The following is a 56,234-nucleotide window of genomic DNA, read 5'->3' as shown; positions in this document are numbered from 1 at the left end:
TCCGCCAGCTCCTTGAACTGGTGGTGCATCGACGGCAGCCGGCGCCGGATCTCCTCGGCCGGGAGCCGGGTGGAGACGTCCAGGTAGACGCCGCCGTGCGGGGTGCCGCGGCCGGCCTTGACCTCGGAGTTGATGGCGCGGGCCACCTCGTCCCTGGGCAGCAGCTCGGGGGGCCGCCGGTTGTTGGCCTGGTCGGCGTACCAGCGGTCGCCCTCGGCCTCGGTGTCGGCGTACTGGGCCCGGAACACGTCGGGGATGTAGTCGAACATGAAGCGCTTGCCGTCGCTGTTGCGCAGCACCCCGCCGTCGCCGCGGACCGACTCGGTGACCAGGATGCCCTTCACCGAGGGCGGCCAGACCATGCCGGTCGGGTGGAACTGGACGAACTCCATGTTCAGCAGGTTCGCCCCGGCCAGCAGCGCCAGCGCGTGCCCGTCGCCGGTGTACTCCCAGGAGTTGGAGGTCACCTTGAAGGACTTGCCGATGCCGCCGGTGGCCAGGATCACCGAGGGTGCCTCGATGGTGAAGAACCGCCCGGACTCGCGCTGGTAGCCGAAGACCCCGCTGACCCGGTCCTCGGCCTTGAGCACCCTGGTGACGGTGTACTCCTGGAAGACCTTGATCCGGGCCTCGTAGTCGTCGTACTCCTTGAAGTCCTCCTGCTGCAGGCTGACCACCTTCTGCTGCAGGGTGCGGATCAGCTCCAGGCCGGTCCGGTCGCCGACGTGCGCCAGCCGCGGGTACTCGTGCCCGCCGAAGTTGCGCTGGGAGATCCGGCCGTCCTTGGTGCGGTCGAACAGCGCGCCCCAGGTCTCCAGCTCCCAGACCCGGTCCGGGGCCTCCTGGGCGTGCAGTTCGGCCATCCGCCAGTGGTTCAGGAACTTGCCGCCGCGCATGGTGTCGCGGAAGTGCGTCTGCCAGTTGTCGTCGGAGTTGACGTTGCCCATGCTGGCGGCGATGCCGCCCTCGGCCATCACCGTGTGGGCCTTGCCGAACAGCGACTTGCAGATGATCGCGGTGCGCATGCCCTGCTCGCGGGCCTCGATCGCGGCCCGCAGCCCCGCGCCTCCGGCACCCACCACGACCACGTCGTACGTGTGGCGCTCCACCTCAGTCATTCAGTTCAGTCCTTCTAGAAGAAGCGGGGGTCGGCGAAGACACCGCTGGCGACCAGGTACACATAGAAGTCGGCGACCCCGACGCTGATCAGCGAGGCCCAGGCCAGCTGCATGTGACGGGCGTTCAGCTTCCCGACGAAGCTCCACATCCGGTAGCGGACGGGATGCTTGGAGAAGTGCTTCAGCCGTCCGCCGACGATGTGCCGGCAGGAGTGGCAGGACAGGGTGTACGCCCAGATCAGCCCGATGTTGACCAGCAGCACCAGGGTGCCGAGCCCGGCGTGCCCCCAGGCGCCGGCCGGATTGCGGAAGCCCAGCACCGCGTCGTAGGTCAGGATCCCGGCGACCACGATGGCGAAGTAGAAGAAGTAGCGGTGGATGTTCTGCAGCACCAGCGGGAACCGGGTCTCGCCGCTGTACGAGGCATGCGGCTCGGCCACCGCGCAGGCCGGCGGGGAGGACCAGAACGCCCGGTAGTACGCCTTGCGGTAGTAGTAGCAGGTCATCCGGAAGCCCAGCGGGAAGATCAGCACGATCAGCGCCGGGGAGATCCGCCACCAGCTGCCGAACAGCGCCCAGTCCGCGCCGCCGGGCATGTCCGGGCAGTTGGCCGCGAGGCAGGGCGAGTAGAACGGCGAGACGTACGGGGCCGCGTAGGAGCTGTGCAGCCCCCAGAAGGCCCGCCAGGTGGAATACACGATGAACGCCAGCAGTCCCAGCGCGGTGGCGAGTTGGGGCACCCACCAGCGGTCGGTCCGCAGGTGGCGCGCGGAGATCGCGGCACGCCCGGGGGAGTGGATCCCCCGTCCCGGCGGTTCTGGACTGGACGGGGACTCCGGTGGCCGGATCTCGGTCGTCACGCTGCTCTCTTCCTCCTGCTGGTAGCTGCCCGCCCGCTCAGCGGTGGCGGCAGCCGATTCCTTCGTCGTCGGCGTCGCGCCACATCGCCGGGTCGTACGGGGTGTCGGGGACGTCGACCATGCCCTGCGGCCGTGGCGCCCAGGCGGAGGCCGGGGCCGGGTCCTGGGCGGCGCCGGCGGCTGCCGCGTCGCAGAGCAGGGCGAGGCTCTCCCGCAGGTGCACCAGGTCGGTACGGACCCGCCGTACGTCGAGCCCGCTGCCGAGTCCGGCCTGCGCCGCGCGCAGCGCGCGGTCCAGCTCGTCGAGGCAGCGCCCGGCCTCGACCAGGGGCGCGCTGTCCGGGGTAGGAGCAGTTGAGGGCATGCCGATGCCACCTCCGCACGTACGTACTGATCAACATTTCTGATGTGCCGTCAGGCAGTGGTGCGGAAGCGAGTGTGTCCCTGATCACAGCCCGCTGGGAAGGGCTTGCGCAGGATTGGCGGGATTTCCCGGGCCCGCGGTCCCCGCGCGCGCCCCGTCCGCCCGGCGACCGCTGCCCCGAACGGGTGATGCTGCGGACCCGCGCAGCCGTGTCGGAGGGCCCGGGTCCTGTCGGTGCACTTCAGTGGTGGGGCGTCATGCCCCAATAACCATGAGATGTGCCTGTATGCGCACGTGAAGGTATGAGGTCACTGTGTCCGGTCGCCCCCGCCCCTATGGCACGCTCGCCGTCGTCGCCTGTGCTGTCCTCGGAGTGACCCTGGCCGCCTGCTCCGGCGGCAGCCCCGGCGCCAAGGCGGCCGACCTGGCCCGGGCCGACCGCTCCGCGGTGGTCCAGGGCGGGACGCTGCACTGGGCCGTGGACGCGGTGCCGACCACCTTCAACACCTTCCAGGCCGACGCCACCGACGACACCTCGCTGATCGCCGGCGCGGTGCTGCCGACCCTGTTCACCCAGGACGAGCACGCCGTCCCCCGGCCCGACCCGGACTACCTCAGCGGGGTCGAGCAGACGTCGTCGAATCCGCAGACCGTGGTCTACCACCTCAACCCCAAGGCGGTCTGGAGCGACGGGAAGCCGCTCTCCGCCGCCGACTTCACCGCCCAGTGGCACGCGCTCAGCGGCCGGGACCAGGCCTTCTGGACCGCCCGCACGGCCGGGTACGACAGCATCGCCTCGATCGGCCAGGGGGCCACCCCCGCCGACGTCCGGGTGGTCTTCGCCAAGCCCTACGGGCCCTGGAAGGGCCTGTTCGCCCCGCTCTACCCGGCCGCCGCCACCAGCACCGCCGCGGCCTTCAACGACGGCTCCCGGACCCGGCTCGCCGCCGACGCGGGCCCGTTCACGCTGAAGTCCGCCGCCGCCGGAACGGTCACCGTGGTCCGCAACCCGCGCTGGTGGGGCGCCCCGGCCAAGCTGGACGCGATCGACTTCACCGCGGTCGCCCCGGACGCCAGGACCGCCGCGCTGCGGGCCGGCAAGCTGGACGTCGCCGACCTCAGCCGGGCCGTCGAGGACGGCGGCGCCGCAGCCGAGGCGCAGGCCAGGGCGGTTCCCGGGGTCGCCCTGCACACCGCCTCCGCCCCCGCCTACGTCCAGCTCACCCTGAACGGCGGCAGCGGCCCGCTGGCCGACCCGGACCTGCGCCGCGCCGTCGCCCAGGCGGTGGACCGGACCCAGATCGCCGACGCCGTGCTCAAGCCGCTGGGCCTGCCCGTGGTCACCCTCGGCAGCCATCTGGTGATGGCCGACCAGCAGGGCTACGAGGACGACAGCGCCGCGCTCGCCGCGGGCGCCGAGAACGCCACCCGGCACCTGGACGCGGCCGGCTGGCGCCTCGGCGGCGCCCTGGCCGCCGCCAAGGGCGACGCGGCCACCAGTACCGCCACCGCCCAGGGCGACGCGGTGGTCCCGTCCGGCGGGGCCACCGCCAGGGGCGGTGCGGCCGGCGGCAGCAGCGGCGGGGCGGTGCCGGTCGCGGCCCGTTCCAAGGGCGGCCGGGCGCTGGCGCTGACCCTGCTCACCCGTACCGGCTCGGCCCAGGACGCCCAGGTCGCCGACCTGGTCACGGCCCAGCTGGGCCGGGTCGGCATCCCGGTCCGGATCCGCGCGGTCTCCGGCGACTCCTTCTTCGCCGACCACGTCAGCGCGGGCGACTTCGACCTGGCGCTGTTCTCCTGGCCGGCCTCCCGGTTCCCGGTCGCGGACGAGGCCGCGCTGTTCGCCAAGCCCCAGGTCGGCCCGGACGGGGCGGTGGCGAACGGGCAGAACCTCTCCGGCACCGGCACCGACGAGGTGGACCGGCTGCTGGCCCAGGCCGCCGCGCAGCTCGACCCGGGGAAGGCGTCCAAGCTGGTCAGCGAGGCGGACACGCGGATCTGGCAGGAGGCCCCCTCGCTGCCGCTGTTCCAGCGCCCGGAGCTGGTCGCGGTCCGCTCCACCGTCGCAAACGCCGGGGCCTTCGGCTTCGGCGCCCCGCGTTTCCAGGACCTCGGCTTCACCCGGGGGTAGCCCCGACGGGCGGATACCGCCGGAATGTGACGCGCGTCGCACAGGTGCGGGGGGTTGCGCCACCGGCGCGGGCAGTGTCGGTGCGCGCGGCCCCGTACCATGGGGGTAAGCCGTGGCATGTGTGCCCGGCAGGTGGACCGGCGGCAGGTGGCGCGAACGACTCGGGAGGGTCGACGCTTCGGTGCGGCCCACGCCAGATGTTACCGACCACGCCCCACGACCCGGGAGATTCACCCCCGTATGCCCACGCGTAATGACATCCGAAACGTCGCCATCGTCGCCCACGTCGACCACGGCAAGACCACGCTGGTCGATGCCATGCTGAAGCAGGCGGGTGCCTTCGCCGCTCACCAGCACCTCGACGACCGAATGATGGACTCGAACGACCTGGAGCGCGAGAAGGGCATCACCATTCTCGCCAAGAACACCGCGGTCAAGTACCACCCCAAGGGTGGCGGCGACGTGGTGACCATCAACATCATCGACACCCCCGGCCACGCCGACTTCGGTGGTGAGGTCGAGCGCGGCCTGTCCATGGTCGACGCCGTCGTGCTGCTGGTGGACGCGTCCGAGGGCCCGCTGCCGCAGACCCGCTTCGTCCTGCGCAAGGCGCTGGACGCCGAGCTGCCGGTGATCCTCTGCATCAACAAGACGGACCGCCCGGACTCCCGGATCGACGAGGTCATCAACGAGACCTACGACCTGTTCCTGGACCTGGACGCGACCGAGGACCAGATCGAGTTCCCGATCGTCTACGCCTGCGCGCGTGACGGCGTGGCCTCGCTGAGCAAGCCGGAGAACGGCACCGTCCCGGCCGACAGCGACAGCCTGGAGCCGTTCTTCTCCACCATCCTGTCGGCCGTCCCGGCCCCGACGTACACCGAGGGCGCCCCGCTCCAGGCGCACGTCACCAACCTGGACGCCGACAACTTCCTCGGCCGCATCGCGCTCTGCCGGGTCGAGGAGGGCGAGATCCGCAAGGGCCAGCAGGTGGCCTGGATCCAGCGCGACGGCTCGATCAAGCAGGTCAAGATCACCGAGCTGCTGATGACCGAGGCGCTCACCCGCAAGCCCGCCGAGTGGGCCGGCCCCGGCGACATCTGCGCCATCGCCGGCATCCCGGAGATCATGATCGGCGAGACCCTGGCCGACCTGGAGAACCCGGTCGCGCTGCCGCTGATCACGGTGGATGAGCCGGCCATCTCGATGACCATCGGCACCAACACCTCGCCGATCGTCGGCAAGCACGGCAAGGGCCACAAGCTCACCGCCCGCATGGTCAAGGACCGGCTGGACCGCGAGCTGATCGGCAACGTCTCGCTCCGGGTGCTGCCGACCGAGCGTCCGGACGCCTGGGAGGTCCAGGGCCGCGGCGAGCTGGCGCTGGCCATCCTGGTCGAGACCATGCGCCGGGAGGGCTTCGAGCTGACCGTCGGCAAGCCGCAGGTGGTCACCAAGGAGATCAACGGCAAGCTGCACGAGCCGGTCGAGCGGATGACGATCGACGCCCCCGAGGAGTACCTGGGCGCGATCACCCAGCTCATGGCGGTCCGCAAGGGCCGGATGGAGACCATGACGAACCACGGCTCCGGCTGGGTCCGGATGGAGTTCGTGGTCCCGGCCCGCGGCCTGATCGGCTTCCGCACCCAGTTCCTCACCGACACCCGCGGCACCGGTATCGCGCACAGCATCTTCGAGGGCCACGAGCCGTGGTTCGGCGAGCTGCGGATGCGCAACAACGGCTCGCTGGTCGCCGACCGGGCCGGCGTGGTGACGCCGTTCGCGATGATGGGCCTGCAGGAGCGCGGCGTGATCTTCGTCGAGCCCACCACCGAGGTGTACGAGGGCATGATCATCGGAGAGAACTCCCGCTCCGACGACATGGACGTCAACATCACCAAGGAGAAGAAGCTCACCAACATGCGTGCGGCCTCCTCCGACACCACCGAGAACCTGGTGCCGCCGCGCAAGCTCTCGCTGGAGCAGTCGCTGGAGTTCTGCCGCGAGGACGAGTGCATCGAGGTCACCCCGGAGACCGTGCGCATCCGCAAGGTCATCCTGGACGCGCAGACCCGCGGTCGTAACCGCGGCCGCAACAAGTAGCGGGCAGCACCCGGACAGCGTCCGGACGCCGCTGGGCGGCACCCTTTCGGGGGTGCCGCCCAGCGGCTTTTTCATGCCCGCACCCGATCACCCTGCGTAGTGTGCGGTCGTTCGAGTGTCAGAGGCGGCTGTGGCGAATATCGGTGACACCATGTCTGATGGCGGAGTCCGCTGTCCGTTTGATGACCCCTTGCACCCACCTGGACACGCCCGGGTTGCGAGATATGAGTCACAGGCGTGTGATCAAAACGAAATGTGATTTGGTCATAAGCATTCTTGACAGTGACAGATAGTAGGAATCAGGCCGCTCGGGTCAGCACGTCGAGCGCACGGAACGACTGGACAGTACGTCTGAGGAGGCACGTCCATGCGTGGAGCCACGCACGCCAAGTTCGCCGTCGGAGCGATCGTCATCGCCCTCGCGGCCACTGCCTGCAGCAGCGGGAGCTCCAGCTCCGGCAGCTCCGGTGCCGCGAACGCCAGTGGTGTCGTGAACGCATGGTGGGGTGACCCGCAGAACCCGCTGATCCCGACCGACACCAACGAGGTGAACGGCGGGGCGGTGCTCAACATGATCTTCACGGGTCTGAAGTCCTACGACCCGAAGACCGCCAAGGCGGAGAACGCCAACGCCGAGTCGGTCACCAGCACCGACCAGCAGAACTTCACCATCAAGCTGAAGCCCGGCTGGAAGTTCAGCGACGGCACCCCGGTGACCGCCAGCTCCTACGTGGACGCCTGGAACTGGGGCACGTACCTCCCCAACGCCCAGAACAACACCGACCCGTTCTTCACGGCGATCAAGGGCTACACCGACGTCCACCCGGCCACCGGCGCGCCCACCGCGAAGACCATGTCCGGCCTCAAGGTCGTCGACGACAACACCTTCACGGTGGCGCTCACCCACAAGTTCTCGACCTGGCCCGACACCCTGGGCTACTCGGCGTTCTACCCGCTGCCCAAGTCCTTCTACACGGACAAGGCCAAGTGGGAGGCCAAGCCGGTCGGCAACGGCCCGTACGTGATCAGCTCGTGGACCCGGAGCCAGCAGATGCAGCTGCGCCCCAACCCCACCTACTCGGGCGACCAGAAGCCCAAGAACGGCGGGATCAACCTCAAGGTCTACACCGACGCCAACGCCGCCTACGCGGACCTGCAGTCGGGCAACCTGGACGTGGACAACGGCCTGCCGAACGCCGCGCTGAAGACCGTCCAGACCGACCTGAACGGCCGTTACATCAACGAGCCGGCCGGCATCAACCAGACCATCTCCTTCCCGATGTACCAGCCGGCCTGGAACACCGCGAACGCGAAGCTGGTCCGCCAGGGCCTGTCGATGGCCATCGACCGGGCGACGATCACCAAGCAGATCTTCAACAACACCCGCACCCCGGCCACCGACTGGACCTCCCCGGTGCTCGGCGACGCGGGCGGCTACAAGGAGGGGCTGTGCGGTGACGCCTGCACGTACAACCCCACCAAGGCCAAGCAGCTGGTCACCCAGGGCGGCGGCATCCCCGGCGGCCAGCTGACCATCAGCTACAACGCCGACGGCCCCCACAAGGAGTGGGTGGACGCGGTCTGCAACAGCATCAACAACACCCTGGGCAACAACAAGTCCTGCGTCGGCAAGCCGGTCGGCACCTTCGCGGACTTCCGCAACCAGGTGACCAAGAAGCAGGAGACCGGCGCGTTCCGCACCGGCTGGCAGATGGACTACCCGCTGATCCAGGACTTCCTGCAGCCGCTGTACTACACCAACGCCGCCTCCAACGACTCGCACTGGAGCAACAAGACCTTCGACTCGCTGGTCGACCAGGCCAACGCCGAGGGTGACACCACCAAGGCCATCGCCGACTTCCGGTCCGCGGAGCAGCAGCTGGTCGCCGACATGCCGGTGATCCCGCTCTGGTACCAGAACGGCACGGCCGGCTGGTCCGCCAAGGTCAGCAACGTGACGCTGGACCCGTTCAGCGTCCCGGTCTACACCGACATCACCGTCAACAAGTAGTCGTCCCAAGCGCTGGCTGCTGCTCGACGACGCCGGGCGGCAGCCGGGAGCCCGTGAGGTTCCCGGCTGCCGCCCGGCCGACTCCCTGGAGGTTCCATGGGGCGCTACGTCATCAGACGACTGCTCCAGATGATCCCGGTCTTCATCGGGACCACATTCATCATCTTCACGATGGTGCACGCCCTCGGCGACCCCGTGAACGCCCTGTTCGGGGACAAGGCCCCGGACCCGGCGGTCGCGGCCCAGCTCCGGCAGTCGCTGGGGCTCAACGACCCGCTGTGGGTGCAGTACCTGCACTACATGAAGGGGATCTTCACCGGGGACCTCGGCAAGACCTTCAGCGGACAGCAGGTCACCAGCCTGCTGGCGTCGGCGTATCCGACCACCCTCAAGCTCACCGCGGTCGCCTTCACCGTCGAGGTCGTGCTCGGCATCGGCCTCGGCCTGATCAGCGGCCTGCGCCGGGGCAAGTCCGTGGACACCCTGGTGATGGTGTTCACCCTGCTGGTCATCTCGATCCCGGTCTTCGTGATCGGTTACGTGCTGCAGTACCTGCTCGGCGTGAAGTGGGGGATCGTCAACGCCACGGCGGGCTACGGCGCGCCGATCGGCGACCTGATCCTGCCCGGCTTCGTGCTGGCCTCGGTGTCGCTGGCGTACGTCGCCCGGCTGACCCGGACCACCGTCGCCGAGAACAGCAAGGCCGACTACGTGCGCACCGCCACCGCCAAGGGGCTGCCGCGGCGCCGGGTGATCACCCACCACCTGCTGCGCAACTCGCTGATCCCGGTGGTCACCTTCTTGGGCACCGACCTCGGCGCCCTGATGGGCGGCGCGCTGGTGACCGAGCGCATCTTCAACATCCAGGGCGTCGGCTACTGGCTCTACCAGGGCATCGTCCGTCAGAACACCCCGACGGTGGTGGGCTTCGTGACCATCCTGGTGGTCGTCTACCTCCTGGCCAACCTGCTCGTCGACCTGCTCTACGCGGTCCTGGACCCGAGGATCCGTTATGCCTGACCAGCAGCCGAACAAGCACAACGGGGTCCCCGACGACTCCAGCACCGAGCTGTCCAGCGCCTTCCCGGAAACCCCGACCCTGGGGGCGATGGGAGCGCAGCCGCTGCTGGACCAGGAGGACCTGTCGCACACGCCCCCGCAGTCGGCCGAGGCGGTCGGCCTGGTGGACCGCGAGGTGGCCCGCAGCCTGTGGCAGGACGCCTGGCGCGAACTGCGCCGCAACCCGGTCTTCCTGATCTCGGGCGTGCTGATCGTCTTCCTGCTCCTGGTCGCGATCTGGCCCGGTCTGTTCGACTCGACCGACCCGCTGCAGTGCGACCTGTCGAAGTCCCAGCTGGGGCCCGCCTCCGGGCACCCCTTCGGCTTCGACACCCAGGGCTGCGACGTCTACGCCCGCACCATCCACGGGGCCCGCGCCTCGATCACGGTCGGCGTCTTCGCAACCCTGGGCGCGGCGCTGCTGGGAACGGTGATGGGCGGTCTGGCCGGCTTCTTCGGAGGCTGGGCCGACGCGGTCATCTCCAGGATCGCCGACATCTTCTTCGGCATCCCGATCCTGCTGGGCGGCCTGGTCTTCCTGTCGGTCATCCCGAGCCAGTCGATCTGGGTGGTGGTGGGCTTCATCGTGGTCCTCGGCTGGCCGCAGATCGCGCGTATCGCCCGAGGCGCGGTGATCACCGCCAAGCAGCAGGACTACGTCACCGCCGCGCGGGCGCTGGGCGCCGGGAACAGCAGGATGCTGCTGCGCCACATCATGCCCAACGCGCTGGCGCCGATCATCGTGGTGGCGACCATCGCCCTGGGCACCTACATCTCGCTGGAAGCGACGCTGTCCTACCTCGGCGTCGGGCTGAAGCCGCCGACCGTCTCCTGGGGCATCGACATCTCCGCCGCGGCGGACACCTTCCGCAACGCGCCGCACATGCTGCTCTTCCCGGCAGGCGCGCTGTGCATCACCATCCTGGCGTTCATCATGCTCGGCGACGCCGTCCGTGACGCCCTCGACCCCAAGCTTCGCTGAGAGAGGCGGAAACGTGAGTACAGCAGTCTCCGCACGAGCGAAGACCGGCGACACCGCCGACGCACCCCTGCTGCAGGTCCGGGACCTGCATGTGGAGTTCCGCACCAGGGACGGCGTGGCCAGGGCCGTCAACGGCGTCAACTACAGCGTCCGGGCCGGGGAGACCCTGGCCATCCTGGGCGAGTCCGGCTCCGGCAAGTCGGTGTCATCGCAGGCCGTCATGGGCATCCTGGACAGCCCGCCCGGGTTCATCACCGGCGGCGAGATCCTGTTCAAGGGCCGCGACCTGCTGAAGCTCTCCAACGAGGAGCGGCGGAAGGTCCGCGGCGCGCAGATGGCCATGGTCTTCCAGGACGCCCTCTCCTCGCTGAACCCGGTGCACACCGTGGGCACCCAGCTCGGCGAGATGTACCGGGTGCACAAGGGCAGCAGCAAGAAGGACGCCAAGCTCAAGGCCGTCGAGCTGATGGAGCGGGTCGGCATCCCGGCCGCCAAGGAGCGGGTGAACCAGTACCCGCACCAGTTCTCCGGCGGTATGCGGCAGCGCGTCATGATCGCCATGGCGCTGGCCCTTGAGCCCGACCTGATCATCGCGGACGAGCCCACCACCGCCCTGGACGTCACCGTCCAGGCCCAGGTGATGGAGCTGCTGCAGGACCTGCAGCGCGAGTACGACATGGGCCTGATCCTGATCACCCACGACCTCGGCGTGGTCGCCGACGTCGCCGACAAGATCGCGGTCATGTACGCCGGGCGGATCGTGGAGACCGCGCCGGTGCACGAGCTGTACTCGCGTCCGGCCCACCCCTACACCCGGGGCCTGCTGGACTCGATCCCGCGGCTGGACCAGAAGGGGCAGGAGCTCTACGCGATCAAGGGCCTGCCGCCGAACCTGCTGCGCATCCCGTCCGGCTGCGCCTTCAACCCGCGCTGCCCCAAGGCACAGGAGATCTGCCGCGTCGAGGTGCCGCCGCTGCACGCGGTGACCGAGCAGGACGGCCGCGAGCTGCCCGGCCGCGGCAGCGCCTGCCACTTCTGGAAGGAGACCCTCCATGGCTGAGCCGCTGGCACAGGCCCGGGACACGCACGGGGAGCCGATCCTCCAGGTCCGCGATCTCGAGAAGCACTTCCCGCTGCACCAGGGGATCGTCTTCAAGAAGCAGGTCGGCGCGGTCAAGGCGGTGGACGGGGTCTCCTTCGACCTGAACCAGGGCGAGACCCTGGGCATCGTCGGCGAGTCGGGCTGCGGGAAGTCCACCCTGGCCCGGGTGCTGATGAACCTGGACCGGGCCACCGCCGGACAGGTGCTCTACAAGGGCGAGGACATCTCCAAGGCGTCCGGCAAGGCGCTGAAGGCGATCCGCCGCAACATCCAGATGGTCTTCCAGGACCCGTACACCTCGCTGAACCCCCGGATGACGGTGGGCGACATCATCGGCGAGCCGTACGAGATCCACCCGGAGGTGGCGCCCAAGGGCGACCGCCGCAAGGCGGTGCAGGACCTGCTGGACGTGGTCGGGCTCAACCCGGAGTACATCAACCGGTATCCGCACCAGTTCTCCGGCGGCCAGCGGCAGCGCATCGGCATCGCCCGCGGCCTGGCGCTGAAGCCGGAGATCATCATCGCCGACGAGCCGGTCTCGGCCCTGGACGTGTCGGTGCAGGCCCAGGTGATCAACCTGCTGGAGCAGCTGCAGGACGAGTTCGACCTCTCCTACATGTTCATCGCGCACGACCTCTCCATCGTCCGGCACATCTCCGACCGGGTCGGCGTGATGTACCTCGGCAAGATGGTCGAGATCGGCTCGGACGAGGAGATCTACGAGCACCCGACGCACCCCTACACCCAGGCGCTGCTGTCCGCGGTGCCGGTGCCGGACCCGTCGGGGCGCGAGGGCCGGGAGCGGATCCTGCTCTCCGGCGACATCCCCTCGCCGGCCAACCCGCCGTCCGGCTGCCGCTTCCGCACCCGCTGCTGGAAGGCGCAGCCGAAGTGCTCGACCGATGTGCCGCTGCTGGCCGTCCCCGAGGTCTTCCGCGGTCAGGACACCCCGGCGGCGCACGAGTCGGCCTGCCACTTCGCCGAGGACGTGGACATCGTCGGCGCGAGCTGAGCGACCGTCACCCGGGCCGGGGCCCGCACCGCGGAGGTGCGGGCCCCGGCCTGTACTCCGTACCCGTAGCTTTGTTGCAATCTCGTCAAAAGATGAGGCGGAGGGGTTTGCCGGGACCGGTTCGGTCGTATGGTCCGTACATGCCACTTAAAAGTGATCTTGTAAACAGGCGCCGGGGAGGGGTGGCCGCCGGGGTCGCCCTGCTGCTCGCGCTGGCCGGCTGCGGCAGTTCCGGCGGCGGCCAGGCCGCCAAGCAGTCCGCCCCGCCGAAGACCGAGGCGCAGGGCATCAATCCGCAGCCGCTGGACAAGCTGAGACAGGGCGGCACCTTCAAGACCTCGATCCAGCAGTGGATCGAGCAGTACAACCCGAACCAGGTCGACGGCACCGAGGGCGACGGCCAGGCGATCGTGCAGATGGTGGAGCCCAGCCTGTTCCTGGCGGACGCCCAGGGGGTCAGCCACGCCGACCCCGACTTCCTGCTGTCGGCCGCGGTGACCTCCACCTCGCCGCAGGTGGTCACCTACAAGCTGAACCCCAAGGCCAAGTGGTCCGACGGCAAGCAGCTCAGCTGGCTGGACTTCCAGGCCATGTGGAAGGCGCTGAACGGCACCGACCAGGCGTACCAGGTCGCCGACTCCTCCGGGTACGACCAGATCGGCTCGGTCGAGCAGGGTGCCGACCCGCAGGAGGTGAAGGTCACCTTCAAGCAGTCCTACGGCGACTGGCAGCGGCTGTTCCGCACCCTGCTGCCGGCCTCGGCCTACTCCACGCCCGACGAGTTCAACAAGGGCTGGATCGAGAAGATCCCGGTCACCGGCGCCGCTTTCAAGATCGGCAGTTACAACAAGACCACGCAGACCGTCATCGCCGTTCCGGACCCGGACTGGTGGGGCACCAAGCCCAAACTTGACAAGATCATTTTTCAGGCGCTCGGCAGCACCGCCTCCACCTCGGCGTACCTCTCCGGCGAGATCGACTACACCAGCGCGGTCACCCCGGAGGCGTACAAGCAGCTGTCGGCGGCCCCGAACACCGACATCAGGACCGGCTCGCGCTGGGACGAGGTGCACCTCACCCTGAACGGCGCGGGCGGCCCGCTGGCGGACGTGAGGGTGCGTCAGGCCATCGGTGAGGCGATCGACCGGCACATCGTCGCGACGGCGGCCGGCAAGGGCCTCCCGTTCACCCCGCCGGTGCTGGACAACCACTTCTTCATGCCGGGCCAGCAGGGCTACCAGGACAACGCCGGCGTCTACGGCACGTACGACCCGGCTGCCGCCAGGAAGCTGCTGGACCAGGCGGGCTGGCAGGACAACGGCGCCGGCAAGCCGCGGACCAAGGACGGCAAGCCGCTGACCCTCACCTATGTGCTCTCCAACGGCTCGGCGCAGACCTCCTTCGACGTGGAGGGGATCATCGCGCAGATGCTGCAGCAGGTCGGCGTGCAGCTGAAGCTGCAGAAGGTGCCGGACAACGACTTCTTCGACAAGTACGTCAACAAGGGCTCGTTCGACATCACCAGCTTCCGCAACGTCGACGAGATCTACGCCAGCATGCTGTACTCGACCTTCCAGCAGCCCACCGGCAGCCAGGTCTACGGCAACTACGGGCGGATCGGCTCGGCGCAGGTGGACCAGCTGCTGACCCGGGCCGGGAGCGCCACCGACCCGGCGACCGCCCGCTCCCTCTACAACCAGGCGGACCAGCTGATCTGGCAGTCGGGGCACTCGCTGGAGCTCTACCAGCGCCCGGAGATCCTCGCCGTCCGCAAGGGCCTGGCGAACTTCGGCGCGACCGGTCTCGCCGACGTCGACTACACCAAGATCGGCTGGCTGAAGTAACCACGGCGCGGACAGGCCGCGGCCCCCACTCCGAACGGGGTGGGGGCCGCGGCCTGTGGCACGGGAAGGACTACTTGGTGAAGCCGATGTTCTCGTAGACGACCTCGTCCTGGTCCTGCGGGGCACCCAGGTTGGCGAGGGTCTTCTTGGCGCCGTAGATGTCGGCACGCTGGTAGAGCGGGAAGACACCCGCCTCCTGCCAGATCGCCTTGTCGGCGGCGTTGGCGTCGGCGATGGCCGTGGTGTGGTCCAGGTCGGCGATGCTCTTGTTCATGAGCGTGTCGACGTTGGGGTCGTTGGTCCAGGCGAAGTTCTGGAAGTTGTTGCTTCCGACCGGGGTCTGGTAGATCGAGAAGTTCGAGGAGACCGGCCAGGCGTTGCCCAGCCAGGAGAACGCGGTCAGGTCGAACTTGCCCGGCTGGACGTACTTGTCGAAGAAGTCGTCGGACGGGACCGCGCTGATGTCCAGCTTGACGCCGACGGCCGCGAACATGGCCTGCAGCAGCACGCTCTCGTTCTTCGAGACGGCGGTGCCGTTCGGGTAGACGAAGGTGAGCTCCAGCGTCTTGCCGTCCTTCTGGCGGTACTGGCCGCTCATCTTCCAGCCGGCCGCGTCCAGGGCCGCCTTGGCGGCGGTCGGGTTGTACTTCCCGAGGTCGCCGGCGTTGTCCTGGTAACCCTCCTGGTTGTTCATGAAGAAGTGGTTGTTGAGCAGCAGGGCCGGCCAGTTCAGACCCTTGAGGTCGGAGTTGGCGATGGCGGTGCGGTCGATCGCCTGGAACAGGGCCTGGCGGACCTTGACGTCGGAGAGCAGCGGGGACTTCGCGTTGAAGGTCACGTGGCGGAACTGCGGGCCGGCGGCCTCGCGGATCTCACCGTCGGGACGGCTCTGCGCCTGCTTCACGCCGGACGGGTCGGGGCCGATGTTGAGGTAGTCGACCTCGCCGTTGGCGAAGGCGCCGGGGGCCGCGTCGGTGGTCATCGCCCGGAAGACGATCTTGTCCAGGATGGCCGGGTCGCCCCACCATGCGGGGTCGCGGGCGACGGTGACGGTCTTGGTGGTCGCGTTCATGGACTCGATCTTGAACGGGCCCGCGGTGACCGGGATGGTGTTCAGGAAGCCCTTGTTGAACTGGTCCGGGGTGCTCTGGTACTTCGCCGGGTACAGCGGCGCGAACAGCGAGGTCCAGTCGCCGAAGTTCTTGTCGAAGGTCACCACGACCTGCTGGTCGCTGGTGCCCGCCACCACGCTGGTGATGTTGGCGTAACCGGTGGAGCTGCCGATCTGGTACTTGGCGTCCTTGCCGTTCAGGGCCTGCCACTGGGCGGCGAAGTCCTTGTAGCTGATCGGGGTGCCGTCGGACCACTTGGCCTTGGGGTTGATGTCGTACGTGACGGTCTGCTTGCCGCCCACCGTGGTGACCGAGGGGGTCTTGGTCAGGTAGTTGGGGTTGTAGGTGACCTTCTGGGTCGCCGGGTCGACCCGGAAGATGACCGGCTCGGTGGCCTCGATCACCGCGTCGGTGGAGTACTCCGCGCCGTTGATCTGGTTGTAGTTCCACTGGGTGGAGTACTGGTCGATGGCCCAGTTGAGAGTGCCGCCCTGCTTCAGAGCTGAACGCGGCTGGGCATTGATCTTGATGGTGCTGGAGGCAAGCGAGGTTGCGGAGGGCTTGGACGACGTCCCGCCCTTGCTGCCGCCGCTGCTGCTGCAGGCCGTCAGGCTCAGGCCGGCCACGGCGATGGTGGCGACCAGCGCGACCGGAATCCGATTGTGCTTCAAGGCGATCTCCTCGAGAGAGCGGGCGATTCCACAGGTGGTGCGTCAGGTGGTGCGTTTTCCGGGTGGTGCAGTCCCACCGGCGGACGTCCGACGATGTGTCAGACGACCGCGAGGGCCTCGGCATAGTGGCAGGCCGCGGTGTGGTCTGGGGCCAGGGAGTGCAGCTGCGGGTCCTCGGACACGCAGCGCTGCTGCTCGTCGGCGTTGAGCTGGAGGTACTTCGGGCAGCGGTTGCGGAAGCGGCAGCCGCTGGGCACGTTGGCCGGGCTCGGCAGGTCCCCGGTCAGCAGGATGCGCTCGCGTACGCGCTCCTTCTGCGGGTCCGGCAGCGGCACCGCGGACAGCAGCGCCTGGGTGTAGGGGTGGGAGGGGGCCCGGAACACGTCCTTGCTCTCGCCCAGCTCCACGATCCGCCCGAGGTACATCACCGCGATCCGGTCGGCGATGTGGCGCACCACCGAGAGGTCGTGGGCGACGAACAGGTAGCTCAGGCCCATCCGCGACTTGAGCTCGTCGAGCAGGTTCAGCACACCCGCCTGGATCGACACGTCCAGCGCCGACACCGGCTCGTCGAGGACGACCAGCTTGGGCTCCAGGGCCAGTGCCCGGGCGATGCTGATGCGCTGGCGCTGGCCGCCGGAGAACTCCTGCGGGAAGCGGTCGGAGTGGTCCGGGTTGAGCCCGACCAGCTCCAGCAGCTCGGGGACCCGGGCGTTGATCCGGTTCTTCTCCCAGCCGTGGGTCTTCAGCGGCTCGGCCAGGATGTCGCCGATCGGCATCCGGGCGTCCAGCGAGGCCATCGGGTCCTGGAACACGATCTGCAGGTCGCGGCGCAGGTCCTTGCGGTCCTTGCCCTTGAGGCCGCGGGCGTCCTTGCCGAAGATGGTCACGGTGCCGGCCTGCCCGGTGGGCAGGTCCAGGATCTCCAGCAGGGTGGTGGTCTTGCCGCAGCCGGACTCGCCGACCAGGGCCAGGGTCTCGCCCTGCTTGATCTCCAGGCTGATCCCGTCCACGGCCTTCACCACGCCGACCTTGCGCTTGAAGACCGCGCCCTTGAGCAGCGGGAAGTGCTTGACCAGGCCGTCCACCTCGAGCACGGCGGTGCGCTCGTCGCGCGGCAGCAGCTCGATCTCGTTGGCCTCGGGCAGCGGCGGCACCGGGTAGATGGTCGCCGGGTCGAGCAGGTTGTCGCCGCCGCCCTCGCTCAGCTCGTGCGAGCGGTGGCAGGCGACCGGGTGGTTGGCGCCCGGCGGGGTCGACAGCGGGGGCTCGACCTCGCGGCAGACCTCCACCGCGATCGGGCAGCGGGCCGCGAAGGGGCAGCCCTTGGGCAGGGCGACCATCGACGGCGGGGTGCCCTCGATCGGGGTCAGCGCCCTGCGCTCGTCCTCGTCCACCCGGGGGATGGAGCCCAGCAGGCCGATGGTGTACGGCATCCGCGGACGGTAGTAGACCTCGTCCACCGGGCCGTTCTCCACCGGGCGCCCCGCGTACATGACCATCACCCGGTCGGCGAACCCGGCGATCACGCCGAGGTCGTGAGTGATCATCACAATGGCGGCGCCGGTGACGTCCTGGGCCTTCTTGAGCACCTCGAGCACCTGGGCCTGGATGGTCACGTCCAGGGCGGTGGTGGGCTCGTCGGCAATGATGATCTTGGGGTCGTTGGCGATGGCCATGGCGATCATCGCGCGCTGCCGCATACCGCCGGAGAACTCGTGCGGGAAGGCGTCCACCCGCTGGTGCGGGTCGGGGATGCCGACCAGGTCCAGCAGTTCGATGGCGCGCTTGCGGGCGGTCAGCTTGTCCACGTCCTGGTGGACCTGGATGCCCTCGATGATCTGGGTGCCGATGGAGTACACCGGGGTCAGCGCCGACAGCGGGTCCTGGAACACCATGGCGATGTCCTTGCCGCGGATCTTGGACATCTCCTTGTCGTTCAGGCCCAGCAGCTCCCGGCCGTCCATCCGGATCGAGCCGCGCAGCGAGGCGCTCTCCGGCAGCAGTCCGAGCACCGCCATGGAGCTGACGGACTTGCCCGATCCCGACTCGCCGACGATCCCGAGCACCTCACCGGGCCGGACGGAGTAGGAGACGCCGCGCACGGCCTTGACCGGGCCTGCCTCGCTGGGGAAGGAGACATGGAGGTCGGAGACCTCCAGGAGCGGCGGGGTGCCGGCGAGGCGGTCGGCCGTCGGCTCCTTGCGCGTCTCGGTCACGGGGGTGGGTCCTTCCTTGGTGGTGCGGTCCTGAGGGGTGCCGGGGGCGGCAGGAGTGCGGGGAGTGCTCATGCCTGGCTCAGCACCTCGGTGGAGCCGACCAGTTCGGCGGCGGGCTCGGGCTCGCGGTCCTTGTTCTTGATCGCCTTGGCCTGGGCCTTGGCGTTGGCCGAGTTGGGGTCGTAGGCGTCGCGCAGGCCGTCGCCGATGAAGGCGATGGCGAGGCCGAACAGCACCAGGAACCCGGCCGGGAACCAGAACAGCCACTGGTAGGTGGTGGCCGAGGAGGTCCCGTCGGCGATGACGGTGCCCAGCGAGACGTCCGGGGCCTGGATGCCGAAGCCGAAGTAGGAGAGCTGGCTCTCGCCGATGACCGCGAGGCTGACCTGGATGGTGCCGTCGATGATCAGCAGCGAGGCCATGCTGGGCAGGATGTGCCGCACGATGATCCGGAAGTCGGAGACGCCCATGTACTTGGCCGCCTTGACGAATTCACGGTCCTTCAGGGTGAGCGTCATGCTGCGGACGATGCGCGCTGTGATCATCCAGCTGAAGATGGCCAGCAGCACCACGAAGACCAGCCAGGTCGAGCCCGCGAAGACGGGGGAGAGCACCGCGACGATCAGGAAGGCGGGCAGCACCAGCAGCAGGTCGACCACCCACATGATGGCGCGGTCGACCCAGCCGCCGAAGTAGCCGGCCGAGGCGCCCGCGGTCGCCGCGAGCGCGGTCGCGATGATGCCGACCAGGATCCCGATCACCAGGGACTTCTGCAGGCCCCGGGTGGTCAGCGCGAACATGTCGGTGCCGGACTGGTCGGTACCGAACCAGTGGTTGCCCGAGGGGCCCTCGAGGAAGGCGGTGAAGTCGTGGTCGTTGTAGCCCCACTTGTCCACCAGCGGACCCACGTAGGCGAAGAGGAAGAGCAGCACCAGGATGCCGATGCCCACCAGCGCCAGCTTGTTGCGGGCGAAGCGGCGCAGGGTCAGCCGGCCGCGTCCCGCGCGGCGTGGCGGGGTCAGCAGCACGGTGGCGTCGGCCTCGGGTTCGTGCTCGATGTTCTGCTGGATGCTCATCTCTTCTTCACTCTCCTGATCGGGCGGTCTCGGCGGCGGTTCGGGCGGGGCCCTGTGGGGGACGGGGCTCAGCTGAAGCGCACCCGCGGATCGAGCGCGGAGTAGATCAGGTCGGAGAGCAGGCCGGCGATCAGCACGATCACGGCGGTGAACAGGCTGACCGCGGCGACCGAGTTGACGTCGTTGGTGGTGATCGAGTCGACCAGCCACTCGCCCATGCCGTGCCAGCCGAAGATCTTCTCGGTGAAGGTGGCGCCGGTGAACAGCAGGATGACGTTGTAGACCAGCAGCGGGATGATCGGCAGGATCGCGGTGCGCAGCCCGTGCTTCATCAGCGCGGTGCGGCGGCGCAGGCCCTTGGCCCGGGCGGTCCGCAGGAAGTCGCTGCCGAGCACGTCCAGCATGGTGTTGCGCTGGTAGCGGCTGTACTGCGCGATCTGGAACAGCGCCAGCGAGATGGTCGGCAGGATCAGGTGCTGGACCCGGCTCAGCATCACCGGCCAGAAGCCGCTCAGGTCGGGGTTGTACTCACCGATGTACTGGATGACGGTGTGTCCCGACGACTGGTTGATGTCCACCGCGAAGATCTCCAAGGAGATCGCCACCACGAACACCGGCATCGCCAGGAGGAAGAAGGAGGCCAGGGTGGTCCATCTGTCGAAGAACCGGTACTGCTTGATCGCCCCCTGGGCTCCGACCAGCACGCCGCCGATCGAGCCGATGATCGTGGCGATCAGCAGCAGGCGGACGCTGACCCAGATCCGGCGGCTGAAGTCGTCGTTGACCGAGCCGCCCTTGATGTTCATCCCGAGGTCGCCGTGGACCACGCCGTCGGCCCAGTGCGCGAACCGGACCACGACCGGGGTGCTCGGGTCCAGGTTGTAGGTGCGCAGCGTCGCGTCGATCTGCTGCACCGTCGGCCGCGGCTTCTGCTGCTCGAAGTTGGCGCGCGGATTGAGGCTCAGGGCCGCGAGGAAATAGGCCAGACATGAGGCCACGATGACAAGCATCAGGTAGTTGGCCAGTCGGCGCAGCATGAAGCGACCCAACGCTGTTCATCTCCTTCGTGCGGTCCCCGGGCTCGACCCCTGTCTCCGAGAGCGCCCCTGTGCGGATGGCAGGTCGCGCACGAGCAGGAAATCTTTCGGGATCAGTGAGCTAGGGACTAACAACCGCCGCTGTGCAACGGCTTGAGGACTCATCCTGATGGGGCGGGATAGCCATGTCGACAGAGTGCTGATCAAAGATTGATAACGCTCTAATCCTCGGTAATGACCCTACCTGGCAGTAGGGTCTTACCGATGCCACCACTAGGGTCGGTGACATGCTGTTTTGCTGAGCGCAACATTCTGGGGCAGAGGTGACCGGAATCCGGACGGTGAAAGCCTCTTGATGGGACATGGCCTACAAAATACCCCTATCATTCCCTAACGTATTAATTCGGACATATGGGACCTGAGGCCGTGATTGATGAAGGGCGGATTTCCCCGCGCGCGGTTATTGGGGGCGCTCGTCGCCGGACTTCTTCCACTCCGTGGACGTCATGTAACCCTGATGTCACAAAGCAATAGTCCGGCCGGTATACAGGCAAAGGGCCGGGCCCCGGTGATCGGGTGCCCGGCCCCATTGGCCGTTCGGAGTGCGCGTTCGGGTCCGCTACAGCGTGATGCTCCGGTCGCCGCCGGGCTTGCTCAGCAGCTCGGTCAGGCCCTTGGCGATGTCCTGGGGGGTGACCGGGCCCAGCACCCCGCTGTGCTTGACCTGGACCAGGTTGAAGGCCGTCCCGTAGGCGTCCTTGAGTTTCGCCAGGTCGAAGACCGGGACCAGCTTGCCACTGGCGTCCGGGCGCAGGGTGAGCGCCTTGCTGAAGGTGATCTTGCCGAAGAGCTGGCTGGCGCCCTGGACCCGGACGGTGAAGGTGTGGTCCGCGGCCCAGGCGCCGATGGTCTTCGCGGCGGCCTTCACCGCGGCGGCGGAGCCCTTGGGCTCGGCGGTCGTCACCGGCAGCGTGATCGGGTGGTCCGGCAGCCCGGCGGCCCGCTCCTGGTAGGCGTCGCTGACCAGTGCGACCGAGGTCTTGACGTCCAGTGAACTGCCGGTCTGCGGCAGCACGGTGACGACCTGGCCGTCCGAGGTGAAGTGGACGTAGCCCTCCTTGGGGCTGCCCGAGCCGCTGCCGGCCAGGGTCTGCAGCGCGGAGCGCAGCTTGTCCTGGTCGATCCGCACCACCGGGGCGACCGGGTGCTTGCCGCCGAACAGCGAGCCGACCACGTCGGCCGGGTTGTAGCTGTGGTGGGCCACACTCTGCACGGTCGCGGTGGTGTCGATGCTCAGCCCGGCCACCGAGGTCGCCAGCGGCACGGTCCTGCCGCCGATCACCAGCTCCAGCGGCTTGGCGGCGAGCACCCCGACGGTGCCGTCCAGGGCGTGCACGGCGGCGTCGCGGGTGTCGCCGCCGATGTTCTGGCCGAGGACGGTGGTGCCCTTGGGCACGTCCGCCTGATTGAGCGCCAGACCGGCGCCGTAGCCGACCCCGGCCAGCAGGACCAGCAGGGCCAGACCGGTGACCAGCAGCTTCCGGCCGCGGGCGGCGGCGCCGCCCTTGCGGGCCGCGGGCTTGGCGGCGGGCTTGTCGGTCGCGCCGACCTCCTTGCGCGGAGGCGCTCCGGCGCCGCCGGTGCCCCCGGCGAAGCCGTCGCCGGCCTGCGGCCTCGGGCTCGCCTGCGGCGCCTGCGGCGCCTTCTGGCCGGCGCCGGCCGGGTTCGGGCGGGCCTGGGACTCCTGCCCCGGCGGGACGGAGGCGCCGCGCGGGCTGGGGCGGGGCGCGCGGGGGGCCGCGGGGGCCTTGGCGGGCGCCTGGGCGCGGACCTGGGCGTGGGTCTGGGCCTGCGGGGCCTGCTGGGGCGGCGGGGCCTGCTGGGTCTGGAGGGACGGGTCGCGGACCACCGCGAGCGGGATCGTGGTGTCCAGCGGGTCCAGCGCGGGGGGGAGGTCCGAGCCGCCCACGATCAGTCCGCTGTTCATCCCGGTGGGACGTCCGCTGCCGCCGCCGACCGGGCGGGTCGGCGCTATCGGGGCCTGCGGCTGGGCCTGGGCCTGCGGAGCCTGCGCCTGCGGCTGCTGGGCCTGCGGCGGCTGCGCCTGGGGCGGCTGCTGCGGCTGGTACTGCGGCTCGGGCTCGGGGAGGCCGTAGGGCTGCTGCTGGTAGACCGGCTGGGGGTAGGGCTGCTCGTAGCCCTGCTGCTCAAAACCCTGCTGCTGGTACCCGGGCTGCTCGTACCCCGGCTGCTGGTAGACCGGCTGCTCGTAGCCGGGCGGCTGCTGGTACGGCGGCGGTGCCACCGGCGCGGGCGCGGGCGGCGGGGTGGGCGCCTGCGTGGCGGCCGGAGCCGGTGCCTGCGCGGGGGGCGGCGTCGGGGCAGGGGCCGGGGCCGCCGCGGGGGCCTGGGCCGGCGTCGCGGGCTGGCCCTTCTTGCGCGGGGCGAACCAGGTGCTGGCCGGCTCGGCCTCGCCGCCGGCGGCGGGGGCCGGGGCGGGCGCGGCCGGGCCTGGGGCCCGGTCCGCGGTGCGCCACTCCGGCGGCAGGTCCGGCATGGGGGAGTTGCCGCCGGCCGAGTCCATCACGCCGATGACCGGTGAACTGCCGGTGCCCGAGCGGTGCCGGGGCCCGGCCGGGGCGGGCGGCTCGGGGGCCGTCCGGTCCTCGGCGCCGTCGGCGGCGCTGCCCTCGGCGCCCGGCATCGGGCTGCGGACCACGACCGGCGGGATCGGACGGGAGCCCGGGATGTTGATCCGGATGCGGGTGGTGAGCGTGGTCTCGGTGCGGGGCTCGTCCTCCGCCGGGGGCTCCGGCGGCGTACTGCCCTGCTGGCCGGCCCGGGAGAACGCGGGGTCGCTCGGCATCCCGTACGGGGGAGTCCCCGAGGGGTACGCGTCCGCGCCCGGACGGGGCGGGTTCGGCGACGGACTGTCAGTTTCTCGGCTCACTACGTCTGCTCCGGTTCGCCCCTTCGTCCGGAGGACGAGGGTGCGGTTGTGGATCGTCGGTCCCGCGCCGGGAGCGCGGTGGGCGGACAGCGCCTCAGGAGGTCATGCCTGGTCGTGCCCGACATGCCTCAGGAAGACAACGGAGCCTCCGCCACCTGGGGCCGGTGCCTGCGTGCATCCTCGCGCCGCCGACACCACCCCCGTGTGTTGGGGCACCACCTTACTGGGCCCGGGATACCTCTGGTATGCCTCCCGTAAAGTGGGGTTCTGTCCAGCTTCGTTCAGGTTTGTTGACGTTGCTGGGCGGACTCCCTGACGGCCCGTAGGGCCTCCGCGGAGGGCATCGTGGCGCAGATCACCGCCAGTGCGAGCCCGCCGAGCAGGAACACATAGGTGCCGAAGCTCCCGGTGATCAGGAAGTCGCCCTCGGGGCGGGGCGAGTTCGCCGCCAGCAGCATCACGAACCAGCCGACCGCGGGCAGGGTCGCCCCCAGCTTGGTGCGGGTCAGCGTGCGGCCACCGTAGAAGAGGGCGAACGCGCCGCCCAGCGCCAGCGCCAGGCCGCCGGGGAACCACATCGGCTGGACCAGGCAGCCGGCCAGGCCGACCACCGCGCCGAGCACGGTGAGCAGCAGGTAGGCGACGATCCGGCCCGGCGAGGCGATCCGCTCGGGGACCGGCTCGGGGCGCGGGGCGGAGGAGCGCGGCGCGGGCACGGTCGCCCGTCCGGTCCGGTCCTGGGGTCGGCTCATCGGGTCGGGTTCCTTTCCAGGCCGGCGAACAGGTCGTCCTCCCACGGCGAAGCGCCGCGCGGGGCGGCCTCGCCCCGGACCAGCCGGTAGTACTCGGTGGCCGGCATCGGCTGGCCGAGGTCGTTGGAGAGGGCGAAGAAGGGCCCGTCCACCGCGATCTGGGTGCGGTGCGCCCGCATCGCCGCGACCTTGCGGTCGGTGAAGGCGGTGCCGTCCACGGCGGCGGTGACCAGCTCGTCCGCGACCACGCCGGGGACGTCCTCGGGGCCGGCGACGCCGGGGAAGGGGAACTTCTTCCCGGCGGCCCGCAGCGCGGCGAAGCCGGCCTCGAGGACCGAGAGCGGCATGCAGTTCCAGTAGACCTTGGCGATGTCGTGGGCCGGGCCCAGGTCGGGGCGGAAGTCGGGCTCGGCGGCCAACTCGTAGGCGCGCATGGCCACCCGGTGCGCCTGGATGTGGTCGGGGTGGCCGTAGCCGCCGTTCTCGTCGTAGCCGACCAGCACGTCCGGGCGGGTCTCCCGGACCACGGCGACCAGGTGCGCGGCGGCCTCGTCCAGGTCGGCCTGCCAGAAGCAGTCCGGGCGCTTGTTGCTCGGCACGCCCATCATCCCGGAGTCCCGGTAGCGGCCGGGGCCGCCGAGGAAGCGGTGGTCGGTCACCCCGAGCGCGGCCATCGCCGCGGCCAGCTCACCGAGGCGGTGCTCGCCGAGGGTGTCGTCGCGGTCTGCGGCGAGGTGCCGCAGCTCGTCCCCGATCACCTCGCCCTCCTCGCCCAGGGTGCAGGTGACCAGGGTGACCAGGGCGCCCTCGGCGGCGTAGCGGGCCATGGTGGCTCCGTTGCCGATCGTCTCGTCGTCGGGATGCGCGTGGACGAGGAGCAGGCGGCGAGCCGCCGAGGGGGCGTCAGGCAGGGCTGTCATGGGCCTCAGCCTAGGGCTTTGGACCGGTGACGGCCGCTGGCGAGCCGTCAGATCCGGATGCCGGAGATCATTCCGGCCACGTTGGTGGTGAGGGTGTGGATCGGGTCCGCGATCGAGGTGGACGCCAGGTAGAAGCCGAGCAGGGTGCAGGCCAGGGCGTGCCACAGTTTCAGTCCGGAACGGCGGATCAGCAGCACAACGATGATCAGCATCAGGACAGCGGCGGAAATCGGCAGAACCATCGCGACACACCTCTCAGCAGTGGCACGGCTGGGACGGCCGTGCCGACGGTCGGGGCGGGTAGTTGCTACCCATCGAGTGACCAGTCGATCACTTTCCGTCATCATGCATATGCCGGAGCATCGGTGCACGACCGGGGCGCACGCGCCGTGACCGGATGCTGGGACGGGAGGGGCCGAACGGGCGATCGGTATGGCTGGGACGTTTGCGAACGACCGGTGCACTGCCGGTGTTCACCGGGTCCCCATAAGGTCGGGGCATGACCACGGAGATCTCCTTCCCCCGCCAGTACTCGCGGACCCTGCGCTTCACCCTCGGCGCTCCGCGCTCCTTCACCGTCTCCCCGGACGGTCGCCGCGTCGTCTTCCTGCGCTCCGCCGGAGGGGCCGAACGGGCGAACCTGCTGCAAGTAGTGGATCTTCCTGACGGCGGTGCTCCATCCGAGCGAGTCGCCGCCGATCCGGCGGTGCTGCTCGGCGCCGGCGAGGAGCAGCTGAGCCAGGAGGAGCGGGCCCGCCGCGAGCGCAGTCGGGAGGGGTCCTCCGGCGTCGTCGGCTACGCCACCGACGCCGGGGTGACCACGGCGGCGTTCGCGCTGTCCGGCCGGCTGTTCACCGCCGACCTGCGCGGACCAGGCGCTGGGGAACTGCCCGCGCGCGGCCCGGTGCTCGACCCTCGGCCCTCGCCGGACGGCCGCCACATCGCCTACGCCACCGTCGGCGGCGAACTGCGGGTGATCGCCGCGGACGGCAGCGGGGACCGCGCCCTGGCCGGGCCCTCCGGCGCCGAGGACGGCGAGGTGACCTGGGGGCAGGCCGAGTTCATCGCCCAGGAGGAGATGGACCGCAGCCGCGGCTTCTGGTGGGCCCCCGAGGGCGACCGGCTGCTCGCCGCCCGGGTGGACAGCTCCGCGGTGCAGCGCTGGTGGATCGCCGACCCGGCCAACCCGGACCGGCCCGCCACCGAGATCGCCTACCCCCGGGCGGGCAGTCCGAACGCCGAGGTCACCCTCGCCGTGCTGAGCCTGGACGGGGCCAGGACCGAGGTGGACTGGGACCGCGCGGCGTACCCGTACCTGGCCCGGGTGCACTGGTCGGCCGGCGGCCCGCCGCTGCTGCTGGTCCAGTCCCGGGACCAGCGCCGGCAGCTGGTGCTCGGCCTGGACCCGGAGACCGGCGCGACCGCGGTGGTGCACCAGGAGCAGGACCCGGTCTGGCTGGAGCCGCACTCCGGCGTCCCGGCCTGGACCCCGGACGGGCGCCTGGTCCGGATCGCGGACGTTGACGGCGCCCGGGTGCTGCTGGTCGGCGACCAGCCGCTGACCACGGCGGAACTGCAGGTCAGGGCGGTGCTGGAGGTCGGTGACGAGGAGGTGCTGATCGCCGCCGCGGCGGGCGAGGCGGCCACCGGGCCGGAGATCGGCGAGGTGCATGTGCACCGGGTCTCCGCGGCCGGGAGCAGCCGGGTCAGCGAGCACCCCGGATACCACTCCGCGGTCGGCTCGGGGGCGGTCACCGTGCTGTCCTCGACCGCGCTGGACCAGTACGGCTCCACCGTCCGGGTGCTCAGGGACGGGGTGGAGGCGGCGGTGATCGCCTCCTACGCGGAGACCCCGGTGCTGCGGGCCCGGCCGGTGCTGAGCCTGGCCGGGAAGACCCGGATCCCCTCGGCGGTGCTGCTGCCCACCGGCTACGACCGGGAGCGGGACGGCCTGCTGCCGGTGCTGGTGAACCCCTACGGCGGCCCGCACGGACAGATGGTGCTGGCCGCGCAGAACCCCCACCTCACCTCGCAGTGGTTCGCCGACCAGGGCTTCGCCGTCGTCGTCGCCGACGGCCGGGGCACCCCCGGCCGCAGCCCTGGCTGGGAGCAGGCGATCGCCTTCGACTTCGCCGGGACCACCCTGGACGACCAGGTCGAGGCGCTCCAGGCGCTGGCCGAGGAGCACCCGCTCGACCTGACCAGGGTCGGCATCCGCGGCTGGTCCTACGGCGGCTACCTGGCCGCGCTGGCCGTGCTGCGCCGCCCGGACGTGTTCCACGCCGCCGTCGCCGGGGCCCCGGTCACCGACTGGGCGCTCTACGACACCCACTACACCGAGCGCTACCTCGGCCACCCGGACCAGCGGCCGGAGGTCTACGCGGCCAACTCGCTGATCGCCGACGCGCCGAAGCTGAGCCGTCCGCTGCAGCTGATCCACGGCCTGGCGGACGACAACGTCGTGGTCGCGCACACCCTGCGGCTCTCCTCGGCGCTGCTCGCGGCCGGCCGGCCGCACGAGCTGCTGCCGCTGTCCGGGGTGACCCACATGACCACCCAGGAGGAGGTGGCGGAGAACCTGCTGCTGCTCCAGGTGGCCTTCCTGAAGCGCTCGCTCGGCCTGTGATTCCCGGCCCGAACCCGGCATGACATCTGTCATGCCGGGTTCGGGAACGCTGACACTGCCCGCGCCCGGCCCGCTCGGACATTCTTGGGACTGTCAGCACAGGGACACCGAAACCAGGGAGCGAAGCCGGCCATGAGTACTTCCACAGAGCAGAGCACGGGGGCGGGACGAAGGGGTCCCGGCTCGGGGGAGGTCGCGGCCTTCCGCAACGTCAGCAAGAACTTCGGCGCGGTACAGGCCGTCAACGACATCAGCCTGACCCTGCACCCCGGCGAGACGGTGGCCTTCCTCGGCCCGAACGGCGCCGGCAAGTCCACCAGCATCGACATGCTGCTCGGCCTGCGCGACCCCAGCGCGGGCAGCGTCACGCTGTTCGGCGGCACCCCGCGCCAGGCCATCCTGGACGGCCGGGTCGGCGTGATGCTGCAGAGCGGCGGCCTGATGCCGGACGTGAAGGTCCGTGAGCTGGTCAAGTTCGCCTGCGACATCCACCCGCGCGGCTACGACGTCGACGAGGTGCTGAAGACCGCCGGGATCGCCGACATCGCCGACCGGCTGGTCGACAAGCTCTCCGGCGGCCAGGAGCAGCGGGTCCGCTTCGCCATCGCCACCGCGGGCGACAGCGACCTGATCGTCCTGGACGAGCCCACCACCGGTATGGACGTCTCCGCCCGGCAGGCCTTCTGGGCCGTGATGCGGGCCCAGGCCGACGCCGGACGCACCGTCCTGTTCGCCACCCACTACCTGGAGGAGGCGGACTCCATCGCCGACCGGGTGCTGGTGATCCACCGCGGCCGGCTGATCGCGGACGGGACCGCGGCGGACATCAAGGCCAGGGCCGGGCTGCGCAAGATCTCCTTCGACCTGCGCCCCGAGGACGACTCCGACCTGGCGCTGCTGAACAACCTCCCCGGCGTCACCTCGCTGGACATCAGCGGCCGCACGGTCCGGATCAACAGCAACGACGCCGACGCGGCGGTGGCCGCGATCTACCGCGCCGGCTTCTACCCGCGCGGTCTGGAGGTCTCCGGGGTGGGCCTGGAGCAGGCCTTCCTCACCATCACCGGCGAGCAGGACGCCGCCGACGAGTCCGCTTCGCTGGCCAAGGAGAACGCCCGATGAACACGCTGATCAAGCTCGAGGTCCTGCGGATCCTCCGCAACCGCCGCTACCTGATCTTCAGCATCGCCCTCCCGGCGGGCCTCTACCTGCTGATGGTCAGCGCCTACCAGGGCCTGGACCAGTTGGCCGGGGTGTCGGTCAAGGCGTACTTCATGGTCTCCATGGCCACCCTCGGTGTGGTCTCGGCCTCGATGAACACCAACGCCATGCGGATCGCGCTGGAGCGCAAGAGCGGCTGGGCCCGCCAGTTGCGGCTGACCGCGCTGCCCAGCTACGGCTACGTGGTCGCCAAGGTCGCCTCCACCGCGGTCTCCACCCTGCCGGCGATCCTGGTCACCTTCGTCGTCGGCTACGCGGAGGGCGTCAAGCTCTCCGGTTCCGAGTGGCTGCTGCTCGCCCTGACCCTGTGGCTCGGCGGTTTCATCTTCGCCGCGCTGGGTGTGGCCCTCGGCTACGCCGCCTCACCGGACTCGCTGCAGCCGATCGTGATGATCGTCTACATGATCCTGCTGATGCTCGGCGGCACCTACTTCCAGATCACCGGAAGCTTCGGGGACTTCGCCAAGTGGACCCCGATGGCGCTCTACAACCAGCTCGGCCGGGTGGCACAGAGCGGCTCCTCGCTCGGCATGGGGGCTGTCAGCGCGATCATTGCCTATGCGGCCGTCTTCGCGGTCCTGGCGGCCTTCCTGTACCAGCGGGACCGCAAGGAAGCCTGACCGTCAGCCGCTGCAGTCGAGGACAGTCGAGGAAGGAGCCGGCGCCGTGAGGGAGAGCCAAGGCGTACGCATCGGACAGCCTCCGGAGAACCGCAGGCAGATGTTCGTCAAGCTCTGCTGGATGTTCCTGTGGCTGATCTACCTCGCCTACCCGGTCAGCGACCTGGTCGCGGGCGACCACTCGGCCCCGGCGGTGGTGGCCGGGTGGATCGCCCTGGCGGTCTTCCTGACCGGCTACGGCATCCTGGTGCTGCGCCGGCAGGCCATCGGCCAGTCCGGCCGCTGGAACCGGGTGTCGGGCGCGGCGCTGGGGCTGATGCTGGTCATCTCGGTGGTCACCTGCTTCACCCTGGGCAGCAGCTGGCTCGCCCTGTTCAGCTACACCGCGATCTGCGCCGGGGTGATCCTGCCGGCCGGTGTCGCGGTCTTCGGGGTGGCCGCGGTCGCGGCCATGGTGCTGGGCACCGGGCTGCTGCTGCACAGCCCGGAGTCCGCGCTGATCCCGATCGCCATCTCCGCCTTCCTCGGCGGCGCGGCGATGACCGGCCTGCAGCGGATGGTCCGCACCATGGAGGAACTGCGCGAGGCCCGGCAGGCCGTGGCCGCCCTCGCCGCCTCCGACGAGCGGCTGCGGATGGCCCGCGACCTGCACGACCTGCTCGGCCACTCGCTGTCGCTGATCACCCTGAAGACCGAGCTGACCTCCCGCTTCCTGGACCAGGAGCGGTACGAGGAGGCCAGGGCGCAGGTCAAGGACATCGAGAAGGTCAGCCGGCAGTCGCTGGTGGACGTCCGCGAGGCCATCGGCGGCTACCGCCGCCCCAAGCTCGCGGTCGAGGTCGCGGCGGCCAGGACCGCGCTGCAGGCGGCCGACATCGAGGCCGACACCGACCCCTCGATCGCCGACCCGCACCCCGGGCTCGGCCCGGACCAGGAGGGCGCGCTCGGCTGGGCGCTGCGCGAGGCGGTCACCAATGTGGTGCGGCACAGCAACGCCGAGCACTGCACGGTCCGGCTGGCCGAGTACATGGAGCCGGACGGCAGCCGCTCGCTGCGGCTGGAGGTCGCCGACGACGGGGTGGGCGCCAAGCGGGCCGGGCACGTCCGCCACGGCAACGGCCTGACCGGGCTGGCCGAGCGGCTGACCCTGGCCGACGGCCGGCTGGACGCCGGGCCCGGCGAGCGCGGACGCGGCTTCGCGGTGCGGGCCTCGGTGCCGCTGCGGGCGGTGGTCACTCCCACCGAGGAAGCTGTGGCCGGTACCGTGCAGCAGTGATCAGAATTCTTCTCGCCGAGGACCAGGGCATGGTCCGTGAAGCCATCGCCGCGCTGCTGAGCCTGGAGGGCGACATCGACGTGGTCGCCCAGGTCTCCCGCGGCGACGAGGTGGTGGCCGCGGCCGTGGCGCACGACGTCGAGGTCGCGGTGCTGGACATCGAGATGCCCGGGCTGACCGGGATCGAGGCCGCCGCGCTGCTGCGGCGCGAGCGTCCCGGCGTCAAGATCGTGATCGTGACCACCTTCGGCCGCCCCGGCTATCTGCGCCGGGCGATGGAGTCGGGGGCGGACGCGTTCCTGGTCAAGGACGCGCCGGCGGCCCAACTGGCCGAGGCGGTCCGCCGGGTGCTGCGCGGCGAGCGGGTGATCGACCCCACCCTCGCTGCCGCCGCGCTGGCCGAGGGGGCCAACCCGCTGACCTCCCGCGAGCGCGACGTGCTGGCCTCGGCGGCGGACGGCGCGGCCAACTCCGAGATCGCCCAGCGGCTGCACCTCTCCGAGGGCACGGTCCGCAACTACCTCTCCGCCGCGATCCAGAAGACCACGGCCAGGAACCGCACCGAGGCGGTCCGGATCGCCCGGGAGAAGGGCTGGCTCTGACGGACCGGCAGCAGGGGCCGGAGCCGCCGTCAGTTGAGGCGGTGCCGGGCGGCCTTGGCCTCCAGCCGGACCCGGGCCGCGGAGTCCGGGTCGAAGGCGTCGAGGATCTCGGCGTAGGAGTCCATCTCGCGGGCGCCCTCGGTGAAGTGGCCGGTCTTGACCAGCAGTTCGGCCCGTTCCAGCCGGAGCTGGGCCGGGTGCCGGGGGAGCAGCAGCGACAGCTCGGCGGCCCAGAGCTGGGTGCGGGCGTGCTCGGGGCGGGCGGCGGCCCAGGCGCGGATGTTGCCCAGCACCCGCAGGACTATGTCCAGCGGTTCGGCCGGGCGGAGCAGGTCGTCCGACAGCGGGTGGCCGGCGTCGGCGGCGATGGCCGCGGCCTCGTCCAGGGACAGCAGCTGCCCGCCGTGGAACGGGTCCGCCAGGACGTACTCGCCGTCCGGGTCGCCCACCCCGATGACGAAGTGGCCGGGCAGGGCCACCCCGTAGACCGGGAGGCCGAGCGCCCGGGCCACGCTGATCCAGACCACGGAGACGGTGATCGGCAGCCCGCGCCCGCGCCGCAGCACCTGGTGCAGCAGCGAGGACTCCAGCCGCAGGTACGCGCCGGGGCCGCCGCGGAGGTCGGCGGAGCCGGCCAGCGCGCCCGCCAGCAGAGCCGCGGTCTCGGTCGGCGAGGGCTCGGCGGCGCCGCGGAACGCCGCAGCGGCCAGCGCGGTGAGCCGGTCCAGGGCCCGCCTGGCGGGGGCCAGGCAGGCGTCGAGACCGCCCTCCTCGGGGTTCAGATCGACCTCGAAACCCATGAGCAGGCACAGCAGAGCGAGGTCCGGCGTTCCGCCTCGGGCCTCGGCGGCGAACCGCTCTCTGCTGTCCTCGGTCATCGCGGGGGATTCTATGCGGCAGCGGGGAGCTGAGTGCGCATCAGCGCGGTGCCGGGTCGGCGGCGCCCGGCCCTTGCCGCTGCTCCGGCGCGAGCCGGGCGTACTGGTAGCGGTGGCTGGTGCGGAAGCCGAGCTTGTCGTAGAGCGCGACCGCCCGCTCGTTCCCGGCCTCGACCTGGAGGTAGCCGCCGGTGGCGCCCTCCTCGGCGGCGCGGCGGGCCAGCGCGGCCATCACCTCGGTGGCCAGCCCGCGCCGGCGCAGCTCGGGGAGGACCTCGATGGCGCCGAAACCGGCCCACTCGCCGTCCACCACGCAGCGGCCGATCGCGGCCGGGCCCTGCTGCCCCGGCAGGGTCAGCGTGGCGAACCAGACCGAGTGGCCGCCGTGGATCACCTGCCGCGCCATCCGCTCCAGGCCGGGGTCGCCGCCGACCCGGCGGTAGCGGGACATCCAGGCGGCATCGGCCCGGCGCGCCAGCCGGACGTCCACGGCCGCCGGGGTACGGGCCAGCGCCGCCAGCGGCGCGGTGCGGAACAGGGTCTCGTCCTCGGTGGCGCCGCGTTCGGCCAGCGCCCGGGCCAGGCCCTCGGTCGACCCCGGGGTGGTCACCTCGATGTACCCGGGCAGGCCGCGCCGGGCGTACCAGTCCTGAACCCGGTCCAGCGCGGCGGCCAGCGGGAGCCCCGGGTCGCCGAGCGTCTGCACCGAGTTGGCGCGGCGGGTGAAGCCCCCTGAGGCCCGGAGCACCCACTCGCCCAGCGGCTCGGACTCCACCGCGGGCCAGCCGCGGGCGGCGAGCCGCTGCAGCGCGGCCGGGCCCGGATCGGCCGGGGCCGCGGTGGACCGGCGGACCGGGGCGGGAGGCACCGGCTTGCCCGCGACCAGGGCTTTCCGGTGGATCTCGACCGTCTCCCCGGCCCGGTTGACGACGCTGAGCAACTCCTCGTCCCACGATGTGAGCACGCCGATGACGTCGCCGAATACCGGACGCCCCTCGGGGGCAGCCAAAATCCTCCGGACGGAAACACGTCGCCCCAGGTCAGAGCGGGTGATGTGGATCTCTGCCCGCGCATGTCCGATAGTGTTGTCCGCCATACCCGCCACCTCCGGTGCAACCGCCGTCCTGAAACGGCGATACTAGGGGCGGGCATCGACGACGCCGCGCTCTCCCTGCGCGAATGCCAGCCCCTACGAGGAGGAACGTCAGCGTGACCTACGTCATCGCGCAGCCTTGTGTCGACGTCAAGGACAAGGCATGCATCGAAGAATGCCCCGTCGACTGCATCTACGAGGGCAAGCGGTCCTTGTACATCCACCCCGACGAGTGCGTGGACTGCGGGGCCTGTGAGCCTGTCTGCCCCGTCGAGGCGATCTTCTACGAGGACGACACCCCGGACGAGTGGAAGGACTACTACAAGGCGAACGTCGACTTCTTCGACGACCTCGGCTCGCCCGGTGGCGCCTCCAAGCTCGGCCTGATCGACAAGGACCACCCGTTCATCGCGGCCCTTCCGCCGCAGAACCAGTGACCTCAGCCACGGGCACGCCGCACGAGCCGTTCCTCTCCGGAGGGGCGGCTCGCCGCGTGTCGCGGCTGCTTCCGGTGTTCCCCTGGGACCGGCTCGAACCGTACAAGGCCACCGCCGCCGCCCACCCGGACGGCATCGTGGACCTCTCGGTCGGCACCCCGGTCGACCCGGTGCCGCGGCTGGTGCAGGACGCCCTCGCGGCGGCGGCCGACAGCCCCGGCTACCCGACCGTCTGGGGCACGCCCGCGCTGCGGGACGCCCTGGTCGGCTGGTCCGAGCGGCGGCTCGGCGCGACCGGTCTGACGCACCGCCATGTGCTGCCGCTGGTCGGCTCCAAGGAACTGGTGGCCTCGCTGCCGACCCAGCTGGGCCTCGGCCCGGGCGACCGGGTGGCCTACCCGCGGCTGGCCTACCCGACCTACGAGGTCGGTGCGCGGCTGGCCCGGGCGGACTACGCGGTGTACGACGACCCGTGGGATCTCGACCCGGCCGGTCTCAAGCTGCTCTGGCTGAACTCCCCGTCCAACCCCACCGGACGGGTGCTCACGGTCGCCGAGCTGCGCCGTACCGTCGGCTGGGCGCGGGAGCACGGGGTGCTGCTGGTCAGCGACGAGTGCTACCTGGAGCTGGGCTGGGAGGCGGAACCGGTCTCGGTGCTGCACCCGGACGTCTGCGACGGGGTCTACGACGGCCTGGTGGCGGTCCACTCGCTGTCCAAGCGCTCCAATCTGGCCGGCTACCGGGCGGCCTTCCTGGCCGGCGACCCGGCGGTGCTGGGCGAGCTGCTGGAGATCAGGAAGCACAGCGGCCTGATGGTCCCGGCCCCGGTCCAGGCGGCGACGGTGGCCGCACTCGCGGACACCGCTCACGTCGAAGAGCAGCGCTCTCGCTACCTCGCCAGGCGCACGGCGCTGCGCGGTGCGCTGGAGGCCTACGGCTTCCGGATCGAGCACTCCGAGGCCAGCCTCTACCTCTGGGCCACCCGGGACGAGCCCTGCTGGGACACCGTCGCCGACCTGGCCAAGCACGGAGTGCTGGTCGCCCCGGGCGAGTTCTACGGCGAGGCCGGCGCGCACTTCGTCCGGGTCGCCCTCACCGCGACGGACGAGCGGATCCGCGCGGCGGTCCAGCGCCTCGGCGCCTGACGCCACCCAGCTGGAACCACTGCGGCGCGACACGGAGGGGCCCGGAAGCAGACAAGCTTCCGGGCCCCTCCGCGTACGGGCGGGCGGGTGGTCAGCCGATCGGCAGGCCGCCCAGCGGCAGCGCCTGGGTGACGCTGCCGAGGCCGGGGGTGTCGCCCAGGCCGGGCAGGCCGCCGAGGCGCTGGGCGCCGGCGGCCGGGGCCGCCGCGCCGGTGACGCCGCTGAGGGTGGACTGCGCCTCGCCCAGCGGCAGGGAGTTCACCGGCAGGTTGTTCAGCGGCAGCGAGGACAGCGCGCCGACCGGGGCGGCGGCGGGAGCGGCGGCCGGGGCGACCGACTGCACCGTGCTGGTGGCGGAGTCGGCCGCGGGCAGCGCGCCGCCGGCCGCGTCGGCGGGCATCGCCCGGGTCGCCTGGGAGGCGGAGCCGGCCAGGCTGCCGGTGGCGCCGGCGGTGGAACCGGCCACCTGGGCCAGCTGTCCCGCGGTGGCGCCGAGCATCCGGTTGGCCTCGGGCAGGGCCTTGGCGGTGGTCGCCCCGGTGGCGTCGGCCACGCTGGGAACGGCGGTGCCGACCGCGTTGCCGGCGCTGCTGCCGGCGAGCTGGCCGGTCTGGTGGGTGGCGCCCTGCAGGTCGCCGCCCAGCGCGCCGGTGTCGAGCTGGCTGAGCCCACCCAGGTCGGGGACGGCAGGCAGCGCGGGCGCCGCGGAGGCCACACCGCTCATCATGGCGGGGACCGCACCGGCGGCGACGACGAACGCTGCCGTGACGATCCGACGCGAGAGGGGGAGAGACATGGTGCTCCTCGTGGAGATGGGGACAAGACCGGTCCGCCGGGCGGACGTGGTGAATACCGCGTGAGGAGCGAGAAGGTTGCGGCCGGTCCAGGCAAAGACTTGCTAAACATCGCATTATCTTTTTCGGTGCAAATGCTGACATATTGCCCGTGGATCGACCGGTAGCGGGAAGGTTTCTGCCCTGCATTCCAAGGCGTGCGGGATCCACACGCGTTCTTCGCAATTTGGCGGTGCGTTAGCCCGTCCGGCGGCCCGTCACGTCAACCCGCCACACCGGTGTTAACCCGCCACGGTGATCCGCACCGAGCTGCTCGGCGGGGCCGTCTGCCAACCCTTGGCCGAGTCCCGGCCGCTGTGCCAGCTCTTGCCGCCGTAGGACACGGCGGAGATGTGCAGCTGCTGGCAGTGCGCCACGGCCCACTGCGCCACCGCCCAGCCGTGCTGGGTGCTGACGCTCAGGTCGAGCCCCTGCGGCGGCGCCGAGGCGCTGCTGGAGGCAGAGGCAGAGCCGGACGCGGCACCGGCGGGCGCGGCCGGGGCGGCGGCCACCGGCTTCACCGTCCGGCCGAACTCCTTGCTGAGCGCCTGCGCCACGGCGGTCGCCCCCGGCTGCAGCCCGTCCGAGCTGACCGCCCCCGCGGTCGCCGTGCCGACGCCGTTCACGGTGCAGTTCATGGCCGCGGGCAGCCGCCCGGTCAGCGCCCCGGCCAGGGTGGTCGCATCGGTCTCGTGCTGGGCGTAGGCGTCGGGGTAGCCGCTGTGCTGGACGTCCTGGGCGGCCACGGTCAGCGGCAGCTGGGCGTAGCCGGGGATCTTCACCAGCTTGTCCAGGAACTTGTTGGTCGAGTAGACCGGGTCGCTGATCTGCGCCGGGGTGCCCCAGCCCTGCGAGGGGCGCTGCTGGAACAGGCCGATCGAGTCCCGGTCGCCGGCCGGGAGGTTCTCCAGCCGGGACTCCTGCATCGCCGTGGCCAGTGAGATGGTCACCGCGCGCTCCGGCAGGTTGCGGGAGATCGCCACGGCGCTGATGGTCCCGGCGAAGCCCATCTGCGCCACGCTGAGATCGACCACCCCGTCGGCGGTGTCCACCTCGCAGCCCTCGGAGAGCGGCGGCGCGGGCAGCAGCTCCCGGTGCCGGTTGAGGTAGAAGCCCCCGGCGACCAGCAGCCCGATCACCACCAGGAAAGGGAGGCAGCCGAGCCAACGCCTTCGCCGGCGTCGTGCCGGGGCGTTCTCCGCGGAGTCCATGATCGACTGCAGGCTCACCCGATTGCTCCTCCTCACGCTGTCCGATGCACCCTACAGACTCGGACGACCCCGTGGTCAGCCCGGTTCTCGGCCCGTATTCCCGGGCCGCCGACCGCGGCCGGCAAAGATCCCCCCTCGGAGCGGGTGCGCGTCGTAGTCTGCGTAGGTATGACGAAGGACGAGCAGTCAACGGGCCCCAGGAAGACGGCGGAGAAGCGGCGCGGCCCCGTGCTGCTCCGCGGCGAGCAGGTCGACAGCAGCACCACCGACCAACGGCTGCTGGACTCGGCGCAGAACGCGGACTGGCTGCACACCGACCCCTGGCGGGTGATGCGGATCCAGTCCGAGTTCGTCGAGGGCTTCGGCACCCTGGCCGAACTCGGCCCGGCCATCAGCGTGTTCGGCTCGGCCAGGACCCCGGTGGGCTCCGCCGAGTACGAGGCCGGGGTGCGGATCGGCCGGGCCCTGGTCGAGGCCGGCTACGCGGTGGTCACCGGCGGCGGCCCCGGCGCGATGGAGTCGGCCAACAAGGGCGCGCACGAGGCCGGCGGCACCTCGGTCGGCCTCGGCATCGAGCTGCCCTTCGAGCAGGGGCTGAACCAGTACGTCGACCTCGGCCTGAACTTCCGCTACTTCTTCGTGCGGAAGACCATGTTCGTGAAGTACTCCCAGGGCTTCATCGTGCTCCCCGGGGGCTTCGGCACCCTGGACGAGCTGTTCGAGGCGCTGACCCTGGTGCAGACCCACAAGGTGACCCGGTTCCCGGTGATCCTGTTCGGGGTGGACTACTGGTCCGGACTGGTCGACTGGGTGAAGCGGACGGTCATCGCCGAGGGCAAGGCGTCCGCCGCCGACCTGGAGCTGATCCAGCTCACCGACTCGGTGGACGAGGCGATGAAGATCCTGGAGGACGCCGCCCGCCGCAACGGCGTCCAGAACCCGGCCCACAACCCGGAGTAGCGGTCCGGCGGTCGGCGGGTCAGGCCAGCCCGCGGCGGGCCACGGCCGGCGGCCGGGTGCCGCGGATCGAGGCGACCATGTCCAGCACTTGCCTGGTCTCGGCCACCTGGTGCACCCGGTAGACCTGGGCGCCCAGCCAGGCCGAGACCGCGGTGGTGGCCAGGGTGCCCAGCAGCCGCTCGCCGACCGGCTTGTCCAGGGTCTCCCCGACGAAGTCCTTGTTGGACAGCGACACCAGCACCGGCCAGCCGGTCGCGGTCATCTCCGGCAGCCGCCGGGTGGCCTCGAGCGAGTGCCGGGTGTTCTTGCCGAAGTCGTGCCCGGGGTCGATCAGCACGCCCTCCCTGGGCACGCCCAGCGCCACCGCCCGCTCGGCCAGCGCCACCGTCCGCTCCAGGATGTCCGCCATCACGTCCGGGTAGGCCACCCGGTGCGGGCGGGTGCGCGGCTCGGCGCCGCCGGCGTGGGTGCAGACGATGCCGACTCCGTAGCGTCCTGCCACCGCCGCGAGCTCCGGGTCGACCCCGCCCCAGGCGTCGTTGAGCAGGTCGGCGCCGACCTCGCAGACCGCCTCGCCGACCTCGTGCCGCCAGGTGTCCACGCTGATCACGGTGTCCGGGTGGCGCTTCCGCAGCTCGGCCACGAACGGGACGGTCCGGCGCAGCTCCTCCTCGGTGCTGACCTCGTCGCCGGGGCCCGCCTTGACTCCGCCGATGTCCAGGATCGCCGCGCCCTCGGCCACCGCCCGCTCGGCCGCGGCGAAGGCCGCGTCGTCGCCGAAGGTCGCCCCCCGGTCGAAGAAGGAGTCGGGGGTCCGGTTCACGATGGCCATGATCACCGGCTCGTCCTCACCGAAAATCCGCGGTCCGAGCGCGAGAGCCATGCGTCCTCCAAGGTCCGTACGCCATGATGTGCAGCATTCACTGCTGTGGGGGCCCATCCATGATCCCCCACCGGGAGCCGGGAGTCGTGGGCTTGTGTTCTGGTTGATCGTCGTCGTCATGGTGCTGGTGGTGGGAGCGGCCGCGCTGGTCGCGCTGGGCGGCGGCGGCTCGCTGCCGGACGCGGAGCGCGACCGCCTGGCCGCCCGGCTGCCGCTGGACCGCCCGGCCGGCCGCGCCGACGTCGACTCGCTGCGCTTCCCGATGGCCCTGCGCGGCTACCGGATGGACGCGGTGGACGATGTGCTGGACCGGCTCGGCGCCGAGCTGACGCACCGTGACGTCCGGGTCGCCGAACTGGAGGCGGCGCTCAGCGCCGCCCTCGCGGCCGGCAGCCCGGCCAACGGCGAGCCCGGCACGGCCGAGTTCGAGGCGCTGCGGATGCGCTTCGCCACCCCCGGCGCGGCCCCGCTGCCGCAGGACGCCATCCCCGGCCTCGACGCCACCGCGGCCGACCCGGAGCCGGGCCGGTGACCGGCGCCGCCGTGCTCGGCCCTGACGGGCTGCTGCGCTGCCCCTGGGGCCTGTCCACGCCCGACTACGTCGCCTACCACGACACCGAGTGGGGCCGCCCGGTGCACGGGGACCAGGCCCTCTACGAGCGGGTCTGCCTGGAGGCGTTCCAGTCCGGGCTGTCCTGGATCACGATCCTGCGGCGCCGGGAGACCTTCCGCGAGGCGTTCGCGCACTTCGACCCGGTGGTGGTGGCGGCCTACCAGGACCCGGACGTGGAGCGGCTGCTGGCCGACCCCGGCATCATCCGCAACCGGGCCAAGGTGCTCGCCACCATCAGCAACGCCCGGGCGCTGCTGGCCCTGGAGGACACCACCCTGGACGCACTGGTCTGGTCCTTCGCCCCGGAGCGGCCGGGGAAGGCCCCGCGCGGCCCGGCGGACGTCCCCGCGGTCACCCCGGAGTCCGCGGCGCTGGCCAAGGAGCTCAAGCGCCGCGGCTTCCGCTTCGTCGGTCCGACCACGGCCTACGCGCTGATGCAGGCCTGCGGCCTGGTCAACGACCACCTGGTCGACTGCCACGCGCGCTAGCGGCTACTCGCCCAGGTACTTGGGCTTCTCCTTGGCGATGAAGGCCTGCACCGCGATCCAGTGGTCCGCCGAGGCCCCGGCCAAGGTCTGCAGCTCGTCCTCCTTCTCCAGCGTCTCGACCAGCGAGTGCGACGCGCCGAAGGCCAGCGACTCCTTGATCGCGCCGTAGGCGACGGTCGGCCCCGCGGCCAGGGTGCGGGCGAAGGCCAGCGCGGTGGCGGCCAGTTCGGCGGCCGGGACCACCCGGTGCGCCAGGCCCAGCGCCAGCGCCTCCGCGGCCGGGACGGTCTGCGGGAACATCAGCAGCTCGGTGGCCTTGGCCTGGCCGACCAGCCGCGGCAGGGTCCAGGACGCGCCGGAGTCGGCGGTCAGCGCCACCCCGGCGAAGGAGGTGTTGAACCCGCTGTGGTCGGCCAGGATCCGGAAGTCGCAGGCCCAGGCCAGACCCGCGCCGGCCCCCGCCGCCACCCCGTTCACCGCGGCCACCACCGGCTTGCGCATGGTGGCGATGGCGGTGGTCAGCGGGTTGTAGTGCTCGCGGACGGTGGACAGCGAGTTCTCCCCCGACTCCCGCGCCGCGGCCAGCGTGCCCAGGTGCTCCTTGAGGTCCTGGCCGACGCAGAAGGCCCGGTCCCCGGCCCCGGTCAGCAGCACGGCCCGTACCGCGGTGTCCTCCTTGGCCGTGAGCATGGCGTCCCGCAGCGCCACCTTGGTCGCCGTGTCGAGGGCGTTCATCGCCTCCGGGCGGTTGATGGTGACGGTCGCGAGCCCGTCGGTCAGCTCGTAGAGCACGGTGTCGGCCATGCGGATCTCCTATTACTCGTCAGTAGTCCCAGCCCAGCATGACGGATCGACAGGCGCTTCGCAGATGTGACGTGGACCACTGTCGGACCGCTCGCGGTGCTGTCCAGGGGCGCCGACGACGCCGGGCCGCCGGTCGGACACACGGGAACTGATGTGCGATCGGAGCTCTGCCGAAAGACTGTCAGAGAGGCCATCGGGGCAGGAGAGAGCAGTGATGTTGGTCATCAGGCCCTCCGATGCGGGATACTGGACTCCGATCAATGCGTTCGATACCTGCGGTGGACGGGCCGTGGGTGCGTCGGTGTGCAGGTTGCAGGAAGGGGAACGAGCATGGCGGCCATGAAGCCGCGGACGGGCGACGGCCCGCTCGAGGTGACCAAGGAGGGGCGGGGCATCGTCATGCGAGTACCGCTCGAAGGCGGCGGACGGCTGGTGGTCGAACTGACTCCGGACGAGGCCGACGCGCTGGGCGAGGCGCTGAAGAAGGCCTGCGGCTGACGACCTCCTGGTCACGAAGAGTGTGACGACTGCGGCTCTGGCCTCGGACCCCTGCACCAGGGGGCCGGTACCAGGGCCGCAGTTGCGTCCGGGCCCGCGGGCGGCCTCAGTGCTTGACCGCGCAGAGCAGCCCGTCGCCGATCGGCAGCAGCGCGCTGAACAGCCCGGGGTGCTCCCGCACGGTGCGCACCAGCTCCCGCGCCGCCTGGCTCTGCGCCTCGAAGGCAGCCGCGTCCAGTGCGCTCAGCGCCCCCTCGAAGCAGACCATTCCGCCAGGTCGGAGCAGGCGCAACGATTCAGCGAGGTACTCCGGCGTCTCGCCCGGGTCGCCGTCGCAGAACACCAGGTCGTACTGGCCGTCGGCGAGCCTGGGCAGTACGTCCAGGGCCGCGCCGGGGATGCAGCGGGCCCGGCCGGTGGCGAAGCCCGCCCCGGCGAAGACCTCCCGGGCCTGGCGCTGCAGCCCGGGCTGCACGTCGACGGTGGTGAGCACCCCGTCCGGGCGCATCCCGCGCAGCAGGCAGATCCCGGACACCCCGGCGCCGGTGCCGATCTCGGCGACCGCGCGGGCGCCGAGGGCGGCGGCGAGCAGGGTCAGCGCCGCGCCGCTGGCCGGGGACACCGGGCGGACCGTGGCCAGCTCCGACTGCCTGCGGGCATACCGCAGCACCTCGTCCTCCACCGCGTAGGCGTCGGCGAGGCCCGCGTCCGACTGCCCGTAGCCGGTGATGGTGATCCCTCTCGCTGGTGTGTGCAGGCCACAGGTTAGTGGGTCTTGGAGGAACCCGGACGGGGCGCGGCCCGTTGGACCAGGTGGGTCCTGGCGGCCGGCAACGCCCGCGCCGCTCAGAACCGGCGAATCGCCGCAGGTGGGTCGTATGGTGATTGGCTTTTATCCGGTACTAACGGGTGAGGCGGATATGGTGGTGGCCCTGCTTGGCAGAAGAGCCGAACGAGGAGGTGTGGCTGAGGGGGGCGCCGGTTCGCGGCAGGTTCGCGGCCATGCGTCGGCCCTGATGCCAAAGCCCGTGATGAGTGAGTCGAAGCCCGAGCACGCGCAGAGCACGCAGACCGCATCCTTCGACGAGGGAAGCGCGGTTCCTGCCTGGACCCCGCCCAGCTGGGAGGAGATCGTCCAGACGCACAGCGCCCGGGTGTACCGACTCGCCTACCGGTTGACCGGGAACCAGCACGACGCCGAGGACCTGACCCAGGAGGTCTTCGTCCGGGTGTTCCGCTCCCTGTCCACGTACACGCCCGGCACTTTCGAGGGCTGGCTGCACCGGATCACCACCAACCTGTTCCTGGACATGGTCCGCCGCAAGCAGCGGATCCGTTTCGACGCGCTGGCCGAGGACGCCGCCGAGCGGCTGCCCAGCCGTGAGCCGTCGCCCGCGCAGCACTTCCACGACACCCACTTCGACGCCGACGTCCAGCAGGCGCTGGACACCCTCGCGCCCGAGTTCCGTGCCGCCGTGGTGCTCTGCGACATCGAGGGGCTCTCCTACGAGGAGATCGCCGCGACCCTGGGCGTCAAGCTGGGCACCGTCCGCAGCCGGATCCACCGCGGCCGGGCGCACCTGCGCTCCGCGCTGCAGCACCGCGCCCCGGGCGCGGCCGAGGGGCGCGAGCGCCGGGCCGGTGCCAGCGCGGAGCCGGCCGAGGCCGCGCTGACGGTCGCCGGTCCCGGTGGCGCCGAGCCGCTCGACGAGCTGTCGGAGCGGAGGCGGTCGTCGTGAGCGAGCAGCCGCGCCGTGCCAGACCGCAGGACATCGGGGTCGAGGTGGTCGAGCTGCGGGTGGACCGCTCCGCGGTCGCCACCGCCGTTCCCGCCGCCGAGAACCACCTGGGCGACCGGCTGGCCGCCTTCGTGGACGGCGAGCTTGACCACGACGCCAGGGAGCGGGTCCAGTCCCACCTGGCGACCTGTGACGACTGCCTGGCCCGGGCCGAGGACGAGCGCCGGGTGAAGAGCCGGGTCGGGGCCGCCGCGCCGCCGGACCCCAGCGCGCTGTTCCTCTCCAAGCTGATCTCCATCGCCGGCGACCAGGACGAGCGGCCCCCGGGCTCGGACGGCGGCGGGCAGTCCCGCCGCTTCGGCGGCAGCGCCTTCGGCAGCGGCGGTGCGACCGGCGGCTTCGGCAGCATGACCGGCGGCGGCTGGGGCTCCAACGGCTTCGGCAGCGGCCGGTTCGGCAGCGGCGCTCTGGGCGCGGAGCACCCGGTCCCCGGGATGGACCCGCGCGCCGAGCGCCGGCCGTTCCAGGACCAGGTGAGCCCGATCGCGGCCCGGCTGCGCTCCGGCTTCGCCCCCTCGGGCTCCTCCTCCGCCTCCGCGCTGGTCACCGGCCGTCCGCAGGGCTTCGACGAGGACCAGGAGCGCGGCGCGGCCCGCAACCGCCCCTCGGCGGCCCGCGGGCGCCGCTTCGCCTTCGCCGCCGCCGGGGCCTTCTCGGTCGCCGCGGTGGCCCTGGGCAGCGCCATCACCGGCGTCACCGCGGCCGAGCCGACGGTGGACGAGCCCTACGGCAGCGTCACCCCGGCCGCGGAGAACCCCGGTGGCACGGTCGGCGGCGACTACGGACGCGGCACCGGCCAGCTGGCCTTCGGCCTGGTGGCCAACAACGCCCCGGCCAACGCCCGTGACTACAGCGCCCCTTACGGCAGCCAGTTCGGCAACGGGGCGCTCGCCCCGGCCGCGTCGGCGACCTCGCTGCCCACCGGCGGCTACGCCGCGGGGGTACCTTCCCCGCTGAGGTAGCCCGGCGTTCACCCGGACCTGGTTGAATCGTGCCCTTCGGAGCGGAGGGCAGTACGTCATATGGGTGAGGGCGAGGACGCGGTCGGCGCGCCCTGCTGGTGGAGCCATCCGGACCGGCCCACCGGCGGCGGTCCCGGCTTCCGCCTGCCGTCGGGGCGCGTCCCGGCGGCAAGCCCGGTGCCGCCCGCGCCGTCCGGACCGGTACGGCGTCGGCGGCGGCAACACCGGGGGCTGCGGATCGCCATCGTGGGCGTGCTGGCGGTGCTCTGCGCCGGGCTGCTCGGCGGCGGCGTCGGCGCGGTGGTCCAGGGCACCCGCCAGGGCGGCCGGATCACCCTGCAGCCGGTCACCGAGGCGGGGGTGCGCCGCTCGCCCGGCAGCACCGCGGACCTGGTCCGGGCGGTGCTGCCCGGCGTGGTCTACCTGAGCGTCAGAACCACCGGGGCGGTCACCACCGGCACCGGCATCGTCCTGGACGCGGCCGGGCACATCCTCACCAACAACCACGTGGTGGCGCCGCAGGGGAAGCCGGGCGGGATCACCGTCACCTTCAGCACCGGCCAGTACCACCCGGCCGTCCTGGTCGGCCGGGACGCGGACGCGGACCTGGCGGTGATCCAGGTCAAGGGCGTCAGCGGACTGCACCCGCTGGCCCTGGGCAGCGCCGCGCGGCTGGAGGTCGGCGATCCGGTGGTGGCCATCGGCGCGCCGTTCGGCCTGGTCGGCACGGTCACCTCGGGCATCCTCAGCGCCAGGGACCGCCCGCTGACCTCCGGCGGCGACTCCGGCGCCGGGCCGGCCCACCTGGACGCGCTGCAGACCGACGCCCCGATCAACCCGGGCAACTCCGGCGGCCCGCTGCTGGACGCGTCCGGGACCGTGGTCGGCGTCAACACCGTGCTCCGCTCCGCCGACCCGGAGAGCGCCGACCCCTTCGGCGCGGAGGAGGACAGCGGCAGCATCGGCCTCGGCTTCGCCATACCGGTCGACCGGGCGCTGCCGGTCGCCGAGCAGCTGATCAACACCGGCCGGGCGACCCGGGCCACCCTCGGCGCGACCCTGGACCTGGGCCACCGGAACGGCGCCCTGGTGACGGCGGTCGGGGCCGGTGGAGCCGGTGGCGGGGCCGGTGGCAGAGCCGGGCTCAGGGCCGGCGATGTGGTCACCGCCCTCGACGGCACGCCGGTGACCAGCGGCGACGACCTGGTCTCGCTGGTCCGCGGGCGCAATCCCGGGCGTACCGTGGTGCTCACCGTCCGGCGCGGTGGCCGCAGTCTGAGTCTGTCCGACCTGCTCCGTTCAGCCGGGGGCCGCGCACCCGCCGACAGCGCGTAGCCCGGTGACCATTCGTTTGTGCTGCCGGGCCGACTAGGCTGTGGCCAGGTACACCGCTCTGTCCACGAGCGGGAGACTTCACCTCCCAGGGGAGCCGCACGGTGTTCGACATAAGTCCATTGAAGCTGGTGGCGCTGGTCGTCCTCGCCGTGGTGATCTTCGGCCCCGACAAGCTGCCCAAGCTGGTCGCCGAGGCGATGAGCTTCATCCGCAAGGTGCGGGCGTTCTCCGAGACCGCCAAGGAGGACATCCGCAAGGAGCTCGGGCCCGAGTTCAAGGACTTCGAGTTCGAGGACCTGAACCCGAAGACCTTCGTCCGCAAGCAGTTGGCGACACACGGCGAGGAGTTCGGCCTGAACGACCTCAAGGAGCTGCGGAACGGCTTCAGCAAGGACGCGGCCGACGCCACGGCCGCGGTCAAGGCCGTCCGCGCGGACCCGCTCGGCAAGGTCGCCGTGGACGACGCCGGCACGGCCGCCGACCCGGCCGGCCCCTCGCTGACCAAGCCCGCGGCCCTCGCCCCTGACGAGCGTCCCCCGTACGACCTCGACGCCACCTGACCACGCCACCTGACGTTGTGTCGGGTGGCCCGGGGCGGCCCCCGCTATTGTTCTGATCCGACAGAACAGGAGGCCGAGATGGACACCACGAGCCGCACCGAACCAACCGTCGAGGCGTATCTGCGCGCGGACTTCCCCTGGTACAGCCTGGACGAGGGGTGGACCGGACGACGCTGGCTGGCCCCCGTCGGCACCTCCCCGGACGGTGCCGTGGACTACGGCTCGATCGGCCACGGCGACGAGCCGGTCCGCAGCTACGGCAAGCAGGACCAGGCCGAGACCCGGCGCTACGCCGTGGTGGTCACCGTGGCCCGGCGGCCCGGGCGACGGCTGGGCGACGGCACCGGGACCCTGGACGCCACCTCGGTGTCCTCCGCCGCGTGGCTGGCCGGCGCGGGGCTGCTGGCCGCGACGGCGCAGTCGCCGCTGGCCCGCGACATACGGCAGAACTGGCTGGACCAGCAGTCCGCGCTGGCCTGGGACCTCGCCGACGACCTCCAGGGCTCCGGCTGGTCCTCGCTGACCCTCCCGGTCAACGGCACCCCGCAGCCGTTTCGCTACCGCGAGTCCGAGTACGGCTGGGTCCTGGCCGGCGACGCGCCCGGCGTACACCTCGGCGCCTACGGACGTGGCGTCAGCGCGTATGCGCTCGGCTTTACGACAGTCACGGACCTGGCGGCTTACGCGGAGTAGTCAGTTGCACGTTGTTGGTGGTTTCTGTTCGCGCAGTTCCCCGCGCCCCCAGGTGTCTGCAACTGGACCAGTTGCACAACCTGGGGGCGCGGGGAACTGCGCGAACGGTCACCCCCGCCAAGGGTCAGAACTTGTTACGCGGCGTGATCCCCAGCGACAGGCCGGCCAGGCCCCGCTGCCGCGCCCCCAGCTTCGAAGCGATCGCGCGCAGCGCGCTGCCGGCGGGGGAGTCGGGGTCCGTCAGGACCACCGGCTTGCCCTCGTCGCCGCCCTCCCGCAGCCGCAGGTCGATCGGGATGCTGCCGAGCACCGGCACGCTCGCGCCGGTGGCCTTGGTGAGCGCGTCGGAGACGGTCTTCCCGCCGCCGGTGCCGAAGACGTCGACCATCTCGCCGCAGTGCGGGCACGGCATCCCGGACATGTTCTCGATCACGCCGACGATGGTCTGGTGGGTCTGCAGCGCGATCGTCCCGGCCCGTTCGGCGACCTCCGCCGCCGCCTGCTGCGGGGTGGTGACGATCAGGATCTCCGCGCTGGGCACCAGCTGCGCCACCGAGATGGCGATGTCGCCGGTGCCGGGCGGCAGGTCGAGCAGCAGCACGTCCAGGTCGCCCCAGTAGACGTCGCCGAGGAACTGCTGCAGCGCGCGGTGCAGCATCGGCCCGCGCCAGACCACCGGGGCGTTGCCGGGGGTGAACATGCCGATCGAGATGACCTTCACCCCGTGCGCCGACGGCGGCATGATCATGTTCTCGACCTGGGTCGGCCGCCCGTCCACGCCCAGCATCCGGGGGATGCTGTGGCCGTAGATGTCGGCGTCCACCACCGCGACCTTGAGGCCGTCGGCCGCCAGCGCGGCGGCCAGGTTGACGGTCACCGAGGACTTGCCGACCCCGCCCTTGCCGGAGGCCACCGCGTAGACCCGGGTCAGCGACCCCGGCTTGGCGAAGGGGATCTCCTTCTCGGCCTGGCCGCCGCGCAGCATCGTCGCCAGTTCCTGGCGCTGCTCGGTGCTCATCACGTCCAGCTCGACCTCGACCGAGGTGATCCCGGGCACGGCGCCGACCGCCTCGGTGACCCTGCTGGTGATGGTCTCCCGCATCGGGCAGCCGGAGACGGTGAGGAAGACGGCGACCCTGGCCGCGCCGGTGGGGTCGATCTCCACCGATTTGACCATCCCCAGTTCGGTGATGGGACGGTGGATCTCCGGGTCCTGCACCGTCCCGAGGGCCGCGCGCACGGACTCCTCGATGACGGTCGCCTGCGTATCAGAAGCCATGCACAGAATGGTACGGCGCTCGGGCCGCACCCCTACGCAGGGGGATCGTCGCTGTCGGCGCCGGGGTTGCGCTGCTCCAGTTCCTTGAGCAGGGCCTGCAGCTCCGAGCGCAGGAAGTCGCGGGTGGCCACCTCGCCGAGGCCCTGCCGCAGCGCGGCGACCTCCCGGGTCAGGTACTCGGTGTCGGCGACGTTGCGCTCGCCCCTGGCCCGGTCCTGCTCCATGTTGACCTTGTCCCGGTCGTCCTGCCTGTTCTGCGCCAGCAGGATCAGCGGGGCGGCGTAGGAGGCCTGCAGCGACAGCGCCAGGGTCAGGAAGATGAACGGGTACTCGTCGAACCGCAGCGAGCGCGGGGCCAGGAAGTTCCAGCCCACCCAGATCAGCACGATCAGGGTCATCCAGACCAGGAACCGGCCGGTGCCCAGGAACCGGGCGATCCGCTCGGAGAAGCGCCCGAAGGCGTCCGAGTCCGGGTTGGGCAGCGTCACGAAGCTGCGGCGGCGCTGCTGCGGCTGGTCCAGCCGGCCGCGCCGGCGGTCATCGGCCATCAGCGGCCACCTCCTCCGGGATGTCGCCGCCGTGCAGCGCGGACTCGCGCCAGTCCTCCGGCAGGATGTGGTCGAGCACGTCGTCCACCGTCACCGCGCCGAGCAGGTGGTCGCGGACGTCCACGACCGGCGCGGCGACCATGTTGTAGGTGGCCAGGTAACTGGTGATCCGGGGCAGTTCGGTCTCCGGCGACAGCGGGTCCAGGTCGCCGTCCACGATCGCCCCGAGCAGGGTGTACGGGGGCTCCCGCAGCAGCCGCTGGAAGTGCACCAGGCCGAGGTAGGTCCCGGTCGGGGTCTCCGTCGGCGGGCGGCAGACGTAGACCTGGGCGGCCTGGGCCGGCTTGAGGTCGGCGTTGCGCACCCGGGCCAGCGCCTCGGCCACGGTGGCGTCCGGCTCCAGCACGATCGGCTCGGTGGTCATCAGCCCGCCCGCGGTGTGCTCCTCGTAGCTGAGCAGTCGGCGGACCGGGGCGGCCTCGTCCGGCTCCATCAGCTGCAGCAGCCGTTCCGCGTCGTCCGGCGGCAGTTCCGAGAGCAGGTCGGCGGCGTCGTCCGGGTCCATCGCCTCCAGCACGTCGGCGGCCCGCTCCTGGTGCAGCCCGGCCAGGATCGCCACCTGGTCGTCCTCGGGCAGCTCCTCCATCACATCGGCGAGCCGGTCGTCGTCCAGGGCGGCGGCGACCTCGGAGCGGCGCTTGGGGGAGAGGTGGTGCAGCACGTTGGCCAGGTCGGCCGGGCGCAGCTGCTCGAAGGTGGCCAGCAGGTTGGCCGCGCCCTGGTCCTCCTCGCGCAGCGCGAAGCCGGTCACCGCGGACCAGTCCACGGTCAGCGTCTCGCCCTTGCGGCGAAGCCGGCCGGCCTTGCCCTTCTCGACGAAGACCTTGTCGATCTCCCACTCGCGGCTGCGGGTCTGCACCATGGCCACATCCAGCACGGTGACCGTCTCGCCCTCCTCGCCGGCCTGGACCTCGCCGCCGTCGGGGCCGCGCAGGGCGACCCGGCGGTCCAGCAGTTCGGCCAGCACCAGGGTCTCGGTGGGCCGCTGCTCGAAGCGCCGCATGTTTATCACCCCGGTGGTGATCACCTGGCCGGACTCCAGGCTGGTCACCCGGTTCATCGGCAGGAACACCCGGCGTTTGCTGACCACCTCGACGACGAAGCCCAGCACCTTGGGCGGCCTGCCGCCGAGCCGCAGGCTCACCACCAGGTCCCGGATCCGCCCCACCTGGTCGCCGCTGGGGTCGAAGACCGCCATCCCGGCGAGATGCGAGACGAACACGCGGGAGGACGCTCCGGTCATCGCGGACCTTCCTGCCTGTCGTTTGCTGCCCCGCGCGACGCCACGAGCCGGGTAGGGCCAGGCTACCGGGGCCCCACCACCGCTGCAGGCCCAATCTTGATCACATCTCGGCAGTCATACCGGTGTTCTTACTTCCGCTTCCGCCGGCGTCCGAACAGCAGCCGGGGCAGCGCGGCCGGGGCCGGCTGCCGGGTGGTCGCCGGGGTCGGCACCGGGGCGGCGGCGTGGGAGCCGGTCGGCAGCGCGTCCGGGCCGGAGACCGGCCCCCCGGTGGGGACCAGCCGCAGCAGCCGCGACTCGCGGGCCCAGCGCCCGGTCACCGTCTCATGGTCCGGGGAGTTCAGCCGCTTGCCCTTCAACTCCTCGGCGGCGGCGGTCCAGGCCTCGCTGCCGGGCTCCAACTGCTCCACCCGGACCGGCCAGCTGACCAGCCGTCCGCCCTTGTCCTTGCTGCGGGCGGTCAGCACGGTCTGCTGACCGTCGGCCAGCCCGTGCAGCGGCTGCTCCGCGCCCTCGCCGACCACCAGCACCGCGCCGTCGTGCCACACCTGCCACAGCGGCCGGTCCGTTTCGTCGGCGATCCGCACCCACAGCAGACCGGACTTCTTCGCCGACTCCTCCGCGAGGGTCCGGTCCAGCAGCTCCGCGCTCAGCTCAGTCATGGGCGGAAGCGTACGGCGTCCAGCCGGCGGAACGCCTCGCCCTGCCCGCCGTCAGTCTCGTACCATCGGAACGCCCCTTACGTTGGGTGGCGGGCTGGCGGGTGGTGGGGCTCGGGCGCCCACCGCCTGACACCTCCGCCTGCTGCGTTGCCGAACCGCCCTGGTAGCTCCGCTACAAGGGCGCTCCGGCGCCTTGCATTCGAAGGCGCCAGACGGCGTGCGCTGATCCGAGCCCCATCACCCGCCAGCCCGCCCAAGCCAGGAGCCCCGTGCAGACGTCCCCCACCACGACCGCCGCCGCCGCGCCGCCGGCGGCGGGCCATCCGGACCTCTCCACGGTGCCGCGGATCGACTTCCTGCTGCTGGCGCTCGCGGTCAGCGGCGTGGCCTTCTCCGCCCCGCTGATCACCGCGACCGCGGCCCCCGCGCTGGCCATCGCGTTCTGGCGGAACTGCATCGCCTCGGGGGTGCTCTCGCCGATCGCGCTGCTGCGGCACCGCGCCGAGCTGCGGGCGATGAGCCGGCGGACGGTGCTGCTCTGCCTCGCCGCGGGCGCGTTCCTCGCGGTGCACTTCTCGATGTGGCTGCCCAGCCTGCGGATGACCTCGATCGCCTCGTCCACCGCGCTGTGCACCATCACCCCGCTGTGGACCACGCTGTTCCTGCGGCTGCGCGGGCAGCACGTGCCGAGGACGGTGTGGGTCGGCACCGGCATCGCCTTCTGCGGGGTGCTGGTGCTGACCGGGGTCGACTTCACCCTCTCCGCCCGCGCCCTGGCCGGGGACGGCCTCGCGCTGGGGGCCGGGATCGCCGCGTCCGGCTACTTCCTGCTCGGCAGCGAGGTCCGTCGGAGCACCAGCACCACGGCCTACACCTTTGTCTGCTACACCACCACGGCCGCGCTGCTGCTGGTCGGCTGCCTGGCCTCGGGGCAGGCGCTGACCGGCTACAGCGCCGACACCTGGATGAAGATCCTGCTGCTCACGGTGGCCGCGCAGTTCCTCGGACACTCCCTCAGCAACCGGGTGGTGCGCACCCTCGGGCCCTCGCTGGTGTCCACCGCGATCCTGCTGGAGACCCCGGGCGCCGCGCTGATCGCCGCGGTCTGGCTGGGCCAGATGCCCCCGCTCGCGGTCTACCCGGCGGTGGCCATGGTGCTGCTCGGCCTGGTCGTGGTGATCCGGGGTCAGCAGCGGAGGCCATAAAATCCCAGCCATGCACAACGACGAAGTCCTCGCCGCCGTCGAAGCCCGGCTGATCAGCACCTTCGGCGAGCCGGGCGCCCGCGCCTCGGTCACCTTCCTCGGCACGGACCGGATCGAGGTGCTGCGCTTCATCGGCGACGACGGGCTGGTCCGCTACGCCACCCTCGGGATGTCCGCGGCGCCGATGGGCGACCCCACCAGCGTGGTCGCCGACCCGGTCCGCGGCCCCCGCGCCGAACTGCTGCTGACGGTCCGCGGGGGCCGGGACGAGGTGCTCAGGCCGCTGGCCACGCTGGCCGCCTCGCCGCAGGTCGAGGGCCTCGTGGTGGCCCCGGGGGCGTCCCTGGACCTGGGCGGTCCGCTCTGGGACGGGGCCCCCTTCACCGCGTTCCTGGTGGCGGAGCCCGGCGGCCTGGTCGAGGACCTGGAACTGCCGGAGCCGGCCGACCCGGTGCGGTTCCTGCCGCTGCTGCCGATGACCCCCAACGAGGCCGCCCACAAGCGGGTGCACGGCGCGGCGGAGCTGCAGGAGCGCTGGCTCCGCCACGGCACGGACCTCCGCGACCCCGGGCGGCGCGGCGTGCCGCTGGGCTGAGCGCCCGGGGTCGGGGGGATCGCGGGAGGGTCAGACGGCCTTGCTGGCGTCCACGCCGGTGGCCTGGGCGGGGATGCCGGCGCCGTCCACGAAGGCGGTCTGCGGGAAGGCGGCGATGAGCTGGTCCAGCTCCTTGCGCCAGTACGCGTGCACATTCAGCCGGGTGGGCTTGGCCCCCGGGGTGAACTCGACGTAGAGCGAGCTCCAGATCTTCGCCCGCTTGACCCGGCTGACCGGGAAGGTCTCGCGCGGGAACACCGTGACGATCTGGCCGGGACGGTTGGTCCAGCGGCTGGCGGAGTACACCACGATCGAGGTGTTGGTCAGGGTCAGGAAGTAGAACTTGCGGGTGAGCGCGACCACCAGGCCGACGCCGGGGATCTCGTCGAATATCGCGTTCAGCCACGGGCTCGGGCCGGTCTCGGTGTGCACGGTGGCGATGAAGGTCTCGCCCGCCGGTGCTTCCTGGGTGAGCTTCTCAATGACCTGGGCCTTCATCTTGGCACGACGAATTGCCATATTTGCTTCCCTCTGTACTGGTTCTGACACCGGGTAGGAACACGGTGAAGTCGGCAGAGGTTAGCAGTTGGGTAAAGACTTGCGTACAGAGGTTTCGGGATTCCTCACGGACCGTCAGACGGTGACCGGTTCGGCCCCGGTCGCCTGTGCCACCAGGGCCTGGTAGACCTCCGGCGCGGTGGTCTCGGCGCCGAGCCTGATCGCCTTGCGGTCGCCGTGGTAGTCGCTGGAACCGGTGGCCAGCAGACCGAGGTCGGCGGCGAGGCCGCGCAGCCGCTCCCTGGTCGGCCCGTCGTGGTCCGCGTGGTCGACCTCGACCCCGCCGAGCCCCGCCGCCGCCAGGTCGGCGATCACCTGGTCGGACACGGTCCGACCGCGTTTGTGCGCGCCGGGGTGGGCGAAGACCGTGACGCCGCCGGCCGCGCGGACCAGCCGTACCGCCTCGAAGGGGTCGAACTCCCGCTTCCGGACGTCGGCCCGGCCGCCGTTGGCCACCCAGTCCTTGGTGAACGCGGCGTCCACGCTCGGCACCACCCCGGCCTGCACCAGGGCGCTGGCCACGTGCGGGCGTCCCACCGCGCCGTCCCCGGCGATCCGCTGGACCTGGTCCCAGGTGATCGGGGCGCCCAGCGCCCGGCAGCGCTCGACCATCGCCTCGGCCCGCCGGAAGCGGTCGGTGCGGACCAGGTCCCGTTCGCGAGTGAACTCCGGGTGCTCGGGGTCGAACAGGTAGGCGAGCATATGCATCGAGATGCCCTCGACATGGCAGGACAGCTCGGCCCCGGTGACCAGGGTCAGCCCGCTGGGCAGGGCCTGCACGGCCTCGGCGTAGCCGGTGACGCTGTCGTGGTCGGTCAGCGCGACCACGTCAAGACCCGCGGCGGCGGCGTTGCGCACCAGCTCGGCGGGGCTGTCGGTACCGTCCGAGGCATTGCTGTGGGTGTGCAGGTCGATTCGCACGCGGCGGGCTCCAGGGCATCGGTGGTGATGCCCTGAGCCTAGGGGGTGTCCGCCGACCGGCCGGGGTCAGCCCAGGAGGCGGGGGGAGAGCGCGCCGCAGGGGAGCAGGTCCAGCTCGGCGCCGGCGTCGCGGAGGTCGGTCAGCACCAGTTCCTCGTACATCAGCAGGCCGCTGCGCTCGGGCCAGACGATGGCCCAGAGCCACAGCCCGCGGGCCTCGCCGACGAAGACGGCGCGGTCCTCCGCCGCCCCGGCCACATGCCAGAGCGCGGTGGGCCGTCCGGCCGCGAGGACCTTGGCGTGCGGGGGGCGGTCGACGGCGATGGCGTCCCCGGGGTCGGGCCCCGGCAGGCCGGCGAAACGGGCGCCGAGCCCGACGCCCAGCTCCTCGGCGACCAGCACCAGCTCGCCGGGGCCGCCGAGCGGTCCGGGTCCGGAGCAGGCCACCGCGGTGGCACGGCCGCCTGACAGGTCGTCACCCGCGTGGGCGATTCCGGTGAACAGCCAGCCGACCGGCAGCGGCCAGGGCATCCAGACCGGCACCTCGGCCCGCGCCACGGCGACGGTGAGTGCCTCCACGCTGGGAGGGACCACAGGCTGGAGCGGATGTACGGTCCCGTGCGCGTCGCACTGCCATGCGTCGGTAAACAGGCCGGGGGCGCGGACACGGCCCCCGCACCTCGGGCAACTGGGCTCGCCCCTCATGGACGACAACGGTCCTCCCTCGCGCCCGCGCAGTCAAGGACGATCACCCGCCCGGTGGACAGCGGTGGCGGAATACGAAGGACCGGAAGGAGACCGGGAGACAGGGAAAGGCCCGGCAGCTGAAATGCCTGCCGGGCCCCTCATTGTCCGCTCTGTCCGTTCAGGAAGCCTGCTGTCAGGAAGCCTGGTAAGGACGAATGTAAAGCCGTTCTCCGGTTGCGGCGGCATCCTCGACCATGGCACGCACGGTTTCCGCATCGGCGATGAGGCGGTCGGTGGCACTGCCGTCGGTGTCGCTCAGACGCGTGATCTCAAATCGCATGGGCGTCTCCTTCCAAATCCACTGCCCACTGTGCAGCAGGGCTGCGTCGTGGTGATTGCCCATCCGTTAATGCCGGGTATCGACATGTCGCGGAGGGAAGTGATGGGCGCGCTCGGCGCACTCAGAAGAACCTAAAGGCCGGGCATCTTTATTCCGGCCCGACGAAGTTTACTGAGACCCGTTGCCGCTGTCCCGAGGATTTCGGCAGGGAAACACGTTCGAGTGAGGCGGCCGGAGCTACCTGACGCCGCGCCAGAAGTCGGCCAGCGCCGCCGCGGTGGCCTCGGGGCGCTCCGCGTTGGGGGAGTGCCCCGCGCCCGGCACCGCCGTGTACCGCGCGCCCAGCCGCAGCGCCATCTCCGCCTGCTGCTCCACCGGCCAGGCGTAGTCCCGTTCCCCGGACAGCACCAGGGTGGGCAGTCCCACCTTGGCCAGCGCGTCCACCCGGTCCGGTTCCAGGGTCAGTTGTCGGCCCATCACCGCCAGCGCCTCGGGGACGTTGGCCAGCCAGCGGCGGTGCAGGAAGTCGGCGATCTCCGGCCGCAGCACCGGCGGGTTCTCCGAGGCCGCCTCCAGGTCCTTCATCGCCTGCCAGATGGCCTCCATGTCCATGACCGGCGGCAGTACCGAGACCAGCAGTTCGGCCCGCCCCGCCTCGTCCGCGGCGACGGCGCCGGGGCCGGTGCCCATCAGGGTCAGCGAGTCCCAGGGCAGCGCGGCCGACGGCTCGGCCGCACGGCGCAGCACGGCCTCGCGGACCACATAGCCGCCGAAGGAGTGCCCCAGCAGGTGCACCGGCCCCGAGGCCGCGGGCAGCAGGCCGGCCACGGCGTCGGTCACCGCCAGCAGGTCCAGCGCCAGCGGTCCGAGCCCGTACGCGGCCTCGTCGGCGGGGCCGCCGGTCTCGTACTGGCCGCGCTGGTCCACCGCGACCACCTGGAACCCGGCCGCGGCCAGCGGTTCCAGCAGCGCGATGAAGTCCTCCTTGCTGCCGGTGAAGCCGGGCACCAGCAGCGCGGTGCCGCGGACCGGCCCGGAGGCCGGCAGCCCGTGCAGCGCCGCGAACCCGCCGCGGGCCGTCGCCAGTCGAATGCTCCGGGCCGTGGCCGGCAGGGAGAGGAACGGGGGCGTGCTCATGGCGGACTCCATCCTGGGCGCGGCCGGCTACGGACCATCAGACCCTAACCGGCGGATGTGACGCCGGCATGGCGCGGGCAGGACGCGTGGGGAACGGCGGAGGGCGCGGGCCGGACGACGTGAGGTGTCGTCCGGCCCG

Annotated in this window: 52 protein-coding genes and 1 pseudogene (1 of these 53 running past the window's edge); 26 read left to right on the top strand and 27 right to left on the bottom strand. The window is 71.4% G+C overall.

Annotated features, from left to right (window positions below):
* The 3 genes in view from ACEZDG_RS26295 to ACEZDG_RS26285 are tightly spaced (at most 49 nt apart) and all read right to left on the bottom strand, a layout consistent with a single transcriptional unit that may run on beyond the window.
* Positions 1–1,118: the 5' portion of a fumarate reductase/succinate dehydrogenase flavoprotein subunit gene (locus tag ACEZDG_RS26295; protein ID WP_380513798.1), read on the bottom strand. It extends 844 nt beyond the left edge of the window; 1,118 of the gene's 1,962 nt are visible here — the first part of the coding sequence; the start codon lies at positions 1,116–1,118; its stop codon lies beyond the left edge, outside the window.
* A gap of 14 nt (positions 1,119–1,132) precedes the next feature.
* Positions 1,133–1,966 (bottom strand): hypothetical protein, encoded by an 834-nt coding sequence (locus ACEZDG_RS26290; RefSeq protein ID WP_380514102.1) that lies wholly within the window; start codon positions 1,964–1,966, stop codon positions 1,133–1,135.
* A 49-nt stretch (positions 1,967–2,015) separates the two neighbouring features.
* Positions 2,016–2,342 carry a hypothetical protein gene (locus ACEZDG_RS26285; protein WP_380513796.1) on the bottom strand — a complete coding sequence of 109 codons (327 nt, stop codon included), beginning with the start codon at positions 2,340–2,342 and terminating at the stop codon, positions 2,016–2,018.
* Positions 2,343–2,655: 313 nt separating this feature from the next.
* Here ACEZDG_RS26285 and ACEZDG_RS26280 point away from each other — a divergent pair, with 313 nt between their 5' ends.
* The 8 genes and pseudogenes from ACEZDG_RS26280 (at position 2,656) to ACEZDG_RS26245 (ending at position 14,586) form a co-directional block, all read left to right on the top strand.
* A complete protein-coding gene (locus ACEZDG_RS26280; RefSeq protein ID WP_380513794.1) occupies positions 2,656–4,473 on the top strand; it encodes an ABC transporter family substrate-binding protein in 1,818 nt (605 codons plus the stop codon).
* A gap of 240 nt (positions 4,474–4,713) precedes the next feature.
* On the top strand, positions 4,714–6,576 hold the full coding sequence (typA, locus tag ACEZDG_RS26275; RefSeq protein ID WP_380513792.1) for a translational GTPase TypA: 1,863 nt from the start codon (positions 4,714–4,716) through the stop codon (positions 6,574–6,576).
* Positions 6,577–6,943: 367 nt separating this feature from the next.
* The gene (locus tag ACEZDG_RS26270; RefSeq protein ID WP_380513790.1) at positions 6,944–8,587 is read left to right on the top strand and encodes a peptide ABC transporter substrate-binding protein; all 1,644 of its coding nucleotides are present in this window, start codon (positions 6,944–6,946) and stop codon (positions 8,585–8,587) included.
* Between the two features lie 96 nt (positions 8,588–8,683).
* Complete coding sequence (locus tag ACEZDG_RS26265) at positions 8,684–9,607, top strand: ABC transporter permease (RefSeq protein ID WP_380513788.1); 924 nt, start codon at positions 8,684–8,686, stop codon at positions 9,605–9,607.
* A gap of 63 nt (positions 9,608–9,670) precedes the next feature.
* Positions 9,671–10,628 (top strand): annotated as a pseudogene (locus ACEZDG_RS26260) (ABC transporter permease); the annotation flags it as partial.
* Positions 10,629–10,641: 13 nt separating this feature from the next.
* On the top strand, positions 10,642–11,688 hold the full coding sequence (locus ACEZDG_RS26255) for an ABC transporter ATP-binding protein (protein WP_380513786.1): 1,047 nt from the start codon (positions 10,642–10,644) through the stop codon (positions 11,686–11,688).
* Positions 11,681–12,742 carry an ABC transporter ATP-binding protein gene (locus tag ACEZDG_RS26250; protein WP_380513784.1) on the top strand — a complete coding sequence of 354 codons (1,062 nt, stop codon included), beginning with the start codon at positions 11,681–11,683 and terminating at the stop codon, positions 12,740–12,742. The genes ACEZDG_RS26255 and ACEZDG_RS26250 overlap by 8 nt, the downstream gene beginning before the upstream one ends.
* 182 nt (positions 12,743–12,924) lie before the next feature.
* On the top strand, positions 12,925–14,586 hold the full coding sequence (locus tag ACEZDG_RS26245) for an ABC transporter family substrate-binding protein (RefSeq protein WP_380513782.1): 1,662 nt from the start codon (positions 12,925–12,927) through the stop codon (positions 14,584–14,586).
* Positions 14,587–14,656: 70 nt separating this feature from the next.
* Here ACEZDG_RS26245 and ACEZDG_RS26240 read toward each other — a convergent pair whose 3' ends face one another.
* The 8 genes from ACEZDG_RS26240 to ACEZDG_RS26205 form a co-directional block, all read right to left on the bottom strand.
* Complete coding sequence (locus ACEZDG_RS26240; protein ID WP_380513780.1) at positions 14,657–16,369, bottom strand: ABC transporter family substrate-binding protein; 1,713 nt, start codon at positions 16,367–16,369, stop codon at positions 14,657–14,659.
* A gap of 98 nt (positions 16,370–16,467) precedes the next feature.
* Positions 16,468–18,660 (bottom strand): dipeptide ABC transporter ATP-binding protein, encoded by a 2,193-nt coding sequence (locus ACEZDG_RS26235; RefSeq protein WP_380513778.1) that lies wholly within the window; start codon positions 18,658–18,660, stop codon positions 16,468–16,470.
* Positions 18,657–19,664: an ABC transporter permease gene (locus ACEZDG_RS26230; RefSeq protein ID WP_380513776.1), complete on the bottom strand. Its 1,008-nt coding sequence runs from the start codon at positions 19,662–19,664 to the stop codon at positions 18,657–18,659. The genes ACEZDG_RS26235 and ACEZDG_RS26230 overlap by 4 nt, the downstream gene beginning before the upstream one ends.
* Before the next feature lie 68 nt (positions 19,665–19,732).
* A complete protein-coding gene (locus ACEZDG_RS26225; protein WP_380513774.1) occupies positions 19,733–20,713 on the bottom strand; it encodes an ABC transporter permease in 981 nt (326 codons plus the stop codon).
* Between the two features lie 607 nt (positions 20,714–21,320).
* A complete protein-coding gene (locus ACEZDG_RS26220; protein WP_380513772.1) occupies positions 21,321–23,567 on the bottom strand; it encodes a hypothetical protein in 2,247 nt (748 codons plus the stop codon).
* 365 nt (positions 23,568–23,932) lie between these two features.
* On the bottom strand, positions 23,933–24,403 hold the full coding sequence (locus ACEZDG_RS26215; RefSeq protein ID WP_380513770.1) for a DUF6113 family protein: 471 nt from the start codon (positions 24,401–24,403) through the stop codon (positions 23,933–23,935).
* Entirely contained in the window at positions 24,400–25,323 is a 924-nt protein-coding gene (mshB, locus tag ACEZDG_RS26210) for an N-acetyl-1-D-myo-inositol-2-amino-2-deoxy-alpha-D-glucopyranoside deacetylase (RefSeq protein ID WP_380513768.1), read from the bottom strand. Before mshB ends, ACEZDG_RS26215 begins: the two co-directional genes overlap by 4 nt.
* Before the next feature lie 47 nt (positions 25,324–25,370).
* A complete protein-coding gene (locus tag ACEZDG_RS26205; protein ID WP_380513766.1) occupies positions 25,371–25,565 on the bottom strand; it encodes a hypothetical protein in 195 nt (64 codons plus the stop codon).
* 257 nt (positions 25,566–25,822) lie between these two features.
* On the opposite strand from ACEZDG_RS26205, the gene ACEZDG_RS26200 reads away from it, so the two are divergent.
* From ACEZDG_RS26200 to ACEZDG_RS26180, 5 genes are all read left to right on the top strand, one after another.
* On the top strand, positions 25,823–27,949 hold the full coding sequence (locus tag ACEZDG_RS26200; RefSeq protein WP_380513764.1) for a S9 family peptidase: 2,127 nt from the start codon (positions 25,823–25,825) through the stop codon (positions 27,947–27,949).
* 132 nt (positions 27,950–28,081) lie between these two features.
* A complete protein-coding gene (locus ACEZDG_RS26195; RefSeq protein WP_380513762.1) occupies positions 28,082–29,071 on the top strand; it encodes an ABC transporter ATP-binding protein in 990 nt (329 codons plus the stop codon).
* A complete protein-coding gene (locus ACEZDG_RS26190) occupies positions 29,068–29,790 on the top strand; it encodes an ABC transporter permease (RefSeq protein WP_380513760.1) in 723 nt (240 codons plus the stop codon). Before ACEZDG_RS26195 ends, ACEZDG_RS26190 begins: the two co-directional genes overlap by 4 nt.
* A gap of 46 nt (positions 29,791–29,836) precedes the next feature.
* On the top strand, positions 29,837–31,066 hold the full coding sequence (locus ACEZDG_RS26185; protein WP_380513758.1) for a sensor histidine kinase: 1,230 nt from the start codon (positions 29,837–29,839) through the stop codon (positions 31,064–31,066).
* A complete protein-coding gene (locus ACEZDG_RS26180; RefSeq protein WP_380513756.1) occupies positions 31,063–31,668 on the top strand; it encodes a response regulator in 606 nt (201 codons plus the stop codon). The genes ACEZDG_RS26185 and ACEZDG_RS26180 overlap by 4 nt, the downstream gene beginning before the upstream one ends.
* 29 nt (positions 31,669–31,697) lie before the next feature.
* On the opposite strand, the gene ACEZDG_RS26175 is transcribed toward ACEZDG_RS26180, so the two are convergent.
* Entirely contained in the window at positions 31,698–32,546 is an 849-nt protein-coding gene (locus tag ACEZDG_RS26175; protein ID WP_380513754.1) for a transglutaminase family protein, read from the bottom strand.
* 40 nt (positions 32,547–32,586) lie between these two features.
* A complete protein-coding gene (locus tag ACEZDG_RS26170) occupies positions 32,587–33,642 on the bottom strand; it encodes a GNAT family N-acetyltransferase (protein WP_449341737.1) in 1,056 nt (351 codons plus the stop codon).
* Positions 33,643–33,755: 113 nt separating this feature from the next.
* Between ACEZDG_RS26170 and fdxA the strand changes: the two genes are divergently transcribed.
* Together fdxA and dapC are read left to right on the top strand one after the other, a co-directional pair.
* Positions 33,756–34,076 carry a ferredoxin gene (fdxA, locus tag ACEZDG_RS26165; RefSeq protein ID WP_370147204.1) on the top strand — a complete coding sequence of 107 codons (321 nt, stop codon included), beginning with the start codon at positions 33,756–33,758 and terminating at the stop codon, positions 34,074–34,076.
* A 56-nt stretch (positions 34,077–34,132) separates the two neighbouring features.
* A complete protein-coding gene (dapC, locus tag ACEZDG_RS26160; protein WP_380513749.1) occupies positions 34,133–35,221 on the top strand; it encodes a succinyldiaminopimelate transaminase in 1,089 nt (362 codons plus the stop codon).
* Between the two features lie 91 nt (positions 35,222–35,312).
* Here dapC and ACEZDG_RS26155 read toward each other — a convergent pair whose 3' ends face one another.
* Both ACEZDG_RS26155 and ACEZDG_RS26150 read right to left on the bottom strand, forming a co-directional pair.
* Positions 35,313–36,017 (bottom strand): hypothetical protein, encoded by a 705-nt coding sequence (locus ACEZDG_RS26155; RefSeq protein WP_380513747.1) that lies wholly within the window; start codon positions 36,015–36,017, stop codon positions 35,313–35,315.
* A gap of 279 nt (positions 36,018–36,296) precedes the next feature.
* A complete protein-coding gene (locus ACEZDG_RS26150) occupies positions 36,297–37,283 on the bottom strand; it encodes a hypothetical protein (protein ID WP_380513745.1) in 987 nt (328 codons plus the stop codon).
* 150 nt (positions 37,284–37,433) lie between these two features.
* On the opposite strand from ACEZDG_RS26150, the gene ACEZDG_RS26145 reads away from it, so the two are divergent.
* On the top strand, positions 37,434–38,225 hold the full coding sequence (locus ACEZDG_RS26145) for an LOG family protein (protein WP_380513743.1): 792 nt from the start codon (positions 37,434–37,436) through the stop codon (positions 38,223–38,225).
* Positions 38,226–38,244: 19 nt separating this feature from the next.
* Here the strand turns inward: ACEZDG_RS26145 and folP are convergent, their stop codons facing one another.
* On the bottom strand, positions 38,245–39,108 hold the full coding sequence (folP, locus tag ACEZDG_RS26140; RefSeq protein WP_380513741.1) for a dihydropteroate synthase: 864 nt from the start codon (positions 39,106–39,108) through the stop codon (positions 38,245–38,247).
* A 94-nt stretch (positions 39,109–39,202) separates the two neighbouring features.
* On the opposite strand from folP, the gene ACEZDG_RS26135 reads away from it, so the two are divergent.
* Complete coding sequence (locus tag ACEZDG_RS26135; protein WP_380513740.1) at positions 39,203–39,640, top strand: DivIVA domain-containing protein; 438 nt, start codon at positions 39,203–39,205, stop codon at positions 39,638–39,640.
* A complete protein-coding gene (locus ACEZDG_RS26130; RefSeq protein WP_380513738.1) occupies positions 39,637–40,209 on the top strand; it encodes a DNA-3-methyladenine glycosylase I in 573 nt (190 codons plus the stop codon). Before ACEZDG_RS26135 ends, ACEZDG_RS26130 begins: the two co-directional genes overlap by 4 nt.
* Positions 40,210–40,212: 3 nt before the next feature.
* On the opposite strand, the gene ACEZDG_RS26125 is transcribed toward ACEZDG_RS26130, so the two are convergent.
* Positions 40,213–41,013 carry an enoyl-CoA hydratase-related protein gene (locus ACEZDG_RS26125; RefSeq protein ID WP_380513736.1) on the bottom strand — a complete coding sequence of 267 codons (801 nt, stop codon included), beginning with the start codon at positions 41,011–41,013 and terminating at the stop codon, positions 40,213–40,215.
* 330 nt (positions 41,014–41,343) lie between these two features.
* On the opposite strand from ACEZDG_RS26125, the gene ACEZDG_RS26120 reads away from it, so the two are divergent.
* A complete protein-coding gene (locus ACEZDG_RS26120; RefSeq protein ID WP_107101321.1) occupies positions 41,344–41,511 on the top strand; it encodes a DUF3117 domain-containing protein in 168 nt (55 codons plus the stop codon).
* 106 nt (positions 41,512–41,617) lie between these two features.
* Here ACEZDG_RS26120 and ACEZDG_RS26115 read toward each other — a convergent pair whose 3' ends face one another.
* Positions 41,618–42,268, bottom strand: a complete 651-nt coding sequence (locus ACEZDG_RS26115; protein WP_380514101.1) for an O-methyltransferase — start codon at positions 42,266–42,268, stop codon at positions 41,618–41,620.
* A 274-nt stretch (positions 42,269–42,542) separates the two neighbouring features.
* On the opposite strand from ACEZDG_RS26115, the gene sigE reads away from it, so the two are divergent.
* The 5 genes from sigE (at position 42,543) to ACEZDG_RS26090 (ending at position 46,860) form a co-directional block, all read left to right on the top strand.
* Complete coding sequence (gene sigE, locus ACEZDG_RS26110) at positions 42,543–43,250, top strand: RNA polymerase sigma factor SigE (protein ID WP_380513733.1); 708 nt, start codon at positions 42,543–42,545, stop codon at positions 43,248–43,250.
* Entirely contained in the window at positions 43,247–44,272 is a 1,026-nt protein-coding gene (locus tag ACEZDG_RS26105) for an anti-sigma factor family protein (RefSeq protein ID WP_380513731.1), read from the top strand. The genes sigE and ACEZDG_RS26105 overlap by 4 nt, the downstream gene beginning before the upstream one ends.
* Before the next feature lie 60 nt (positions 44,273–44,332).
* On the top strand, positions 44,333–45,607 hold the full coding sequence (locus tag ACEZDG_RS26100; RefSeq protein WP_380513729.1) for a S1C family serine protease: 1,275 nt from the start codon (positions 44,333–44,335) through the stop codon (positions 45,605–45,607).
* 101 nt (positions 45,608–45,708) lie between these two features.
* A complete protein-coding gene (locus ACEZDG_RS26095) occupies positions 45,709–46,167 on the top strand; it encodes a sec-independent translocase (RefSeq protein WP_380513728.1) in 459 nt (152 codons plus the stop codon).
* Between the two features lie 78 nt (positions 46,168–46,245).
* A complete protein-coding gene (locus tag ACEZDG_RS26090; protein ID WP_380513726.1) occupies positions 46,246–46,860 on the top strand; it encodes a hypothetical protein in 615 nt (204 codons plus the stop codon).
* A 124-nt stretch (positions 46,861–46,984) separates the two neighbouring features.
* Here ACEZDG_RS26090 and ACEZDG_RS26085 read toward each other — a convergent pair whose 3' ends face one another.
* The 4 genes from ACEZDG_RS26085 to ACEZDG_RS26070 all read right to left on the bottom strand — a co-directional run bounded on the left by ACEZDG_RS26085 (position 46,985) and on the right by ACEZDG_RS26070 (position 50,643).
* Positions 46,985–48,139 (bottom strand): Mrp/NBP35 family ATP-binding protein, encoded by a 1,155-nt coding sequence (locus ACEZDG_RS26085; protein ID WP_380513724.1) that lies wholly within the window; start codon positions 48,137–48,139, stop codon positions 46,985–46,987.
* A gap of 32 nt (positions 48,140–48,171) precedes the next feature.
* Positions 48,172–48,687, bottom strand: coding sequence for a DUF1003 domain-containing protein (locus tag ACEZDG_RS26080; protein ID WP_380513722.1), 516 nt, complete (start codon positions 48,685–48,687; stop codon positions 48,172–48,174).
* Entirely contained in the window at positions 48,677–49,990 is a 1,314-nt protein-coding gene (locus ACEZDG_RS26075) for a magnesium transporter MgtE N-terminal domain-containing protein (RefSeq protein ID WP_380513720.1), read from the bottom strand. Before ACEZDG_RS26075 ends, ACEZDG_RS26080 begins: the two co-directional genes overlap by 11 nt.
* A 128-nt stretch (positions 49,991–50,118) precedes the next feature.
* Complete coding sequence (locus tag ACEZDG_RS26070; RefSeq protein ID WP_380514099.1) at positions 50,119–50,643, bottom strand: hypothetical protein; 525 nt, start codon at positions 50,641–50,643, stop codon at positions 50,119–50,121.
* A gap of 278 nt (positions 50,644–50,921) precedes the next feature.
* Between ACEZDG_RS26070 and ACEZDG_RS26065 the strand changes: the two genes are divergently transcribed.
* Together ACEZDG_RS26065 and ACEZDG_RS26060 are read left to right on the top strand one after the other, a co-directional pair.
* Entirely contained in the window at positions 50,922–51,857 is a 936-nt protein-coding gene (locus ACEZDG_RS26065; protein ID WP_380513718.1) for a DMT family transporter, read from the top strand.
* Positions 51,858–51,867: 10 nt separating this feature from the next.
* Positions 51,868–52,452 carry a suppressor of fused domain protein gene (locus tag ACEZDG_RS26060; protein WP_380513716.1) on the top strand — a complete coding sequence of 195 codons (585 nt, stop codon included), beginning with the start codon at positions 51,868–51,870 and terminating at the stop codon, positions 52,450–52,452.
* A 30-nt stretch (positions 52,453–52,482) separates the two neighbouring features.
* Here ACEZDG_RS26060 and ACEZDG_RS26055 read toward each other — a convergent pair whose 3' ends face one another.
* The 5 genes from ACEZDG_RS26055 to ACEZDG_RS26035 all read right to left on the bottom strand — a co-directional run bounded on the left by ACEZDG_RS26055 (position 52,483) and on the right by ACEZDG_RS26035 (position 56,095).
* Positions 52,483–52,971, bottom strand: coding sequence for a hypothetical protein (locus ACEZDG_RS26055; protein WP_380513714.1), 489 nt, complete (start codon positions 52,969–52,971; stop codon positions 52,483–52,485).
* 114 nt (positions 52,972–53,085) lie between these two features.
* Positions 53,086–53,931 carry a PHP domain-containing protein gene (locus ACEZDG_RS26050; RefSeq protein ID WP_380513712.1) on the bottom strand — a complete coding sequence of 282 codons (846 nt, stop codon included), beginning with the start codon at positions 53,929–53,931 and terminating at the stop codon, positions 53,086–53,088.
* Between the two features lie 66 nt (positions 53,932–53,997).
* Positions 53,998–54,636 carry a DUF6758 family protein gene (locus ACEZDG_RS26045; RefSeq protein ID WP_380513710.1) on the bottom strand — a complete coding sequence of 213 codons (639 nt, stop codon included), beginning with the start codon at positions 54,634–54,636 and terminating at the stop codon, positions 53,998–54,000.
* 175 nt (positions 54,637–54,811) lie between these two features.
* Complete coding sequence (locus ACEZDG_RS26040; protein ID WP_380513708.1) at positions 54,812–54,958, bottom strand: hypothetical protein; 147 nt, start codon at positions 54,956–54,958, stop codon at positions 54,812–54,814.
* Between the two features lie 237 nt (positions 54,959–55,195).
* On the bottom strand, positions 55,196–56,095 hold the full coding sequence (locus tag ACEZDG_RS26035; protein WP_380513706.1) for an alpha/beta fold hydrolase: 900 nt from the start codon (positions 56,093–56,095) through the stop codon (positions 55,196–55,198).
* Positions 56,096–56,234 lie beyond the last annotated feature (139 nt).

Source organism: Streptacidiphilus alkalitolerans (assembly GCF_042511045.1).
In the GTDB taxonomy this organism is placed as follows: domain Bacteria; phylum Actinomycetota; class Actinomycetes; order Streptomycetales; family Streptomycetaceae; genus Streptacidiphilus; species Streptacidiphilus alkalitolerans.
This window is presented reverse-complemented; position numbering and strand designations above follow the sequence as displayed.

What these genes read in the sequence shown, in the direction of transcription:
- ACEZDG_RS26075 (WP_380513720.1), bottom strand. Translation starts at nt 49,990, where the DNA reads ATGACCGGAGCGTCCTCCCGCGTGTTCGTCTCGCATCTCGCCGGGATG.
- ACEZDG_RS26175 (WP_380513754.1), bottom strand. Translation starts at nt 32,546, where the DNA reads ATGACCGAGGACAGCAGAGAGCGGTTCGCCGCCGAGGCCCGAGGCGGA.
- ACEZDG_RS26265 (WP_380513788.1), top strand. Translation starts at nt 8,684, where the DNA reads ATGGGGCGCTACGTCATCAGACGACTGCTCCAGATGATCCCGGTCTTC.
- ACEZDG_RS26090 (WP_380513726.1), top strand. Translation starts at nt 46,246, where the DNA reads ATGGACACCACGAGCCGCACCGAACCAACCGTCGAGGCGTATCTGCGC.
- ACEZDG_RS26195 (WP_380513762.1), top strand. Translation starts at nt 28,082, where the DNA reads ATGAGTACTTCCACAGAGCAGAGCACGGGGGCGGGACGAAGGGGTCCC.
- ACEZDG_RS26040 (WP_380513708.1), bottom strand. Translation starts at nt 54,958, where the DNA reads ATGCGATTTGAGATCACGCGTCTGAGCGACACCGACGGCAGTGCCACC.
- ACEZDG_RS26155 (WP_380513747.1), bottom strand. Translation starts at nt 36,017, where the DNA reads ATGTCTCTCCCCCTCTCGCGTCGGATCGTCACGGCAGCGTTCGTCGTC.
- ACEZDG_RS26190 (WP_380513760.1), top strand. Translation starts at nt 29,068, where the DNA reads ATGAACACGCTGATCAAGCTCGAGGTCCTGCGGATCCTCCGCAACCGC.
- ACEZDG_RS26060 (WP_380513716.1), top strand. Translation starts at nt 51,868, where the DNA reads ATGCACAACGACGAAGTCCTCGCCGCCGTCGAAGCCCGGCTGATCAGC.
- ACEZDG_RS26145 (WP_380513743.1), top strand. Translation starts at nt 37,434, where the DNA reads ATGACGAAGGACGAGCAGTCAACGGGCCCCAGGAAGACGGCGGAGAAG.
- ACEZDG_RS26055 (WP_380513714.1), bottom strand. Translation starts at nt 52,971, where the DNA reads ATGGCAATTCGTCGTGCCAAGATGAAGGCCCAGGTCATTGAGAAGCTC.
- mshB (WP_380513768.1), bottom strand. Translation starts at nt 25,323, where the DNA reads ATGACAGCCCTGCCTGACGCCCCCTCGGCGGCTCGCCGCCTGCTCCTC.
- ACEZDG_RS26085 (WP_380513724.1), bottom strand. Translation starts at nt 48,139, where the DNA reads ATGGCTTCTGATACGCAGGCGACCGTCATCGAGGAGTCCGTGCGCGCG.
- ACEZDG_RS26220 (WP_380513772.1), bottom strand. Translation starts at nt 23,567, where the DNA reads ATGCCGAGCGACCCCGCGTTCTCCCGGGCCGGCCAGCAGGGCAGTACG.
- ACEZDG_RS26270 (WP_380513790.1), top strand. Translation starts at nt 6,944, where the DNA reads ATGCGTGGAGCCACGCACGCCAAGTTCGCCGTCGGAGCGATCGTCATC.
- ACEZDG_RS26215 (WP_380513770.1), bottom strand. Translation starts at nt 24,403, where the DNA reads ATGAGCCGACCCCAGGACCGGACCGGACGGGCGACCGTGCCCGCGCCG.
- ACEZDG_RS26230 (WP_380513776.1), bottom strand. Translation starts at nt 19,664, where the DNA reads ATGAGCATCCAGCAGAACATCGAGCACGAACCCGAGGCCGACGCCACC.
- ACEZDG_RS26035 (WP_380513706.1), bottom strand. Translation starts at nt 56,095, where the DNA reads ATGAGCACGCCCCCGTTCCTCTCCCTGCCGGCCACGGCCCGGAGCATT.
- ACEZDG_RS26200 (WP_380513764.1), top strand. Translation starts at nt 25,823, where the DNA reads ATGACCACGGAGATCTCCTTCCCCCGCCAGTACTCGCGGACCCTGCGC.
- ACEZDG_RS26235 (WP_380513778.1), bottom strand. Translation starts at nt 18,660, where the DNA reads ATGAGCACTCCCCGCACTCCTGCCGCCCCCGGCACCCCTCAGGACCGC.
- typA (WP_380513792.1), top strand. Translation starts at nt 4,714, where the DNA reads ATGCCCACGCGTAATGACATCCGAAACGTCGCCATCGTCGCCCACGTC.
- ACEZDG_RS26250 (WP_380513784.1), top strand. Translation starts at nt 11,681, where the DNA reads ATGGCTGAGCCGCTGGCACAGGCCCGGGACACGCACGGGGAGCCGATC.
- ACEZDG_RS26100 (WP_380513729.1), top strand. Translation starts at nt 44,333, where the DNA reads ATGGGTGAGGGCGAGGACGCGGTCGGCGCGCCCTGCTGGTGGAGCCAT.
- folP (WP_380513741.1), bottom strand. Translation starts at nt 39,108, where the DNA reads ATGGCTCTCGCGCTCGGACCGCGGATTTTCGGTGAGGACGAGCCGGTG.
- ACEZDG_RS26045 (WP_380513710.1), bottom strand. Translation starts at nt 54,636, where the DNA reads ATGAGGGGCGAGCCCAGTTGCCCGAGGTGCGGGGGCCGTGTCCGCGCC.
- ACEZDG_RS26285 (WP_380513796.1), bottom strand. Translation starts at nt 2,342, where the DNA reads ATGCCCTCAACTGCTCCTACCCCGGACAGCGCGCCCCTGGTCGAGGCC.
- ACEZDG_RS26125 (WP_380513736.1), bottom strand. Translation starts at nt 41,013, where the DNA reads ATGGCCGACACCGTGCTCTACGAGCTGACCGACGGGCTCGCGACCGTC.
- ACEZDG_RS26170 (WP_449341737.1), bottom strand. Translation starts at nt 33,642, where the DNA reads ATGGCGGACAACACTATCGGACATGCGCGGGCAGAGATCCACATCACC.
- ACEZDG_RS26080 (WP_380513722.1), bottom strand. Translation starts at nt 48,687, where the DNA reads ATGGCCGATGACCGCCGGCGCGGCCGGCTGGACCAGCCGCAGCAGCGC.
- ACEZDG_RS26205 (WP_380513766.1), bottom strand. Translation starts at nt 25,565, where the DNA reads ATGGTTCTGCCGATTTCCGCCGCTGTCCTGATGCTGATCATCGTTGTG.
- sigE (WP_380513733.1), top strand. Translation starts at nt 42,543, where the DNA reads ATGAGTGAGTCGAAGCCCGAGCACGCGCAGAGCACGCAGACCGCATCC.
- ACEZDG_RS26120 (WP_107101321.1), top strand. Translation starts at nt 41,344, where the DNA reads ATGGCGGCCATGAAGCCGCGGACGGGCGACGGCCCGCTCGAGGTGACC.